General features: G+C 59.9%; 58 protein-coding genes and 1 tRNA gene (1 of these 59 running past the window's edge). 21 read left to right on the top strand and 38 right to left on the bottom strand.

Features of this window, described 5'->3' with window-relative positions; genetic code table 11:
* The 4 genes from guaA to HBR93_RS18115 form a co-directional block, all read right to left on the bottom strand.
* Positions 1–346 carry the start of a glutamine-hydrolyzing GMP synthase gene (gene guaA / locus HBR93_RS18130; RefSeq protein WP_017134673.1) on the bottom strand. Its footprint begins 1,232 nt before the window's first position, so the window shows 346 of its 1,578 coding nt (coding positions 1–346); it begins with the start codon at positions 344–346; its stop codon lies off the left edge, out of view.
* A gap of 81 nt (positions 347–427) precedes the next feature.
* Positions 428–1,897: an IMP dehydrogenase gene (gene guaB / locus HBR93_RS18125; protein WP_003209646.1), complete on the bottom strand. Its 1,470-nt coding sequence runs from the start codon at positions 1,895–1,897 to the stop codon at positions 428–430.
* A gap of 159 nt (positions 1,898–2,056) precedes the next feature.
* Complete coding sequence (locus tag HBR93_RS18120) at positions 2,057–2,605, bottom strand: hypothetical protein (protein WP_057437964.1); 549 nt, start codon at positions 2,603–2,605, stop codon at positions 2,057–2,059.
* Positions 2,606–2,740: 135 nt separating this feature from the next.
* Positions 2,741–3,508 carry a sulfite exporter TauE/SafE family protein gene (locus HBR93_RS18115; RefSeq protein WP_169960781.1) on the bottom strand — a complete coding sequence of 256 codons (768 nt, stop codon included), beginning with the start codon at positions 3,506–3,508 and terminating at the stop codon, positions 2,741–2,743.
* A 99-nt stretch (positions 3,509–3,607) separates the two neighbouring features.
* Here HBR93_RS18115 and HBR93_RS18110 point away from each other — a divergent pair, with 99 nt between their 5' ends.
* From HBR93_RS18110 to leuA, 4 genes are all read left to right on the top strand, one after another.
* Positions 3,608–4,498: a LysR family transcriptional regulator gene (locus HBR93_RS18110; protein ID WP_169960780.1), complete on the top strand. Its 891-nt coding sequence runs from the start codon at positions 3,608–3,610 to the stop codon at positions 4,496–4,498.
* A gap of 30 nt (positions 4,499–4,528) precedes the next feature.
* On the top strand, positions 4,529–5,908 hold the full coding sequence (xseA, locus tag HBR93_RS18105) for an exodeoxyribonuclease VII large subunit (RefSeq protein ID WP_057960563.1): 1,380 nt from the start codon (positions 4,529–4,531) through the stop codon (positions 5,906–5,908).
* A gap of 3 nt (positions 5,909–5,911) precedes the next feature.
* Positions 5,912–6,733, top strand: a complete 822-nt coding sequence (locus HBR93_RS18100; RefSeq protein WP_169960779.1) for a M23 family metallopeptidase — start codon at positions 5,912–5,914, stop codon at positions 6,731–6,733.
* A gap of 393 nt (positions 6,734–7,126) precedes the next feature.
* Positions 7,127–8,806: a 2-isopropylmalate synthase gene (leuA, locus tag HBR93_RS18095; protein WP_057960565.1), complete on the top strand. Its 1,680-nt coding sequence runs from the start codon at positions 7,127–7,129 to the stop codon at positions 8,804–8,806.
* A gap of 575 nt (positions 8,807–9,381) precedes the next feature.
* Here leuA and HBR93_RS18090 read toward each other — a convergent pair.
* The 21 genes from HBR93_RS18090 to trmJ all read right to left on the bottom strand — a co-directional run bounded on the left by HBR93_RS18090 (position 9,382) and on the right by trmJ (position 28,300).
* On the bottom strand, positions 9,382–10,173 hold the full coding sequence (locus tag HBR93_RS18090; protein ID WP_169960778.1) for an amidohydrolase: 792 nt from the start codon (positions 10,171–10,173) through the stop codon (positions 9,382–9,384).
* The gene (locus HBR93_RS18085; RefSeq protein ID WP_169960777.1) at positions 10,161–11,309 is read right to left on the bottom strand and encodes a pyridoxal phosphate-dependent aminotransferase; all 1,149 of its coding nucleotides are present in this window, start codon (positions 11,307–11,309) and stop codon (positions 10,161–10,163) included. Before HBR93_RS18085 ends, HBR93_RS18090 begins: the two co-directional genes overlap by 13 nt.
* 218 nt (positions 11,310–11,527) lie before the next feature.
* Positions 11,528–12,997 (bottom strand): ribosome biogenesis GTPase Der, encoded by a 1,470-nt coding sequence (gene der, locus HBR93_RS18080; RefSeq protein WP_057437955.1) that lies wholly within the window; start codon positions 12,995–12,997, stop codon positions 11,528–11,530.
* 134 nt (positions 12,998–13,131) lie between these two features.
* Complete coding sequence (gene bamB / locus HBR93_RS18075; protein ID WP_057437953.1) at positions 13,132–14,283, bottom strand: outer membrane protein assembly factor BamB; 1,152 nt, start codon at positions 14,281–14,283, stop codon at positions 13,132–13,134.
* Positions 14,276–14,917 (bottom strand): tetratricopeptide repeat protein, encoded by a 642-nt coding sequence (locus HBR93_RS18070; protein ID WP_057437951.1) that lies wholly within the window; start codon positions 14,915–14,917, stop codon positions 14,276–14,278. The genes bamB and HBR93_RS18070 overlap by 8 nt, the downstream gene beginning before the upstream one ends.
* A gap of 41 nt (positions 14,918–14,958) precedes the next feature.
* The gene (hisS, locus tag HBR93_RS18065; RefSeq protein WP_057437949.1) at positions 14,959–16,248 is read right to left on the bottom strand and encodes a histidine--tRNA ligase; all 1,290 of its coding nucleotides are present in this window, start codon (positions 16,246–16,248) and stop codon (positions 14,959–14,961) included.
* Positions 16,249–16,271: 23 nt separating this feature from the next.
* The gene (gene ispG, locus HBR93_RS18060; RefSeq protein ID WP_057437947.1) at positions 16,272–17,381 is read right to left on the bottom strand and encodes a flavodoxin-dependent (E)-4-hydroxy-3-methylbut-2-enyl-diphosphate synthase; all 1,110 of its coding nucleotides are present in this window, start codon (positions 17,379–17,381) and stop codon (positions 16,272–16,274) included.
* 2 nt (positions 17,382–17,383) lie between these two features.
* Complete coding sequence (locus HBR93_RS18055) at positions 17,384–18,379, bottom strand: RodZ family helix-turn-helix domain-containing protein (protein ID WP_169960776.1); 996 nt, start codon at positions 18,377–18,379, stop codon at positions 17,384–17,386.
* Positions 18,379–19,137 carry a type IV pilus biogenesis/stability protein PilW gene (gene pilW, locus HBR93_RS18050; RefSeq protein ID WP_057437943.1) on the bottom strand — a complete coding sequence of 253 codons (759 nt, stop codon included), beginning with the start codon at positions 19,135–19,137 and terminating at the stop codon, positions 18,379–18,381. Before pilW ends, HBR93_RS18055 begins: the two co-directional genes overlap by 1 nt.
* Positions 19,138–19,149: 12 nt before the next feature.
* Positions 19,150–20,298, bottom strand: a complete 1,149-nt coding sequence (rlmN, locus tag HBR93_RS18045; protein WP_057437941.1) for a 23S rRNA (adenine(2503)-C(2))-methyltransferase RlmN — start codon at positions 20,296–20,298, stop codon at positions 19,150–19,152.
* Between the two features lie 28 nt (positions 20,299–20,326).
* Positions 20,327–20,752, bottom strand: coding sequence for a nucleoside-diphosphate kinase (gene ndk, locus HBR93_RS18040; RefSeq protein ID WP_017846179.1), 426 nt, complete (start codon positions 20,750–20,752; stop codon positions 20,327–20,329).
* Positions 20,753–20,843: 91 nt separating this feature from the next.
* Positions 20,844–21,044, bottom strand: coding sequence for a Fe-S cluster assembly protein IscX (gene iscX, locus HBR93_RS18035; RefSeq protein ID WP_057437937.1), 201 nt, complete (start codon positions 21,042–21,044; stop codon positions 20,844–20,846).
* A 14-nt stretch (positions 21,045–21,058) separates the two neighbouring features.
* Entirely contained in the window at positions 21,059–21,400 is a 342-nt protein-coding gene (gene fdx / locus HBR93_RS18030; protein ID WP_016977666.1) for an ISC system 2Fe-2S type ferredoxin, read from the bottom strand.
* Between the two features lie 3 nt (positions 21,401–21,403).
* Positions 21,404–23,266, bottom strand: a complete 1,863-nt coding sequence (gene hscA, locus HBR93_RS18025) for a Fe-S protein assembly chaperone HscA (protein WP_057960568.1) — start codon at positions 23,264–23,266, stop codon at positions 21,404–21,406.
* Positions 23,267–23,317: 51 nt separating this feature from the next.
* Positions 23,318–23,839, bottom strand: coding sequence for a co-chaperone HscB (hscB, locus tag HBR93_RS18020; protein WP_057437935.1), 522 nt, complete (start codon positions 23,837–23,839; stop codon positions 23,318–23,320).
* Positions 23,840–23,847: 8 nt separating this feature from the next.
* Complete coding sequence (gene iscA, locus HBR93_RS18015; protein WP_010565230.1) at positions 23,848–24,171, bottom strand: iron-sulfur cluster assembly protein IscA; 324 nt, start codon at positions 24,169–24,171, stop codon at positions 23,848–23,850.
* A gap of 28 nt (positions 24,172–24,199) precedes the next feature.
* Positions 24,200–24,586 (bottom strand): Fe-S cluster assembly scaffold IscU, encoded by a 387-nt coding sequence (iscU, locus tag HBR93_RS18010; protein WP_028617851.1) that lies wholly within the window; start codon positions 24,584–24,586, stop codon positions 24,200–24,202.
* Positions 24,587–24,685: 99 nt separating this feature from the next.
* Positions 24,686–25,900, bottom strand: a complete 1,215-nt coding sequence (locus HBR93_RS18005) for an IscS subfamily cysteine desulfurase (protein WP_057437931.1) — start codon at positions 25,898–25,900, stop codon at positions 24,686–24,688.
* A gap of 50 nt (positions 25,901–25,950) precedes the next feature.
* On the bottom strand, positions 25,951–26,442 hold the full coding sequence (gene iscR, locus HBR93_RS18000; RefSeq protein WP_038446306.1) for a Fe-S cluster assembly transcriptional regulator IscR: 492 nt from the start codon (positions 26,440–26,442) through the stop codon (positions 25,951–25,953).
* A gap of 299 nt (positions 26,443–26,741) precedes the next feature.
* Positions 26,742–27,527 carry a serine O-acetyltransferase gene (cysE, locus tag HBR93_RS17995; RefSeq protein ID WP_057960569.1) on the bottom strand — a complete coding sequence of 262 codons (786 nt, stop codon included), beginning with the start codon at positions 27,525–27,527 and terminating at the stop codon, positions 26,742–26,744.
* 2 nt (positions 27,528–27,529) lie between these two features.
* Positions 27,530–28,300, bottom strand: a complete 771-nt coding sequence (gene trmJ / locus HBR93_RS17990) for a tRNA (cytosine(32)/uridine(32)-2'-O)-methyltransferase TrmJ (protein ID WP_057437929.1) — start codon at positions 28,298–28,300, stop codon at positions 27,530–27,532.
* Positions 28,301–28,445: 145 nt separating this feature from the next.
* Between trmJ and suhB the strand changes: the two genes are divergently transcribed.
* Positions 28,446–29,261 carry an inositol-phosphate phosphatase gene (gene suhB, locus HBR93_RS17985; protein ID WP_003175971.1) on the top strand — a complete coding sequence of 272 codons (816 nt, stop codon included), beginning with the start codon at positions 28,446–28,448 and terminating at the stop codon, positions 29,259–29,261.
* Between the two features lie 203 nt (positions 29,262–29,464).
* Here suhB and HBR93_RS17980 read toward each other — a convergent pair whose 3' ends face one another.
* The 6 genes from HBR93_RS17980 to queA form a co-directional block, all read right to left on the bottom strand.
* Positions 29,465–30,007: a glycine zipper 2TM domain-containing protein gene (locus HBR93_RS17980; RefSeq protein WP_029298576.1), complete on the bottom strand. Its 543-nt coding sequence runs from the start codon at positions 30,005–30,007 to the stop codon at positions 29,465–29,467.
* A gap of 123 nt (positions 30,008–30,130) precedes the next feature.
* On the bottom strand, positions 30,131–31,045 hold the full coding sequence (gene secF / locus HBR93_RS17975) for a protein translocase subunit SecF (protein ID WP_057437925.1): 915 nt from the start codon (positions 31,043–31,045) through the stop codon (positions 30,131–30,133).
* Positions 31,046–31,054: 9 nt separating this feature from the next.
* Positions 31,055–32,923 carry a protein translocase subunit SecD gene (secD, locus tag HBR93_RS17970; RefSeq protein ID WP_057437923.1) on the bottom strand — a complete coding sequence of 623 codons (1,869 nt, stop codon included), beginning with the start codon at positions 32,921–32,923 and terminating at the stop codon, positions 31,055–31,057.
* 62 nt (positions 32,924–32,985) lie between these two features.
* Positions 32,986–33,324 (bottom strand): preprotein translocase subunit YajC, encoded by a 339-nt coding sequence (gene yajC, locus HBR93_RS17965; RefSeq protein ID WP_003175975.1) that lies wholly within the window; start codon positions 33,322–33,324, stop codon positions 32,986–32,988.
* 43 nt (positions 33,325–33,367) lie between these two features.
* Complete coding sequence (gene tgt, locus HBR93_RS17960) at positions 33,368–34,483, bottom strand: tRNA guanosine(34) transglycosylase Tgt (protein WP_032858353.1); 1,116 nt, start codon at positions 34,481–34,483, stop codon at positions 33,368–33,370.
* Between the two features lie 5 nt (positions 34,484–34,488).
* A complete protein-coding gene (gene queA, locus HBR93_RS17955) occupies positions 34,489–35,538 on the bottom strand; it encodes a tRNA preQ1(34) S-adenosylmethionine ribosyltransferase-isomerase QueA (RefSeq protein ID WP_057437921.1) in 1,050 nt (349 codons plus the stop codon).
* Between the two features lie 108 nt (positions 35,539–35,646).
* Between queA and HBR93_RS17950 the strand changes: the two genes are divergently transcribed.
* From HBR93_RS17950 to HBR93_RS17930, 5 genes are all read left to right on the top strand, one after another.
* Positions 35,647–35,731, top strand: a tRNA-Leu gene (locus HBR93_RS17950).
* 94 nt (positions 35,732–35,825) lie between these two features.
* Complete coding sequence (locus HBR93_RS17945) at positions 35,826–36,155, top strand: hypothetical protein (protein WP_057437918.1); 330 nt, start codon at positions 35,826–35,828, stop codon at positions 36,153–36,155.
* A gap of 34 nt (positions 36,156–36,189) precedes the next feature.
* Positions 36,190–36,561: a PH domain-containing protein gene (locus tag HBR93_RS17940; RefSeq protein ID WP_057437917.1), complete on the top strand. Its 372-nt coding sequence runs from the start codon at positions 36,190–36,192 to the stop codon at positions 36,559–36,561.
* Positions 36,562–36,889: 328 nt separating this feature from the next.
* Positions 36,890–37,369, top strand: a complete 480-nt coding sequence (locus HBR93_RS17935) for a hypothetical protein (RefSeq protein ID WP_057437915.1) — start codon at positions 36,890–36,892, stop codon at positions 37,367–37,369.
* A 12-nt stretch (positions 37,370–37,381) separates the two neighbouring features.
* Positions 37,382–37,624 (top strand): hypothetical protein, encoded by a 243-nt coding sequence (locus tag HBR93_RS17930; RefSeq protein ID WP_115127478.1) that lies wholly within the window; start codon positions 37,382–37,384, stop codon positions 37,622–37,624.
* Between the two features lie 212 nt (positions 37,625–37,836).
* Here HBR93_RS17930 and HBR93_RS27030 read toward each other — a convergent pair whose 3' ends face one another.
* Both HBR93_RS27030 and HBR93_RS17925 read right to left on the bottom strand, forming a co-directional pair.
* Positions 37,837–38,064, bottom strand: coding sequence for a hypothetical protein (locus tag HBR93_RS27030; RefSeq protein ID WP_262377323.1), 228 nt, complete (start codon positions 38,062–38,064; stop codon positions 37,837–37,839).
* A complete protein-coding gene (locus HBR93_RS17925; protein ID WP_169960775.1) occupies positions 38,061–38,573 on the bottom strand; it encodes a type VI secretion system amidase effector protein Tae4 in 513 nt (170 codons plus the stop codon). Before HBR93_RS17925 ends, HBR93_RS27030 begins: the two co-directional genes overlap by 4 nt.
* Before the next feature lie 314 nt (positions 38,574–38,887).
* Between HBR93_RS17925 and psrA the strand changes: the two genes are divergently transcribed.
* From psrA to phnX, 4 genes are all read left to right on the top strand, one after another.
* Positions 38,888–39,979, top strand: coding sequence for an iron-containing alcohol dehydrogenase PsrA (gene psrA, locus HBR93_RS17920; protein WP_115127475.1), 1,092 nt, complete (start codon positions 38,888–38,890; stop codon positions 39,977–39,979).
* Positions 39,980–40,071: 92 nt separating this feature from the next.
* Entirely contained in the window at positions 40,072–41,367 is a 1,296-nt protein-coding gene (locus tag HBR93_RS17915; RefSeq protein WP_057437908.1) for an MFS transporter, read from the top strand.
* A 37-nt stretch (positions 41,368–41,404) separates the two neighbouring features.
* A complete protein-coding gene (locus HBR93_RS17910) occupies positions 41,405–42,277 on the top strand; it encodes a LysR substrate-binding domain-containing protein (RefSeq protein ID WP_057437906.1) in 873 nt (290 codons plus the stop codon).
* 82 nt (positions 42,278–42,359) lie between these two features.
* Positions 42,360–43,187, top strand: a complete 828-nt coding sequence (gene phnX / locus HBR93_RS17905; RefSeq protein WP_169960774.1) for a phosphonoacetaldehyde hydrolase — start codon at positions 42,360–42,362, stop codon at positions 43,185–43,187.
* A 63-nt stretch (positions 43,188–43,250) separates the two neighbouring features.
* On the opposite strand, the gene HBR93_RS17900 is transcribed toward phnX, so the two are convergent.
* Positions 43,251–43,634 carry a cytochrome c family protein gene (locus HBR93_RS17900; RefSeq protein ID WP_169960773.1) on the bottom strand — a complete coding sequence of 128 codons (384 nt, stop codon included), beginning with the start codon at positions 43,632–43,634 and terminating at the stop codon, positions 43,251–43,253.
* Positions 43,635–43,689: 55 nt separating this feature from the next.
* A complete protein-coding gene (locus tag HBR93_RS17895; RefSeq protein WP_029300252.1) occupies positions 43,690–44,250 on the bottom strand; it encodes a hypothetical protein in 561 nt (186 codons plus the stop codon).
* Between the two features lie 178 nt (positions 44,251–44,428).
* Between HBR93_RS17895 and HBR93_RS17890 the strand changes: the two genes are divergently transcribed.
* Complete coding sequence (locus tag HBR93_RS17890; protein ID WP_115127473.1) at positions 44,429–45,148, top strand: SDR family oxidoreductase; 720 nt, start codon at positions 44,429–44,431, stop codon at positions 45,146–45,148.
* A gap of 17 nt (positions 45,149–45,165) precedes the next feature.
* Here the strand turns inward: HBR93_RS17890 and HBR93_RS17885 are convergent, their stop codons facing one another.
* Positions 45,166–46,098, bottom strand: a complete 933-nt coding sequence (locus HBR93_RS17885; protein ID WP_169960772.1) for a hypothetical protein — start codon at positions 46,096–46,098, stop codon at positions 45,166–45,168.
* 193 nt (positions 46,099–46,291) lie between these two features.
* On the opposite strand from HBR93_RS17885, the gene HBR93_RS17880 reads away from it, so the two are divergent.
* The 3 genes from HBR93_RS17880 to HBR93_RS17870 all read left to right on the top strand — a co-directional run bounded on the left by HBR93_RS17880 (position 46,292) and on the right by HBR93_RS17870 (position 49,723).
* Complete coding sequence (locus HBR93_RS17880; protein WP_057444523.1) at positions 46,292–46,669, top strand: response regulator; 378 nt, start codon at positions 46,292–46,294, stop codon at positions 46,667–46,669.
* Between the two features lie 202 nt (positions 46,670–46,871).
* Positions 46,872–47,486, top strand: a complete 615-nt coding sequence (locus HBR93_RS17875) for a biliverdin-producing heme oxygenase (protein ID WP_057437896.1) — start codon at positions 46,872–46,874, stop codon at positions 47,484–47,486.
* Positions 47,483–49,723: an ATP-binding protein gene (locus tag HBR93_RS17870; RefSeq protein WP_169960771.1), complete on the top strand. Its 2,241-nt coding sequence runs from the start codon at positions 47,483–47,485 to the stop codon at positions 49,721–49,723. The genes HBR93_RS17875 and HBR93_RS17870 overlap by 4 nt, the downstream gene beginning before the upstream one ends.
* A gap of 172 nt (positions 49,724–49,895) precedes the next feature.
* On the opposite strand, the gene HBR93_RS17865 is transcribed toward HBR93_RS17870, so the two are convergent.
* The gene (locus HBR93_RS17865) at positions 49,896–50,354 is read right to left on the bottom strand and encodes a transposase (RefSeq protein WP_169960770.1); all 459 of its coding nucleotides are present in this window, start codon (positions 50,352–50,354) and stop codon (positions 49,896–49,898) included.
* A 174-nt stretch (positions 50,355–50,528) separates the two neighbouring features.
* Between HBR93_RS17865 and HBR93_RS17860 the strand changes: the two genes are divergently transcribed.
* Positions 50,529–52,448 carry an alkaline phosphatase D family protein gene (locus HBR93_RS17860; protein WP_169960769.1) on the top strand — a complete coding sequence of 640 codons (1,920 nt, stop codon included), beginning with the start codon at positions 50,529–50,531 and terminating at the stop codon, positions 52,446–52,448.
* Positions 52,449–52,586: 138 nt separating this feature from the next.
* Entirely contained in the window at positions 52,587–53,600 is a 1,014-nt protein-coding gene (locus tag HBR93_RS17855) for a GGDEF domain-containing protein (RefSeq protein ID WP_169960768.1), read from the top strand.
* Positions 53,601–53,603: 3 nt separating this feature from the next.
* Here the strand turns inward: HBR93_RS17855 and HBR93_RS17850 are convergent, their stop codons facing one another.
* The gene (locus tag HBR93_RS17850) at positions 53,604–54,632 is read right to left on the bottom strand and encodes an amino acid ABC transporter substrate-binding protein (protein ID WP_057437889.1); all 1,029 of its coding nucleotides are present in this window, start codon (positions 54,630–54,632) and stop codon (positions 53,604–53,606) included.
* A gap of 148 nt (positions 54,633–54,780) precedes the next feature.
* Between HBR93_RS17850 and HBR93_RS17845 the strand changes: the two genes are divergently transcribed.
* Positions 54,781–55,707, top strand: a complete 927-nt coding sequence (locus HBR93_RS17845; RefSeq protein ID WP_128593804.1) for a LysR substrate-binding domain-containing protein — start codon at positions 54,781–54,783, stop codon at positions 55,705–55,707.
* The last annotated feature ends 212 nt before the right edge of the window (positions 55,708–55,919 follow it).

The raw sequence follows: 55,919 nt of genomic DNA, 5'->3' as shown, positions 1-55,919 counted from the left end.
CCACGTCGACACGGGCGTAACCGAATTCACGCAGTTCGGAACCTTCAACCTTGCCGCCCAGTTGCTCGGCCATGGTCTGCATGCCGTAGCAGATACCGAAGACCGGCACGCCCAAGTCGAACACCGCTTGCGGGCAACGCGGGCTGTTGGCTTCGTGCACGGACTCGGGGCCACCGGCCAGGATGACGCCTTTAGGGGCGAATTCGCGGATCGCTTCGTCATCCATGTCGAACGGGTGCAGTTCGCAGTACACGCCGATTTCACGCACGCGGCGGGCGATCAGCTGGGTGTACTGGGAACCGAAGTCGAGGATCAGGATGCGGTGGGCGTGAATGTCGAGGGCCATGAAGTCAGTCTCGTCTAATGAATCAGAAACAACTCGGGGCTGAAAGAACAGCCCCGGTTACTTAACGTTTTGCTGGAAGCCTCAACCTACGCGGTAGTTTGGCGCTTCCTTGGTGATCTGCACGTCGTGGACATGGGATTCAGCCATGCCGGCGCCGGTGATCCGTACGAACTCTGGCTTGGTGCGCATTTCTTCGATGTCGGCGCTGCCGGTGTAGCCCATCGAGGAACGCAGGCCGCCCATCAGTTGATGGATGATGGCGCTCAGGGTGCCCTTGTACGGCACACGGCCTTCGATGCCTTCCGGTACGAGCTTCTCGGCGCCTGCCGAGGAGTCCTGGAAGTAACGATCGGATGAACCTTGCGCCTGGGACATGGCGCCCAGCGAACCCATGCCACGGTAAGCCTTGTAGGAGCGGCCCTGGAACAGTTCGATCTCGCCTGGTGCTTCTTCGGTACCGGCGAACATCGAGCCCATCATCACGCAGGAGGCACCGGCTACGATGGCCTTGGACAGGTCACCGGAGAAACGGATGCCGCCGTCGGCGATCAACGGTACGCCAGTGCCTTCAAGGGCAGCGGCAACATTGGCGATGGCGCTGATTTGCGGCACGCCCACACCGGCGACGATCCGCGTGGTGCAGATCGAGCCAGGGCCGATACCGACCTTGACCGCGTCAGCGCCCGCTTCGGCCAGGGCCTTGGCCGCTGCGCCGGTGGCGATGTTGCCGCCGATCACCTGTACGTCAGGGAAGTTCTGCTTGACCCAGCGCACGCGGTCGATCACGCCTTTGGAGTGACCGTGGGCGGTGTCGACCACCACCACGTCAACCCCGGCAGCGACCAGGGCCGCAACGCGGTCGCCGGTGTCTTTACCAGTACCAACGGCGGCGCCAACGCGCAGACGACCTTGGTCATCCTTGCTGGCCAGCGGGTAAGCCTTGGCTTTTTCGATGTCGTTGACGGTCATCATGCCTTTGAGGGCGAATTTGTCGTCGACGATCAGCACGCGCTCGATGCGGTGCTTGTGCAGCAGTTCACGCACATCGTTCTTGTCGGCGCCTTCCTTGACCGTGACGAGGCGCTCTTTAGGCGTCATCACTTCACGGACGGTGACTTCAAGACGGTTTTCGAAGCGCACGTCACGGGAAGTGACGATGCCGACCAGGTCGCCATCATGCAGCACGGGAACACCGGAGATGTTGTGCAGGCGGGTCAGGTCGAACAGGTCGCGTACGGTGGCGTCGGCTTCGATGGTGATTGGATCTTTCACCACACCGGCTTCGTAACGCTTGACCTTGCGCACTTCGGCAGCTTGCTGCTCGATGGTCATGTTCTTGTGGATGATGCCGATGCCGCCTTCCTGAGCCATGGCGATTGCCAAACGGGCTTCGGTGACGGTGTCCATGGCAGCGGAAACCAGGGGAATATTCAGCTCGATGCCACGGGTTAGGCGGGTCTTGAGACTGACTTCGTTAGGAAGCACCTCGGAATAACCGGGCACTAAGAGAATGTCGTCGAATGTCAGAGCTTCTTGGCTGATACGCAGCATCGCGGGGGCTCCCGAGCGGGAAAATGGAAGCGCGTCATTATACTCAGACACCCCTCGGGCCTCAACGTAAAACTCTGACAAACTTGGTAATACTGATAGATGGGGAATTTCCAGGCCCTGATCGTTCCCAGGCGGAGCGTGGGAATGATCGGGGCGCTCCTAGAGTTCGACTTTGACCCAGCTGATTTTCTGATCGAGCCAGTCGGCAAACTCGTCGATAAAGCTCTGCTTGAAACCCGCTTCCGCCCAGTTGTTGAAGATGAAGCCCAGGTTGGAGAAGCCGCATTCCTGCAGGAACAGAAACCCGTTGATGTCATCTTCATGCCCACACAACGGGCAGGTGAAGTTGTCGGTGTGGCCGGGCATCCAGTCTTCCAGGCTGTCGAACAGCGCCTCGCCGACTTCTTTAAGGCATTCCGGGCAGCCGGCTTCTTCGAGAAAGCCCTTGGCCGGAGTGTAGATGCAGCGTTTGTAGATGATTTCCAGGCCATTGACCGGCTCGTTGAACGGCAGCGCCTCGGGGTGCAGCACCACGGCGCGGGCACCGTCGGCCAGGGCGTAGCCCATACGGTTGCCGGTGCGCCCGCAGGTGGTCAGTTCTTCCTTGATGATGTTCTTGCGCACCAGCCAGCGCACGATGGCCCGGGCGCGGGGTTCGTGGACGGGCAAGGTGGAGATTTTCGGGACAAGGATGCTTTGGGAATTCATGGGAGTCCTGCGGTGTGGCGTCTGACGCCATCGCGGGCAAGCCCGCTCCCACATTCGATTGCATTTCAATGTGGGAGCGGGCTCGCCCGCGATGAGGCCCTAGAGCCCGGCAGCTTAATCCCTGAAACCCACAGGTCAAGTACTCAAATACCGCCCAATCAAGGCAATGCCACTGGCCAGCACCAACCATGTCACCAAGCGCACAAACGCCTCACGGGACATGCGCAGGGTCAATCGCCGCCCCGCCCACAGCCCCAGGGCCATCGCCGGCAACAGGCACACCGCCAACATCAGCAGCGGCAACTCGGCATACACCCCGGCGATCAAAAACAGACTCAGGCGCACCACCGTGCTCGCGCTGATCAGCGCGCTTTGGGTCGCCCGCGCGCCGTCCTTGGGCAGGCGGCTGTTCAGATAGATCGCATATAAAAAGCCGCCACTGCCAAACAACGCACCAAACAATCCGCCCACCACGCCCATGGGGACCGACCAGCCGGCAGCCAGGGCCGTGGGCTTGGCCCTTACCGCCAGGCTGTAGATGGCATAGGTGCTGATAAACAGGCCCATCAACAGCAGCAGCAGGTCCGAGTGCAGGTTGAGCAAGAAGATCACGCCGAGGGTGCAGCCAATCGCCATGCACGGCAGTAACCGCAACAGCTCCGGCTTGACCACATCCCGCCGCGATTGCAGCAGGCTGCCAAAGGCCGCGACGAAATCCAGCAGCACCAGCAGCGGGATGATCTTCGACAGCGGCATAAACATAATCAGGATCGGCCCGGCCACCAGCGCCGTGCCGAAGCCGGCGATGCCAAACACGATGTAGGCCAGGGCAATCCCCAGGCCGATTACCAACCAGTCCAGCGCCCCGAACGACCACTGCCCCATCAATTCAACCAGGCTCATGCAATATTCCTTGTCAGCGATGGCCCTCACTTTAGCCAAGCGGATGGGTTGCGACTAATATCTTCCAAGCCCTCCACCTATCTCGAAAAGGCATGACTCGTGATTTCCACCCGGCAACTGCGTTACTTCGTCGAAATCGCCGAGAGCGGCAGCTTCAGCGCCGCCGCCGAGCGCCTGTTTGTCGCGCAATCGGCCCTTAGCCGGCAGATCAAGGAGCTGGAAATTATCCTGCAAACCCCGCTGTTCGAGCGCACCGCCCGCCAACCCAGACTGACCGCCGCCGGCGAGGCGTTTTATCCACGGGCGCGCAACCTGCTGGGCGAGTTGCACAAGGCCAGTGAACTGGCGACCCAGGTCGGCCACGGCCAGCTCGGCACCCTGCGCCTGAGCCACTCCAGCACAGTGCCGATGAGTGGGCGGGTACTGCGCGGGATCAGCACCTGGCTGGAACAGTGCCCAGGGGTGTCGATGGATATCGTCAAACTGTCCTCCGAAGCGCAGTTGGAAGACATTGCCGATGGTCGCCTGGAGGTCGGCCTGCTGCGCCTGCCGGTACTGCGTCAGCGCGAAGGGGTGCGCATCGTGCCTTTATATAAGGAGCCACTGTTGCTGGCCGTGCCGCCAGCGCACCCTTTGGCCCAGCACACATCGGCCATTGAACTGGCACAGTTGAAGGACGAAGCGTTTATCTCGATCCCCCACCCGCAACGCGGGGGTCTGAGTTATCTGTCGGCCGAATTGTGCATGCGTGCCGGATTTTTCCCCAAGGCCGCACGGGTGATGTCGCGCAAGACCACCCAGTTGCAGCTGATCCAGGCGGGGTTTGGCATTGCCCTGCTGCCCGAGTCGATGCGCGATATTGCCCCAGCCAATATTCACTTCCTGCCCCTGGCCGACCCCGATTGCCACAGCACCGTGGCCCTGGCCTGCGCGCAGGCGCCGAGCGCGTTGGTGGCGCAGTTCTGTCAAACCTTGGGCGAATGCCTATAAACTGCCGCCCATGACTAAAGATCTCTTCCCATGATTAAAGACCCGTTTGCCCGCCTGGGCCTGGACCGCGAAGTCCTGACTGTCAGCCAGCTCAACGGCCGCGCGCGGGTGTTGCTGGAAGACGTGTTCACCAATATCTGGGTCGAAGGCGAGATCTCCAACCTCGCCCGCCCCGCCTCCGGCCATGTGTACTTCACCCTCAAGGACAGCGGCGCACAGGTGCGTTGTGCACTGTTTCGCAACAATGCCGCACGGGTGCGTCAGGCACTGAAGGATGGCCTGGCGGTCAAGGTGCGGGGCAAGGTCTCGCTGTTCGAGGGCCGTGGCGACTATCAGTTGATCCTCGACACCGTGGAACCGGCCGGTGATGGCGCGTTGCGCCTGGCCTTCGACGCCTTGAAGGAAAAGCTCAGCGCCGAAGGCTTGTTCAGTGCCGAGCGCAAGGTGGCGCTACCGGCCCATCCACGCCGCATCGGGATTATCAGTTCGCCCACGGGCGCGGTGATTCGCGACATCATCAGTGTGTTCGGCCGCCGTGCGCCGAACGTGCAACTGACCCTGATCCCCACTGCCGTGCAAGGCCGCGAAGCCGTGGCGCAGATTGTCCGCGCCCTCAAGCTGGCGGATGCCCGTGGCTTCGACGCGCTGATCCTGGCCCGTGGCGGCGGCTCCCTGGAAGACCTCTGGTGCTTCAACGAAGAAGCCGTGGCGCGGGCCATTGATGCCTGTATCACGCCCATCGTCAGTGCGGTCGGCCATGAGACCGATGTGTCCATCAGTGACTTCGTGGCCGATGTGCGTGCGCCTACGCCGTCGGCGGCGGCTGAGTTGCTGGCGCCGGATGCGAGCAATCTGGTGCGCCAGGTCGAAAGCCTGCACCGGCGCCTGGTGATGCTGATGCGCAATCGCCTGACCCACGACCGCCTGCGCCTGGAAGGCATGGCCCGCCGCCTGCGTCACCCCGGTGAGCGCCTGCGCCAGCAGGCCCAGCGCCTGGATGACCTGGATATGCGCCTGCGCCGCGCGTTCGAGCGCAGCCTCAACACCCGCCGCGAACGCCTGATCCGCCTGGAAACGCGCCTGGCCGGGCAGCATCCGGGGCGGCAACTGGCTCTGCTGCGCCAGCGCCTGGACAGCCTCGCCGAGCGCCTGCCCCGGGCCATGCGCGAGGGCCTCAAGGCCCGTCGTCTGCAACTGCAAAGCCAGGTGCAGACGTTGCAGGTGGTCAGCCCGCTGGCGACCCTGGGCCGTGGCTACAGCATCCTGTTGGACGAGCGCGGCCAGGCGATTCGCAATGCCGCGCAAACCCACACCGGCCAACGCCTGACCGCGCGCCTCGGTGAAGGCCAATTGCAAGTGCGGGTGGAAGATAACCACCTGACACCCGTCACCCTTTCATTACTGGATTGATTGATGCCTCGTCTATTTAGCCTGCTGATGCTGCTGTGCCTCGCCTTCAATGCCCACGCCGACAGCTACATCACCCGCACCCTGAACAAGCCGGTACCCGGCGGTGTGGCCGTGGTCGACCTGGGCCCCGCCGCCGCCGCACCGAAAGCCACCTACCAGGGCAAACCGGTGCTGGTGGTCAAGGAACAGGACAACTGGCTGGCGATTGTCGGCATCCCATTGACGGTAAAGCCCGGTAACGAGCGCATCAGCAGCGGTGGGCGCACCCTGCCGTTTATCGTCGGTTTCAAGAAGTACCCGGAACAGCGCATCACCCTGAAGAACAAAAGCCAGGTCAACCCCGCTCCGGCGCAGCTCAAGCGCATCGAAGGCGAACTGGCCGCGCAACTCAAGGCTTACCGCAGCTTCAGCCCGAACCTGCCAAGCAACCTGGTGTTGGACAAACCAGTGAACGGCCCGCTGTCGAGCAAGTTCGGCGTGCGTCGCTTCTTCAACGGTGAAGAACGCAACCCGCACTCGGGCCTGGACTTCGCGGTGCCTGCCGGCACGCCGATCAAGACCCCGGCCAATGGCAAGGTGATTCTGGTGGGCAATTATTTCTTCAACGGCAATACGGTGTTTGTCGATCATGGCCAGGGCTTTATCAGCATGTTCTGCCATATGTCGAAGATTGACGTGAAGGTGGGCCAGCAATTGGTGCGTGGAACGGTGGTGGGCAAGGTCGGAGCGACGGGCCGGGCGACCGGGCCGCATATGCACTGGAATATCAGCTTGAATGATGCGCGGGTCGATCCGGCGATCTTTATTGGGGCGTTCCAGCCTTGATGTGATCGCTGGGCATACGGGCGTTATCGCGGTGCAACGATTCAACGTGCCCGCGATGACGCCAGCTCAATTCCACTGATTGCGCATCCTGAAACCCTCACGCAAACAAAACAAAGCCTTGAGCGTTTACCAACCATAAAATCTCGTTTCTTACAGAAATAGCAGAACTTCTCTCAATTTTTTTCGACTGCTTGCCATCTTTCACCCCGACGGTTAGGGTTGAGCTTATGAAAACCTCTCACACCCTCATTCAGCTCCGCCAGCACCGCAGCCTGTGCCTCGTCAGCGCACGACTGCCAGGCTGAATCGATCTGCCTCGTCCCCGGTTTGCATCCCTAATAAACGCTTTCTGGCAGGCCGCCTCTTCTCGGCCCTACAACAAGGATTCTTCTGATGAGCATGCTCAAAGACCCGTCTTCGAAATACCGCGCATTCCCGACCATTGATATCCCGGACCGCACCTGGCCGTCGAAGACCATCACCACCGCGCCGATCTGGTGCAGCTCCGACTTGCGCGACGGCAACCAGTCGCTGATCGAACCGATGGATGCGGTGAAAAAACTGCGCTTCTGGAAAACCCTGGTCGCGGTGGGCGTAAAGGAAATCGAAGCCTCGTTCCCGGCCGCTTCGCAGACCGACTTTGACTTCGTGCGCACCCTGATCGAAGACAACCACATCCCCGAGGACACCACCATCCAGGTGCTGACCCAGGGCCGTGAAGACTTGATCGCCCGCACCTTCGAATCCCTTCGCGGCGCCAAGAAAGCCATCGTGCACTTGTACAACGCTACCTCGCCGTCCTTCCGCCGTATTGTGTTCAACCAGGACAAGGACGGGATCAAGGCCATCGCGGTCGACGCGGCCAAGCTGTTCGTCAAGTACGCCGCCCAGCAGCCGGAAACCCAGTGGACCTTCGAATACTCCCCGGAGACCTTCAGCGCTACTGAACTGGAATTCGCCAAGGAAGTGTGTGACGCGGTGATCGAGGTGTGGAACCCGACGCCTGAGCACAAGATGATCCTCAACCTGCCGGCCACCGTGGAATGCGCCACGCCGAATATCTATGCCGACCAGATCGAGTGGTTCGGTCGCCATATCAACCGTCGTGACAGCGTGATCATCAGCCTGCACACCCACAACGACCGTGGCACCGGTGTCGCGGCTACCGAGTTGGGCCTGATGGCTGGCGCCGACCGTGTCGAAGGCTGCCTGTTCGGCAACGGCGAGCGTACCGGTAACGTTGACCTGGTCACTGTGGCGTTGAACCTCTACACCCAGGGTGTGGACCCTGAGCTGGACTTCTCCGACATCGACGGCGTGCGCAAAGTGGTCGAGGAATGCAACCAGATCCCGGTGCACCCACGTCACCCATATGTCGGCGACCTGGTCCACACCGCATTCTCCGGCTCCCACCAGGATGCGATCCGCAAGGGCTTCGCCCAGCAGAAACCGGATACCTTGTGGGAAGTGCCTTACCTGCCAATCGACCCGGCTGACATTGGCCGCAGCTACGAGGCGGTGATCCGCGTCAACAGCCAGTCGGGCAAAGGCGGCATCGCCTACCTGCTGGAGCAGGAATACGGCATCAGCTTGCCACGCCGCATGCAGATCGAGTTCAGCCAGGTGGTACAGGCCGAAACCGACCGTGTGGGCCTGGAAATGACCGCCGCGCAGATCCACGCGTTGTTGCAGCGTGAATACCTGCAAGCCAACACCCCGTACGCGTTGGTCAGCCATCGCCTGCAGGAAGAAAACGGCAACAGCTCGGTAGAAGTCGAAGTCTCCGGCAAGGGCCAGGGCGAAACCAACCTGCGCTGGCACGGCAAGGGCAATGGCGCACTGGAAGCACTGGTGGCCGGCCTGCCGATTGGGGTCGAGATCATGGACTACAACGAACATGCGATCGGCGCGGGGACCAATGCCAAGGCCGCGGCTTACATCGAGCTGCGCGTGAACGGCGAACGCCCGGTGCATGGCGTGGGGATTGATGAAAACATCACCACCGCCAGCTTCAAAGCGGTGTTCAGCGCCCTGAACCGCTCGTTGAGCCAGCTGGAAGCGAAAGCAGCGTAACTGACCGCTGAAAAGCCAAAGGCCCCTGGATGCGAATCCAGGGGCCTTTTTAGTTTGGGGTTGTGGTGGTGCTGATGGCCTCATCGCGGCATAGATATCTACACAACTCTTTTATCTAGTGCTTATTGGGTTTGTGTACATATCCGTTGCTGCGGTCATGGCCACTTAGGGTTCCGCCCTGACGGCCAGCGTGGTTTAACGGGGCGCCTAAGATCAAAAGCCAGATCAAAAGCAGAACAACAGCAACAGCAACAGCAAAGCCGGGGCGCGAAGCTGCATTCCCCCTTGTGGGAGCTGGCTTGCCTGCGAAGGCGGTGTATCAGCCAATACATTTATCGACTGATACACCGCCTTCGCAGGCAAGCCAGCTCCCACAGGTATATGCGTACATCTCGACGATCAGGTCGGCTGTCAGGCCGCCTCGCTTTGCTTTTGATCTTAGGCGCCCCGTTAAACCACGCTGGCCGTCAGGGCGGAACCCTAAGTGGCCATAACCGAAGCAACGGATATGTACACAAACCTAAGAATCACTAAAAAGATGTGTAGATAGCTATCCCACTGACAACAGGCCCCTGTCAGACAAACTGAAAACTATCGGCATCCAGATTTGCCGGAAACCGCGTGCGATAGTCCGCCAATTGCGCCGCGTCCAGGCACACCTGGAACACCCCGTCCGCCTCCCCTGCGCTCAGCAGGCTTTCGCCCTGAAAGTCCAGGACCTGGCTGTCGCCGGTGTAGGCAAAGCCCTTGCCATCCGTACCCACTCGGTTCACCGCCGCCACATAACACAGGTTTTCGATGGCCCGAGCCGGCAACAGGCGGTTCCAGTGCTGGCGCCGTGCACCCGGCCAGTTGGCGGTATACAGCAGCAGGTCAGTGTCCTGGGCATCACGGCTCCACACCGGGAAGCGCAGGTCATAGCAGATCAGCGGGCGAACCCGCCAACCCTTGAGCTCGAACTGCACCTGGCGCTCGCCGGGGGTGTAGTGATTGTGTTCACCGGCCATGCGAAACAGGTGGCGCTTGTCGTAGTGCAACACCTCGCCATCGGGCCGCGCCCACAACAGGCGGTTGCGGTGGCTGCCGTCAGCGGCCTGGATGATCACGCTGCCGGTAATCACCGCGTTGTACTTCCGGGCCTGGGTCTTGAGCCATTCATGGGTCGGGCCGTTTTCGGCTTCGGCCAGCAATTGGGACTCCATGGAAAAGCCGGTGGTGAACATTTCCGGCAGCACGATCAGGTCGGCGCCCCTGGCCTGCTCCAGCAGCAGCTCGAAATGCTCCAGGTTGGCCTGGCGGTCATGCCAGGCCAGGGTGGTCTGCACCAGTGCAATGTTCAGGTCGGGTAAAGCACTCAGATCACGCATAGTTTCTCGGCTGCTTGACGCAGCGTCTCCTCGCGTTTGGCAAAGCACAGGCGCACCAGGCGCTGGCCTTGGGGTGGGGTCCGATAGAACACCGAGACCGGAATTGTCGCCACGCCATGCTCGCGGGTCATCCACAGCGACATGGCCACGTCATCCAGGTCCGGGCGAATCTGTGAGTAATCCACCAGTTGAAAGTAAGTACCGGCCACCCGCGTAAACCTGAAACGCGAGGGGGCCAGCAGATCGCAGAACAGGTCACGTTTGGCCTGGTAGAAAGCGGGCAGTTCCTCGACATGCTCCGGGTGTTCGGCCATAAAGTCGGCCAGGGCATACTGCAATGGCGTAACACCGCAGAAACTGACGTATTGATGCACCTTGCGCAGCTCCGCACTCAAGGCCGCTGGCGCCACCACGTAGCCGGTCTTCCAGCCGGTGACGTGGTAGGTCTTGCCAAAGGAGCTGACCACGAACGCGCGCTGATACAGCTCTTCGTGGGCCAGGACGCTGACGTGGGGTACGCCATCGAATACCAGGTGCTCGTAGACCTCATCGCTGACCAGATAGATATCGCGATCGCGGATCAGCTCGGCCAATTGGTCGAGCTCGGCGCGAGTGATCAGGGCACCACTGGGATTGTGCGGGGTGTTGAGGATGATCATGCGTGTACGCGGGGTCAGCGCGGCCTTGATCTGTTCGAAATCCAGGCTGAAATCCGCCAGCCCCAGTTGCACATGTACACAACGCCCTCCAGCCAGCTCCACCGAAGGCTCGTAGCTGTCGTAGCACGGGTCAAAGACGATCACTTCGTCACCGCTGCGGATCACTGCCTGGATCGCACAAAAAATCGCCTGGGTGGCGCCGGGGGTGATGGTCACTTCGCTGTCGGGATTGACCGACACGCCGTAGCTGCGACCGATCTTGGCTGCCACTTGCTGACGCAGGGCCGGCAGGCCGGTCATCGGCGCGTATTGGTTATGACCACTGGCAACGTGTTTGCCCACCGCGTCGAGCAAGGCCTGGGGACCATTGAAATCAGGAAAACCCTGGGACAGGTTCAACGCGCCAGTTTCGGCAGCGAGTTGCGACATGGTGGTGAAAATGGTGGTGCCGACGTTCGGCAACTTGCTGGTGATCATGCGGTGGGCCCCTGGCGGTGAGTTACAAGTTGTAAGCTGCATGCGCCGAGGGGTCAATCGTGAGGCACAAAAAAGGGCTCATTCAGAGCCCTTTTTGGGTAACGCCTAACGTCTGTAGGAACTGGCTTGCCTGGGATGGCGCTGGGTCAGTCAGCAGGTTGGTGTCTGATCTATCGCTATCGCGGGCAAGCCCGCTCCCATACAAGCCCGCTCCACTGTCAGCGGCGGTCTTTACGCTTTTTGTCAGCCTTTTTGTTGTGGCTCATCAAGCGACGTTTCTTGTTCACTTGGCGGTCAGTCAGGCTGTTCTTGTTACCTTCGTACGGGTTCTCGCCACCTTTGAACTCGATGCGGATCGGTGTGCCGACCAGCTTCAAGACACGGCGGTAAGTGTTTTCCAGGTAACGCACGTAGGACTTGGGCACCTTCTCGATCTGGTTACCGTGGATCACGATAATCGGCGGGTTGGCCCCACCCAAGTGGGCGTAACGCAGCTTGATCCGGCGGTTGTTGACCATCGGTGGCGCATGTTCGCCCACCGCGTCTTCAAGGATCTGGGTCAGGCGGTTGGTCGGCCAGCGGGTGACCGCCGACTTGAACGAGTTCTGTACCGAAGCGTAGAGGTTGCCCACGCCAGTACCGTGCAGCGCCGAGATAAAGTGGATATCGGCGAAGTCGACGAAGAACAACCGGCGTTGCAACTCGACCTTGACGAAGTCACGCTCGCTTGGGGTCATGCCGTCCCATTTGTTGATCGCGATCACCAACGCCCGACCAGCCTCCAGGGCAAAGCCCAGCAGGTTGAGGTCGTGGTCGACCACGCCTTCGCGGGCGTCCATGACGAAGATCACCACGTTGGCGTCTTTGATCGCCTGCAGGGTTTTGACCACCGAGAACTTTTCAACTTCCTCGTGGATCTTGCCGCGCTTGCGCACACCGGCGGTGTCGATCAGCGTGTACTTCTCGTCGTTACGCTCGAACGGGATGTAGATGCTGTCGCGGGTGGTGCCGGGCTGGTCGTAGACGATTACCCGGTCTTCACCGAGCATTCGGTTGACCAGGGTCGACTTGCCCACGTTGGGGCGGCCGATGATAGCGATCTTGATCCCGTCTTTTTCACTCGGGCCAGGAATGCGCTTGGCTTCCTCACCTTCGGCGACGATCTCTTCTTCGCCTTCAACTTCTTCGGCGTCATCCTTGGGGAAGTCGCGCAGGGCGATTTCCAGCATCTGGGTGATACCGCGACCGTGGGCACCGGCAACAGGAATCGCGTCACCCAGGCCCATCGGGCTGAATTCGGCACGGGCCGCTTCAGGATCGATGTTGTCGATCTTGTTGGCGATCAAATAGGAGCGCTTGTTACGTTTGCGCAAGTGCTCGCCGATCATCTGGTCGGCGGCGGTGTAGCCCGCACGGGCGTCCACCAGGAACAACACGACATCGGCTTCTTCAATGGCCAGCAGCGACTGCTCGGCCATCTTTTCGTCCATGCCATGCTCGTCACCGGAGATACCACCGGTGTCGACAATAATATAGGAGCGCCCTTGCCACTTTGCCTCACCGTATTGGCGATCACGGGTCAGACCGGACAAGTCGCCGACGATGGCGTCGCGAGTCCTGGTCAGGCGGTTGAACAAGGTGGACTTGCCGACGTTAGGTCGGCCCACCAGGGCGATTACGGGAACCATGCGGCTCTCCACTGCGTTATTTCAGAAAATACAAAAGCCGCTGCAAGGCAGCGGCTGGTGCTCGGGGCAACACCCGAAGGTGTCGCATGCCCTGCCGAAGCAGGGCCGCCTGGGGGTTACCCCAAGCATAGTTCTTACTTGATGGTCAGGGCTTCCAGCTTGCCGCTGTTACCAAACACATAAAGCATGTTGCCTACTACCAGCGGACGCGCACGCAGGCCGTCGCTGTCGATACGTTCACGGCCGACAAAGCGACCATCTACCTGGCTCAGCAGGTGCAGGTACCCTTCCAGGTCGCCTACCGCTACATAGCTGGAGAACACTTCCGGAGCCGACAGTTGACGGCGAGCCAGCGAGTCATTGCTCCACAGGGCTGTGGTGGAACGCTCATCGACGCTTTCAACGGTGCCCGATGCCAGGCTCACGTAGACGCTGCCAAAACCTTGGGCGACACCGGCGTAGCTGGAGGCATCACGCTGCCAGAGGACGCGGCCGCTTTGCAGGTCCAGCGCCGCGACACGGCCCTGGTAAGTGGCGACGTACAGGGTTTCACCCGACAGCAGCAAGCCGCCGTCGATGTCCACCACACGGTCCAGCTCGGAACGACCTTGCGGAATGGCGACCCGCGATTCCCAGGCTGGCACGCCGTTCTGGGTATCCAGGGCGACCACTTTACCGGTCGAAAGACCTGCCAGCGCCAGGTTATTGGTCACAACCGGACCACTGGTACCGCGCAACGTCAACACCGCAGGGGTGCTGTCGTACAGCCAGCGCTGCTCGCCGGTGTTGGCGTCAAGACCGATGACACGGTCATCCTGGGTCTGCACCACGACGATATCGCCGTTGGTGGCAGGCGGTGCGAGGACTTCACTGGTCACGCGAGCGCGCCATTTCTCTTCACCGGTGCTCGAATCCAGGGCCACGACTTCGCCTTTCAGCGTACCGATCATCACCATGCCGTAACCCACGCCGACGGCGCCGGAAACAGGCAGTTCGAGGTCTTTCTTCCACTTGACGTCGCCGTTCATGCGATCCATGGAGATCACCACGCCGGTCACGTCAGCGGCCACAATGTTGTCACCGTCGATTGCCGGTACCAACATGTTGTAGGTGTCGCCCTGGCCGTCACCGATAGAGCGGCTCCACTGCTTTTGCAGGACCACTTCTTCCTTAAAGCTGGTCAGCTCGGCCGGAGGCAGTTCTTTTTTACTGTTGCTGCTGCAACCCGCGGCCAAAACGGCCAGAGCCAGCAATGCTGCATGTTTCCAACGGATCACGTCACGCATCCCCTTTGGCCAAGTCGTCCAGCTTGATTTGTAAGCCACCGACCGCTGCTTCATCAGACAGCGCAGCCTTGGCTTTTTGGTACGCAGCATTGGCTTCGTCGGTACGACCCAATTGGACCAGCAGGTCGCCCTTGAGCTCTTCGCGAGTGGCTACAAATGCCTTGTCAGCATCGCCGTCGAGCAGTTTCAGTGCTTCGTCGGCCTTGTTCTGTGCGGCCAGGACCTGGGCCAGGCGCTGACGTGCGATTTCACCCAGGGTCGGGTTGCTCGGCTTGTCGGCGATGGCTTTGAGCTCGGAGGCTGCATCATCCAGCTTGCCGGTATCGACCGCGACTTTCGCGACGAACAGGCTACCGTATTGGGCGTAGGTGCTACCGCCAAATTCGTTTTTCAGCTTGCCGGCCAGGTCCGCCACTTGGGCAGGATCAGGCTTGCCGGTAGGCGTCAGCGTGGTTTCCAGCAGTTGCTGATAGAGCATCGAGGCGCCTTGCGACTGATTGCCCTGATACTTCTGGAACGCCTGCCAACCGAACACCACCACCAGCGCCAACAGGCCGCCAGTTACCAGGGGTTTGCCGTTACGCTGCCACCAGTCTTTGAACTCGGCCAGCTGATCATCTTCAGTACTCGACACCCCAATACTCCTTAATCGCTAAATTCGGCTGTTTGACAGCTTCAACCCTGCACGATGCAGGTGGCCAAGTGCGCGGCAAGCGCATCAAAGGCAATGCTTTGTTGTTCGCCCTGGCCACGCAGGGGTTTGACACTTACCACTTGCTGGGCCAGTTCATCGTCGCCCAGGATCAGCGCGTACAACGCGCCGCTCTTGTCGGCTTTCTTGAATTGGCTCTTGAAGCTGCCAGCGCCGGCATTGACCTGCAGGCGCAGGTTCGGCAGTTGGTCGCGCAACTGTTCGCTCAAGGCCAGGCCAGCCAGTTCGGCTGCCTCGCCAAAGGCACACAGGTACACGTCCACCTGACGGGAAATTTCTTCAGGGATCTGCTCCAGGGTTTCCAGCAGCAGGATCAGCCGCTCGATGCCCATGGCAAAACCCACGCCCGTGGTCGGCTTGCCACCCATCTGCTCGACCAGGCCGTCGTAACGACCACCGGCACACACGGTGCCCTGGGCGCCGAGCTTGTCAGTGACCCACTCAAACACGGTCTTGCTGTAGTAATCGAGGCCGCGCACCAACTTGGGGTTGATCACGTAGGGAATCCCGGCCGCATCCAGGCGTGCCTTGAGGCCCTCGAAGTGCGTGCGGGACTCGTCGTCCAGGTAGTCGGCCATTTTCGGCGCGTCGACCAGCACAGCCTGGGTCTCGGCGTTCTTGGTATCAAGGACGCGCAATGGGTTGGTCTTCAGGCGACGCTGGCTGTCTTCATCGAGCTTGTCCAGGTGAGCGGACAGGTACTCGACCAGGGCTTCACGGTAACGGCCACGGGACTCGCTGGTGCCCAGGCTGTTGAGCTCGAGCTTGACCGCGTCGCGGATGCCCAGTTGGCCCCACAGGCGCCAGGTCAGCACGATCAGCTCGGCGTCGATATCCGGGCCATCGAGGTTGAAGACTTCGCAACCGATCTGGTGAAACTGGCGATAACGGCCTTTTTGTGGGCGCTCGTGGCGGAACATCGGGCCGATGTACCACAGTTTCTGGGTCTGGCCACCACCGGTGATGCCATGCTCGAGCACAGCGCGCACGCACGCGGCGGTACCTTCCGGACGCAAGGTCAGGGAGTCGCCGTTGCGATCTTCGAAGGTGTACATCTCTTTTTCGACGATGTCAGTCACTTCACCGATGGAGCGCTTGAACAGCTCGGTGAACTCGACGATTGGCATGCGGATCTGCTTGTAACCGTAGTTATCCAGCAGGCGCGCGACCGTGCTCTCGAAATAGCGCCACAGGGGCGTCTGTTCGGGCAGGATGTCGTTCATGCCACGAATGGCTTGCAGAGACTTGCTCACATCAAATCCTTAAATTCGTTCGATCAGCCGCGAGCGATCAGCGCTGCGTCAGAGGCGACCTTCTCGGCCGCTTTCTCGCGGATCAGCCGTTCCAACTGATCCACCAGATTATCATTCGTCAATTTCTGCGACGGCTTGCCGTCGATGTAAATCAGGTTCGGGGTACCGCCGGTCAGGCCTACGTGCGCCTCCTTGGCCTCACCCGGCCCGTTGACCACACAGCCGATCACCGCAACATCCAGCGGTACCAGCAGGTCTTCCAGGCGTACTTCCAACTCGTTCATGGTTTTCACCACGTCGAAGTTCTGCCGCGAGCAACTCGGGCAGGCAATAAAATTGATGCCACGGGAGCGTAAATGCAGGGATTTGAGAATGTCGTAGCCGACTTTCACTTCCTCTACCGGGTCCGCCGCCAGGGAGATACGAATGGTATCGCCAATCCCGTCGGCCAGCAGCATACCGAGACCCACCGCAGATTTCACTGTGCCTGAACGCAAACCACCGGCTTCGGTAATGCCCAGGTGCAATGGCTGCACGATTTCCTTGGCCAGCAGGCGGTAGGCTTCTACCGCCATGAACACGTCGGAAGCCTTTACGCTGACCTTGAAATCCTGGAAGTTCAGGCGTTCAAGGTGCTCGACATGGCGCAGTGCCGACTCGACCAGGGCTGCCGGGGTAGGCTCGCCGTATTTCTTCTGCAGGTCTTTTTCCAGGGAGCCAGCGTTGACACCGATGCGGATCGGGATCCCGCGGTCACGGGCTGCGTCGACCACGGCACGCACGCGGTCTTCGCGACCGATGTTGCCCGGGTTGATCCGCAGGCAGTCGACGCCCAGTTCGGCCACGCGCAACGCGATCTTGTAGTCGAAGTGGATATCGGCGACCAACGGTACCTTGACCAATTGCTTGATGCGGCCGAAGGCTTCGGCAGCGTCCATATCCGGCACAGAAACCCGCACGATATCGACGCCAGCGGCTTCCAGGCGGTTGATCTGGGCCACGGTGGCCGCTACGTCATTGGTGTCGCTGTTGGTCATGCTCTGCACGGCGATGGGGGCATCACCACCCACCGGTACGGAGCCGACCCAGATCTTGCGCGATACGCGACGTTTGATTGGAGATTCGCCGTGCATGACTATTGTCCCAACTTCAGGCGAGCGGTCTCGCCACTGGTGAACGGCGCCACGTCTACAGGCTGGCCGTTATAGGCCACTTGCGCGCCACGGGCAAAGCCCAGACGCAGCGTCAAAGGAGGCTTGCCGACCTGCTCAAGCGTATCTCCCTTACGCTTCAAAGCACTGAACAGGACTTTGCCATTGCCATCGGTGACTTGTGTCCAGCAGTCAGCGACGTAGGTAATGTGGAGACGGCCATCCCCCGCCACGCCGGCAGGCGTCTGGGCGGCAGGTGCAGCGACTGTTGGTGCGACTGGCGCGGCCGGAGCCTGGGCCGGGACAACAGGCGTCTGGACCGTGGCGGCCGGGGCCTGGGTCACGGGAGCCGTTGGAGCCGGTGCAACGGCAGCCGGAGCTGGCTCACCGCCGGTTTCGGCAGGCTGCTGGCCCGCTTGCAGCTCAAGATTGGTTTCAGGGGCAGCCTGGCCCTGGACGACAGCCTGGTCTTCCGGCTCGTCCAAGGGGTGAATCTGGGTGGTACCGTCAGCGCTTTCGACTTCGACGTGTTCCAGGGCGTTGCTGATCAGATCCTTGCTGCGCAGCGAGGTCTGGTCCTGCCACCAGATAAAACCACCACCGATCACTGCAATCAGCAATAACAGGCTGACAATTCGCAAAATAGTATGGGAAACCCGCACCGGCTCTTCAATACGACCAAGACCGTGTACGTTACTGCCCTGGGAATCCGTACCGGTGAACTGGTCGAATTGCTGGACCAGGATGGCCTGGTCCGTGCCCAGCAGCTTGGCATAGGCGCGGATGTAACCACGGGCGAAGGTATGCCCTGGCAGTTTGTCGAACGCGCCGTTTTCCAGGTTACCCAGGGAAGTGGTGGTCAAATTGAGCTTGAGGGCCACTTCTTCCAGCGACCAACCATTGCTTTCGCGGGCCTGACGCAAGGTCTCGCCTGGGTTTACGCGATTAGCGGCTACAACTTCCGGGTGCGCGGCTTTCATCATTGCTCCGACAGGTATTGCTGATATTCCGGGGTACCGGGATAGAGTCGTTCTAATTGCTGACCAAAACGTGCGGCCTTGTCGCGTTCTTCATGAACCGTGGCGAGGCGCACACCAAGCAATAGACTACGTGCATTTTGCCCACTGAGCAGGCTAAAACGCTCGTAATAGTCACGTGCCGGCACATAATGCCTGTCTTCAAACGACAACTGGGCCATTTCGAGCAAGGCCCGTGGCTGGCGCTGATTCAGGTGCAGGGCTTTTTCCAGTTGCTGGCGGGCATCTTCACGCTGGCCGAGACGCACGGAGGTCACTCCCAGGTTCTCGAAAACCCGCGAACGTTCAGGATATAGGGTATCAGTGGCTGCTTGCTGGAAATAACCGGACGCTTGCTTATAACGCTCCTGCTGAAACAGGAAGCTGCCGTAGTTGTTGAGCAGGCGTGGATCATGGGGGCGAACAGCCAGGGCCTTGCGGTAATACTGGTCGGCCAGCTCGGGCTCGGCCTGGGCCTGGAACACCAGGGCCAACGCCGCATTCGCGTCGGCATCATGGTTGTCGAGGGCCAGAGCCATTTGCAGCGGCACCTTGGCCTGCTCGCTCAGGCCCTGGCGCAGGTATCCCAGCCCCAACTGCACATAGGCAGCACGCGCTTCGTCACGGCCCTTGCCGGTTTGCAACGGACTATCAGAGCCCGATGAAACACAGCCAACCGACAGGCTGGCAACAAGCAACAGCAGCGCAAGGCGCAAGGGCATAGAGATCCTCTCTCAGGTTCGTGTCGCGGCGTTCTGCGCCAGATCGCTGTCGGCGCTCAATTCGCGCACTGCGATGTAACGCTCGCTACGACGGGTGCGATCCAGCACCTGTCCTACCAATTGGCCACAAGCGGCGTCGATGTCCTCACCACGGGTGGTGCGCACAGTGACATTGAAGCCAGCCTGGTGCAGTTGATCCTGGAAACGACGGATGGCGTTGTTGCTCGGCCGCTCGTAGCCAGAATGGGGAAACGGGTTGAACGGAATCAGGTTGATCTTGCACGGGGTGTTCTTGAGCAACTCGATCATCTCGACCGCGTGTTCAACCTTGTCATTGATATCTTTGAGCAAGGTGTACTCGATGGTCAGGACGCGCTTTTCGCCCAGGGACGACATATAACGCTGGCAAGATTCGAGGAGCATCTTAAGCGGATACTTCTTGTTGATCGGCACCAATTGGTTACGCAATGCGTCATTGGGTGCGTGCAGCGACAACGCCAGGGAGACGTCGATGTGCTTGGACAGCTCATCAATCATCGGCACCACGCCGGAGGTCGACAGGGTCACACGGCGCTTGGAGATGCCGTAGCCCAGGTCGTCCATCATCAAGTGCATGGCCGCAACCACGTTGTCGAAGTTCAGCAGCGGCTCACCCATGCCCATCATCACCACGTTGGTGATGGCACGGTCGACGGTCGCCGGGACGCTGCCAAAGGATTTGTTGGCAATCCACACCTGGCCAATGACTTCGGCGGCGGTGAGGTTGCTATTGAAGCCTTGCTTGCCGGTGGAGCAGAAACTGCAATCCAGGGCACAGCCTGCCTGGGACGAAACGCACAAGGTGCCACGTTTGCCCTGGGGAATGTAGACGGTCTCGACGCAGCTGCCGGACGCCACGCGCACCACCCACTTACGGGTGCCGTCGCTGGAGATGTCCTCGCTGACCACTTCAGGACCACGGACCTCAGCAATCGCCTTGAGCTTGTCGCGCAGGGCCTTGCTGACGTTCGTCATGGCGTCGAAATCGTCGACACCAAAGTGGTGAATCCACTTCATTACCTGACCGGCACGGAAACGCTTCTCCCCGATTGAGTCGAAGAATTTTTCCATTTCCTGTTGAGTCAGACCCAGCAGGTTGGTTTTTACAGTCGATGTAGTCATGGATTCACCTTCACTCTTAAGCCAATGCTTAGCGAGTGGTTACTTCAGTAGCTGCGAAGAAGTACGAAATTTCGCGAGCAGCAGCGGCTTCGGAGTCCGAACCGTGTACAGCGTTGGCGTCGATGGAATCAGCGAAGTCAGCACGGATAGTGCCGGCAGCTGCTTCTTTAGGGTTGGTAGCGCCCATCAGCTCACGGTTCAGAGCGATAGCGTTTTCGCCTTCCAGAACCTGAACAACAACAGGACCGGAGATCATGAAGGCAACCAGGTCACCGAAGAAACCACGAGCGCTGTGCTCAGCGTAGAAGCCTTCAGCTTCAGCCTTGGACAGTTGCTTGAGTTTCGAAGCTACAACCTTCAGGCCGGCTTTTTCGAAACGAGTGGTGATCTCGCCGATGACGTTTTTTGCAACAGCGTCAGGCTTGATGATGGAGAAAGTACGTTGAACAGCCATGGTGTAACTCCAGAAACGGTAATTTGCGAAAAATTAAACCCGCGAATTATACGCGGGTTCTTGGGTATTGCCTAACTGCGTAAGGGAGGCTTCAGTCCTGTTCTTCTTTCCAGGCAGTCTGGATCGCTTCGAGAACCTTTTCACCACCACGATCCCGCTCGTCTTCGAACCCTGGCAAAGCCATGACCATGTCACGCAAAGCTACAAAGTTCACCGAATAGGGATCCGTATCCGGATGGCCGTCGGCCAGCAGAATAGCGATTTCTTGCACATCAACCCATTTAAGACTCATGACACTTCCTTGAATCAGTGCGGCGCTTCGGCGGCATGGTTGAGCGAATACTTCGGAATTTCGACGGTGAGGTCTTCTGTCCCCACCTTGGCCTGACAGCTCAGGCGCGAAGTCGGTTCCAGGCCCCACGCCCTATCAAGATAGTCCTCTTCCAGCTCATCAGCCTCTTCGAGACTGTTGAAACCTTCGCGGATAATGCAGTGACAGGTGGTGCAGGCGTTAACACCACCACACGCACTCTCGATCTCGATATGGTTGTCATGGGCAACTTCGAGAATGGACTTGCCGGTCTCAGCCTCCACGACCATACCGTCCGGGCAATGCTCGGCGTGTGGCAGAAAAATGACCTGTGGCATCAGTTATTCCTCGATTTCATTCAGGTTGCGTCCCGCCAGGGCGGCTTTCACCGTCTGGTTCATACGACGGGCGGCAAAGGCATCGGTTACTTGTGAAAGGCGCTTGGTCTGTTGTTCGATGGCATAGCCATCGGTGCCTTTCATCAATTGGGCCAGTTCCTGCATCTGCAGGTCGATGACCAGACGCTCTTCAGCATCCAGCAGGCGCTCGCCGTCGGCCTCAAGGGCGCCCTGCACCGCTTCAAGCAGGCGCTGGGCATCGACTTGCTGCTCACGCAACACCCGGGCGACCTTGTCATCACCGGCGTACTGGAACGAATCCTTGAGCATCTTGGCGATTTCGCCGTCAGTCAGGCCGTAGGACGGCTTGACCTGGATGCTCGCCTCAACGCCCGAACCCAGCTCGCGTGCTGCCACGCTGAGCAGGCCGTCGGCGTCAACCTGGAACGTCACGCGGATCTTCGCCGCACCCGCGACCATGGCCGGGATACCGCGCAATTCAAAACGCGCCAGGGAGCGGCAGTCGCTGATCAGCTCGCGCTCGCCTTGCAGCACATGAATCATCATGGCCGTCTGGCCATCTTTATAAGTGGTGAAGTCCTGGGCGCGGGCGACGGGAATGGTGGTGTTGCGCGGAATCACCTTCTCCATCAGGCCGCCCATGGTTTCCAGGCCCAGGGACAACGGAATCACATCAAGCAGCAACAACTCGCCGCCATCGCGCTTGTTGCCGGCCAGGGTATCGGCCTGGATCGCGGCACCGATGGCCACCACCTGATCCGGGTCGATTTCGGTCAGCGGCTGGCGGCCAAAGGCGTCGGCTACCGCTTCGCGAACCCGTGGCACACGGGTCGAACCGCCGACCATGACCACCGCGCCAACTTCTTCCAGTTCGATGCCGGAATCACGTACGGCACGACGGCAAGCCTTCAGACTACGGGCGACCATTGGCTCGATCAGCGCATCAAAGGCTTCACGGGTCAGTTGGGCCGACCAGGAGCCGTAGGAAACTTCAACAGATGCGGCGTCAGTCAGCGCTTCCTTGGCGGCGCAGGCGGTTTGCAGCAGGTTACGCTGCTCGCCCGGATCCAGGTCGGCGGACAAACCGGCACTGGTGATCATCCAACCGGCAATGGCGTGGTCGAAGTCATCCCCACCCAGGGCACTGTCGCCACCGGTGGCCAGCACTTCAAACACACCGCCAGTCAGGCGCAGAATCGAAATATCAAAGGTGCCGCCGCCCAGGTCATAGATAGCAACCAGGCCTTCAGCGTGCTGATCCAGGCCATAGGCCACAGCTGCCGCCGTCGGCTCGTTGAGCAGGCGCAGCACGTTCAGACCGGCGAGTTTCGCCGCATCCTTGGTGGCTTGGCGCTGGGCGTCATCAAAATAAGCCGGGACCGTGATGACCGCGCCGACCAATTCGCCACCCAAGGTAGTTTCTGCACGCTGGCGCAGCACCTTGAGGATATCGGCCGACACTTCCACCGGGCTTTTCGGCCCCTGCACGGTGTCGATGAACGGCATATGGGATTCGCCGCCGACAAAGCGGTACGGCAGTTGGTCACCCAATTGCTTGACGTCGGACAGCCCACGACCCATCAAGCGCTTGACCGACAGTATGGTGTTCAGCGGGTCGGCAGACGCCGCCAGCCGAGCGGACTCGCCCACTTCGATGCGGTCAGCGTGATAGCGCACGGCGGATGGCAGGATGACCTGGCCATCAGCATCGGGCAGCGGCTCGGAGAGACCGCTGCGCAGTGCGGCGACCAGTGAATTGGTAGTACCCAAGTCGATGCCAACCGCCAGGCGACGCTGGTGCGGTTGAGGACTTTGGCCGGGTTCGGCGATCTGCAGTAGAGCCATGGTAATCAGGTCTTATCTGTCTATCAGGCGTGCAATCTGTGCAGCACTGGGTTAATCGTCGAGGCGCTCTTCTAGCTGGCGCACTTCGTAAGTGAGCTTGTCGAGGAACTGCATGCGCCGCATCAGGCGTTCGGCCTGTTCACGTTGCGCTGCATCGTCCCAACAGGCTGCGAAGCTTTCGTTGAGTTCATCCTGGGCCACTTTCAGACGCCGCTTGAAGACCGCGACGCCAGCCAGATCGGCCTCGTCCTGCAAGTCTTCAAGCTCTTCACGCCACTGCATCTGCTGCATCAGGAAATCAGGGTCATGGACCGTGACTTCCAGCGGCATTTCGCCACCACCCATGGCGAGCAGGTAACGCGCGCGTTTGGGAGGGCTTTTGAGCGTCTGATAGGCTTCGTTGAGGCTGGCTGACTGCTCCAGCGCCAGGCGCTGCTCACGCTCGGAAGCGTCGGCAAAGCGATCCGGATGCACCCCACGCGCCAATTCACGGTAGCGCGTGGCAAGCTGCTCGAGGTCCAGCCGAAAGCTCGGCTGCAGCTCGAATAAAGCGAAATGACAAGGAGTACCCACAAATAGCCTCAGATGTTGAAGCTTTCGCCGCAGCCACATTCACCGCGTACGTTGGGGTTGTTGAACTTGAAGCCTTCGTTCAACCCTTCCTTGACGAAATCGAGTTCGGTGCCGTCCAGGTAGGTCAGGCTTTTCGGGTCGATGATCACTTTCTCGCCGTGACTTTCGAACACCTGATCTTCCGCAACCACCTCGTCGACGAACTCCAGCACGTAGGCAAGGCCGGAACAGCCTGTGGTGCGCACACCCAGACGAATCCCCTCACCTTTACCGCGCCCATCCAGGGAGCGTCGCACGTGCCGCGCAGCCGCTTCTGTCATGCTGATAGCCATCGTTGACTCCTTACTCGTCGCCAAATGCTTAGATCAAGCCTTTCTTCTGCTTGTAATCGCGAACGGCCGCCTTGATGGCGTCCTCTGCAAGTACCGAGCAGTGAATTTTCACGGGCGGCAGGGCCAGTTCTTCGGCCAACTGGGTGTTGCTGATAGTGACAGCCTCATCCAGGGTCTTGCCTTTCATCCATTCGGTCGCCAGGGAACTGGAGGCGATGGCTGAACCGCAGCCGTAGGTCTTGAACTTGGCGTCTTCAATAACGCCAGCGTCGTTGACCTTGATCTGCAGGCGCATAACGTCGCCGCACGCCGGAGCGCCGACCATGCCGGTGCCCACATCAGGATCTTCCGCGTCCATCTTGCCGACGTTGCGCGGGTTTTCGTAGTGGTCGATGACCTTTTCGCTGTAAGCCATGGTACTGAATCCTCACTCATCAGGGCCGCTCTGGAACCCTGTAGAAACGCCTGCGTTTTCCGCCACGTTCCTACAGAGCTTGGGTGGCGGCTTCTATATTTAGTGTGCCGCCCACTCGATCTTGGAAATATCGACACCGTCTTTGTACATGTCCCACAGCGGCGACAGAGTGCGCAGCTTGGTGACCGCTTCGCAGACTTTCTGCGCTGCGTAGTCAACTTCTTCTTCGGTGGTGAAACGGCCGAACGTAAAGCGGATCGAGCTGTGCGCCAACTCGTCGTTGCGGCCCAGGGCGCGCAGGACGTAGGACGGCTCGAGGGAAGCCGAGGTGCAGGCCGAACCGGACGAAACCGCCAGATCCTTGAGCGCCATGATCAGCGACTCGCCCTCGACGTAGTTGAAGCTCAAATTCAGGTTGTGCGGCACACGGGCGGTCATGCTGCCGTTGATGTACAGCTCTTCAAGGTTCTCGACCTGCTTGTAGAAGCGATCGCTGAGAGCCTTGATGCGCACGTTTTCGGCAGCCATGTCTTCTTTGGCTACACGGAAGGCTTCGCCCATGCCGACGATCTGGTGGGTCGCCAGGGTGCCCGAGCGCATGCCGCGCTCGTGACCGCCGCCGTGCATGGTGGCTTCGATACGGACGCGAGGCTTGCGACTCACGTACAGCGCGCCAATGCCTTTAGGACCGTAGGTCTTGTGGGCCGAGAACGACATCAGGTCGACTTTCAGCTTGGACAGGTCGATATCGACCTTGCCGGTGGACTGGGCAGCATCGACATGCAGCAACACGCCTTTGGAGCGGGTCAGCTCGCCGATGGCGGCGATGTCGTTGATGGTGCCGATTTCGTTGTTCACGTGGATCACGGAAACCAGGATGGTGTCTTCACGCATCGCGGCTTCGATCATTGCCGGGGTGACGATACCGTCGGTGGTGGGCTCGAGGTAAGTAACCTCGAAACCTTCACGCTCCAGTTGGCGCATGGTGTCGAGGACAGCCTTGTGCTCAATCTTGGTGGTGATCAGGTGCTTGCCCTTGGTCGCGTAGAAATGCGCGGCGCCCTTGATTGCCAGGTTGTCGGACTCGGTGGCACCGGAGGTCCAGACGATTTCACGCGGGTCGGCATTGACCAGGTCGGCGACCTGGCGACGAGCGTTTTCCACCGCTTCCTCGGCCTTCCAGCCGAAAACGTGGGAACGGGAGGCCGGGTTGCCGAAGTTTCCGTCAACCAGCAGGCATTCGCTCATCTTTTGCGCGACACGCGGATCAACCGGGGTGGTCGCTGAGTAATCAAGGTAAATCGGCAATTTCATGGACTTTCTCCTAAATCAGGCTGGCTGGCGTGCCGTTAGCTCTTCGGCTGTCACTCGACGGCGGACGCTTCAATCTTGTCCAGACGCGGCACCTTGGTGTTGCATCGGCGCTGGTCCTGACGCTGGGCTACTTCCTGCACCTCACGGCGAGTCACAAGATCAGCCAAGCTGATACCACTCAAAAACTCATGGATCTGCAGGCTCAGGTCACACCACAAGTGGTGTGTCAGGCAGGTGTCGCCGGCATGGCAATCACCCAGACCCTGGCATTTGGTAGCATCGACGGACTCATTGACCGCGTCGATCACCTGGGCCACCTGGATGCCCTGCATATCGCGGGACAACTGATAACCGCCACCCGGGCCACGCACACTGGAAACCAGGTTGCTGCGGCGCAGCTTGGCGAACAGCTGCTCAAGGTAAGACAGGGAAATGCCTTGGCGCTCGGAGATATCGGCCAGGGACACCGGCCCGTTTTGCGCGTGCAGGGCCAGATCGAGCATGGCGGTCACCGCATATCGGCCTTTTGTAGTCAGTCTCATGGACAAGTACCAAGGTGTTTCAGAATGGGAGCAAGTATGCGATTCCCGAGTATTTAAGTCAACTATAAGACCTAGTACTTTAGTCAGGAATACCCGTAAAAAGGGCGCGCGAATCATAGCAGGATGGGGTGGGATCGAACAGCAGGAACAGGGCCAGGGCTCAATCTCAAGACCAATGGAGATCAAATGGGGGAGCTGGCTTGCCTGCGATAGGGGCGGATCAGCAGCTCAAGGGGTGACTGGCAGACTGCTATCGCAGGCAAGCCAGCCCCCACAGGGCATTTTATCGGACTTAAAACCTAACCAGCCTTGGTGGCACCGGCCTCATCCTTGATCTCGGCGAAGTCTTCTTCGCGCAACTCAGGGAGATCTTTCGCACAGTAAGGACTACCCAGATCCTTCAGCGCGCCGCACATGCCATCCAGCTTGCCATCCACCGCCTGCAGGTGGTCGAGCAACTGGCCGATGGCGCGAGCCACCGGGTCCGGCATGTCTTCGCTGACGCCATAGGCGTCGAAGCCGATCTTCTCGGCCATGGCCTTGCGCTTGGCCTCCTGCTCATCGCCGACTTCCGGCTTGACGATGATCCGCCCAGGAATGCCCACCACGGTTGCGCCCGGAGGCACCGCCTTGGTCACCACCGCATTGGAACCAACCTTGGCACCGGCACCCACGGTAAACGGACCCAACACCTTGGCGCCCGCCCCCACCACTACGCCGTTTTCCAGGGTTGGGTGACGCTTACCCTTGTTCCAGGTGGTACCGCCCAGCGTCACGCCTTGATACAGGGTCACGTCATCACCAATTTCGGCGGTCTCACCAATAACGATGCCCATGCCGTGATCGATGAAGAAGCGACGACCGACCTTGGCCCCTGGATGAATCTCGATCCCGGTCAGCCAACGACCAAAGTTCGACACCAGCCGCGCCAGCCACTTCCAGCCCATGCCCCACAAGGCACCGGACAAGCGGTGAATCCAGATCGCGTGCATGCCCGGGTAGCAGGTCAGCACTTCAAAGGCGTTGCGCGCCGCCGGGTCACGGTGGAAAACACTCTGGATATCTTCTCGCAAACGCTCGAACATTTTTAATCCTTCCGCTTAAGAAGCTCGCCACGGGCCGCTTTCTGGGTTTCCGTGAGGATGCCACGCAATATATTCATCTCTGCCCGGCTGACCGAGCTGCGCCCATAAAGCCGGCGCAGGCGCGCCATCAAGTGCCGCGGCTTTTCCGGATCAAGGAATTCGATGGCCACCAGGGTTTGCTCCAGGTGTTCATAGAACCGCTCCAGCTCATCCATGGTGGCCAATTCACCACTTTTGGTGGATGCAACCTCATCCTTCTCCATCTTGCTCGGCTGGCCTTGTGCTGCCAGCCAGGCCATGCGCACTTCATAACTCAACACCTGCACGGCTGCCCCGAGGTTCAGCGAGCTGAATTCAGGGTCTGATGGAATGTGCACGTGATAATGACATCGCTGCAGCTCGTCATTGGTCAGGCCGGAGTCTTCACGGCCAAATACCAGAGCGATTTCAGCACCGCCAGCAGCCTCTTCGACCACTTTGGTCCCGCACTCGCGGGGATCGAGCAGCGGCCAGGGGATGCGCCGGTCACGAGCACTGGTGCCGAGCACCAGGTTGCAACCGACCAGGGCGTCTTCCAGGGTGGCGACGACCTGGGCTTTTTCCAGGATGTCATTGGCGCCTGAGGCACGAGCGTCGGCTTCGTGGTGCGGGAACACCCGTGGCTCCACCAGCACCAGGCGCGTCAGCCCCATGTTTTTCATGGCCCGCGCCACCCCGCCGATATTGCCGGGGTGACTGGTATTGACGAGGACGACACGAATGTTTTGCAGCAAGGGAGGCGCTCTCGGACATGGGAAAGGGGGGCAAATATTACAGAACAGCCTAAGGTTATGCCATGAAAGCGAACGTCGCCCTTCACCTGAAGAAAGTTTCTGCTAGAATGCCCGGCTTTCTTTAACAACCTTAGGTGACACATCCATGCAGCCCATGCTGAATATCGCGCTGCGCGCCGCCCGCAGCGCCAGTGAATTGATCTTCCGCTCCATCGAGCGCCTGGATACCATCAAGGTCGACGAAAAAGACGCCAAGGATTATGTATCCGAGGTGGATCGCGCCGCCGAACAGAAAATCATCGACGCCCTGCGCAAGGCCTACCCTACCCACGGCATCCTCGGTGAAGAAACCGGCCTGCACAAAGGTAGCGGCGAAGGCGAAGACTACCTGTGGATCATCGACCCACTGGACGGTACCACCAACTTCCTGCGCGGCATCCCACACTTTGCCGTGAGCATTGCCTGCAAATACCGTGGCCGCCTGGAACACGCCGTCGTGCTGGACCCGGTTCGCCAGGAAGAATTCACCGCCAGCCGCGGCCGTGGCGCCCAGTTGAACGGTCGTCGCCTGCGTGTCAGCGGTCGCACCAGCCTGGACGGCGCCCTGCTGGGCACCGGCTTCCCGTTCCGTGACGACCAGATGGACAACCTGGAAAACTACCTGGGCATGTTCCGCGCCCTGGTTGGCCAGACTGCCGGCATCCGCCGCGCCGGCGCCGCCAGCCTGGACCTGGCATACGTTGCCGCCGGTCGTTTTGATGCGTTCTGGGAGTCGGGCCTGTCCGAGTGGGACATGGCCGCAGGCGCCCTGCTGATTCAAGAAGCCGGCGGCCTGGTGAGCGACTTCACCGGCGGTCACGACTTCCTGGAGAAGGGTCACGTGGTAGCAGGCAACACCAAATGCTTCAAGGCAGTCCTGACGGCGATCCAGCCGCACCTGCCGGCTTCGCTGAAGCGTTAAGCGAGCGAGCACAAAAAAGCACCCCTCGGGGTGCTTTTTTTATGCCTGGGATTTGGGCATGCCTCGCTTTCAGCGACAACACAAATCAAATGTGGGAGCGGGCTTGCCCGCGATAGCGGAGTGCCTGGTTAGACACATTTGACTGATTCACCGCCATCGCGGGCAAGCCCGCTCCCACATTTTGAGCTGCGCCAGGCTTGGGATTACTGTTGATTTTGGCCCAAGATCAAACGCCCTTCTTTATCCACTGGGATCTGGCTACCCGGATCGCGCTCCATGCGCACCGATCCTTCCTTGCCATCCAGGTTGTAACGCACGTCATACCCGACAACCTTGTCGCTGATATCGTTGACGGTATTACAGCGCGTCTGGGTGGTGGTGTAGGTATCACGGTTCTGCATGCCTTCCTGAACCTTGTTACCGGCATAACCACCACCGACTGCGCCGGCTACGGTGGCAATCTTCTTGCCTGTACCGCCACCGATCTGGTTACCCAGGAGGCCACCTGCCAGGGCGCCGACCACGGTACCGGCGATTTGATGCTGATCCTGCACCGGACGCTGCCGGGTTACGGTGACGTCCTTGCAGACCTCACGCGGGGTTTTGATCTGGGTCTTGACCGGCTGCACTGCCAGCACTTGCGCATACTCAGGGCCGCTTTTTACCAGGCTGTAGGTGGCGACAGCACCCCCGGCAGTCACACCGACAGCACCCAATACCGCACCAACCAGTAACGACTTGTTCACGTGAACCTCCTGACCATCACAAGCGGACTGAAACGTCCGCGCTATACCCAGCCTTGGAGCAAAAAAAAAGGCGCGAGTTCAATACTCGCGCCTTCTTTGTAACAGCCGATCAACAAGCACCCATCAAGGGCGGTCGTCGATCTCCTTGTCTGTCGCAACAGGAGGAATCAGGTCTTCGCTGTTGAGGTTCAGCCAGATCAGCACCACGTTGGCGATGTAGATCGACGAGTAGGTACCTGCCAGGACGCCGATGAACAGCGCCAGGGAGAAGCCCCACAGGTTGTCGCCACCGAAGATCATCAGCGCGGCAATCGCCAGCAAGGTGGAGATCGACGTCGCCATGGTACGCAGCAGGGTCTGGGTGGTGGAGATGTTGATGTTCTCGATCAACGTCGCCTTGCGCAGCACCCGAAAGTTCTCGCGAACCCGGTCGAATACCACGATGGTGTCGTTCAAAGAGTAACCAATGATCGCCAGCACCGCCGCCAATACCGTCAGGTCGAAGGTGATCTGGAAGTACGCCAGGATCCCCACGGTCACGATCACGTCGTGGATCAGCGAGACAATGGCACCGACGCCAAACTTCCACTGAAAGCGGAACGCCAGGTAGACCATGATGCCGGCCAGCGCCATCAGCATGCCGAGGCCGCCCTGGTCGCGCAGCTCTTCACCCACCTGCGGGCCGACGAACTCGACGCGCTTGACCGAAGCCGGGTTGTCGCCACCGACCTTGAGCAAGGCCTCGGCCACCTGGTGACCCAGTTGCGGGTCTTCACCGGGCATCCGCACCAGCAGGTCGGTGGTCGCACCAAAGCTCTGCACGATCGCCTCGTTATACCCGGCCTCGTTCAGCTGGGCACGCACCTTGGTGACGTCGGCCGGTTTCTCGTAGGTCAGCTCGATGAGCGTACCGCCGGTGAAGTCCAGGCCGTAGTTCAACCCCTTATGGAACCAGCTGAACAGCGCCAGGACGGTAAGGAGCACAGTGACGCCGAACGCAACGTTGCGAACGCCCATGAAGTTGATTGTACGTAACATGGCAGCCCCTTAAATCCACAACTTCTTGAAGTCACGCCCGCCAAAGATCAGGTTGACCATTGCGCGGGTCACCAAAATGGCCGTGAACATCGAGGTAAAGATACCGAGGGACATGGTCACCGCAAAACCCTTGACCGGGCCGGTGCCCATGGCAAAGAGAATCCCGCCGACCAGCAATGTGGTCAGGTTGGAGTCGAGAATCGCGGTAAATGCCCGGCCGAAGCCTTCGTTGATTGCCCGCTGCACGCTCATGCCCGCCGCGATCTCTTCACGAATCCGCGAGAAGATCAGCACGTTGGCGTCTACCGCCATACCCATGGTCAGCACGATACCGGCGATACCCGGCAGGGTCAGTGTAGCCCCCAGCAGCGACATCAGGGCCAGCAGCATCACCATGTTGCCCGCCAGGGCTACGGTGGCGATGACGCCGAAGAAGCGGTAGATGGCAATGATGAACAGCGAAACGAACAGCATGCCCCACAGCGCCGCATCGACACCCTTGGTGATGTTGTCAGCACCCAGGCTTGGGCCAATGGTGCGCTCCTCGGCGAAGTACATCGGTGCGGCCAGGCCACCGGCACGCAACAGCAGCGCCAGTTCGGAAGACTCACCCTGGCCGTTCAGGCCGGTGATGCGGAATTGAGCACCCAGAGGCGACTGGATGGTCGCCAGACTGATGATCTTCTTCTCTTCCTTGAAGGTCTGTACCGCCACGTCTTTCTCGACGCCATTGACCATTTGCTTGGTGTAGGTGGTCACCGGGCGTTGCTCGATGAAGATCACCGCCATGCTGCGACCGACGTTGCTGCGCGTGGCGCGGTTCATCAGTTCGCCACCATGACCATCCAGACGGATGTTCACTTCAGGCGTGCCGTGCTCGCCGAAACCAGCCTTGGCATCCGTCACCTGGTCACCGGTGATGATCAGGCTACGCTCGATCTGCGCAGCCGGGCGGTTGCCCTCGCGGAACTCGAAGGTTTCGGAAGTGGCCTTGGAAGCACCCGGCTCTGCCGCCAGGCGGAACTCCAGGTTGGCAGTCTTGCCGAGGATGCGCTTGGCTTCAGCAGTATCCTGCACGCCCGGCAGCTCAACCACGATGCGGTTGGCACCCTGACGCTGAACCAGAGGCTCGGCCACACCCAGCTCGTTGACGCGGTTACGTACCGTGGTCAAGTTCTGTTTGATGGAGTATTCACGGATTTCCGCCAGCTTGGCCGGGGTCATCGCCAGACGCAGTACCGCCTGACCATTGAGGTCGGCCGGAACAATGTCGAAATCGTTGAAGCTTTTGCGGATCAGTGCACGGGCCTGTTCGCGGCTTGCTTCGTCAGCAAAACCCAGCTGGATGGCACCATTGAGCTGCGGCAGGCTGCGATAACGCAGGCGCTCTTTACGCAGCAGGCTCTTCACATCGCCTTCGTAGACTTTCATGCGTGCGTCGAGGGCTTTGTCCATGTCCACTTCCAACAGGAAGTGCACACCACCGGACAAGTCCAGACCCAGCTTCATGGGATGCGCGCCAATGCTGCTCAACCATTTTGGCGTGGTCTGAGCCAGGTTCAGTGCAACGACGTAGTCATCACCCATGACCTTGCGCACAACATCCTTGGCCGGCAATTGGTCTTCTTGCTTGGTCAGGCGCAGCAAACCGCCCTTCGCATCAGCTGCCAATGTTGCCGCTTTAACCTGGATACCCGCGTCGATGAGCGCCTTGCTCGCACGGTCCAGGTCAGCCTGATTGACCTGCAGCGAAGTGCTGGCACCGGTGATCTGGATCGCCGGGTCATCAGGATAGAGATTGGGAGCGGAATAAATAAAGCCGATCGCCAGCACCGCCAGGATCAGTACGTATTTCCACAGAGGGTATTTGTTCAGCATCACGCCGCCCGCTTATGACGCGGGGCGCCTTGCGCGCCCCGTCGATTGGTAAAAGTTGTTACTCAGATCGCTTTGAGCGTGCCTTTTGGCAGCGTGGCGGCGATGGCGCCTTTCTGGAACTTCATTTCAACGGTGTCGGAGACTTCCAGTACCACGAAAGCATCGGAAACCTTGGTGATCTTGCCAGCGATACCGCCGGTGGTGACCACTTCGTCGCCTTTTTGCAGGCTACCCAGCAGGTTTTTCTGCTCTTTGGCGCGCTTGGCCTGTGGGCGCCAGATCATCAGGTAGAAGATGACCAGGAAGCCGACCAGGAAAATCCACTCGAAACCACCGCCCATAGGACCGGCAGCGGCCGGTGCAGCGGCGTCAGCCATAGCGTTAGAGATAAAAAAGCTCATTTAGCACTCCAGTTGCAAATAGTGAATCTTAGGGTCGGGAAACTCAGTCCAAGGGCGGCACGGGCAGCCCGCGCTTGGCATAGAAGGCATCGACAAAGGCGGCCAATGTACCCTGTTGAATAGCCTCGCGCAAACCAGCCATCAGGACTTGGTAGTGACGCAAATTGTGGATGGTATTCAACATGCTACCCAGCATTTCCCCGCATTTGTCCAGATGGTGCAGATAAGCACGGGAGAAGTTCTGGCAGGTGTAGCAATCACAGGTGGGATCCAGCGGCGAATCATCATGGCGATGGAACGCGTTACGGATCTTCAGCACGCCTGTATCAATGAACAGATGCCCATTGCGGGCATTACGGGTTGGCATCACGCAATCGAACATGTCCACACCGCGGCGCACACCCTCTACGAGATCTTCTGGTTTGCCAACGCCCATAAGGTAACGAGGTTTGTCAGAAGGCATCAGGCCTGGCAGGTAGTCCAGCACCTTGATCATTTCATGCTTGGGCTCGCCCACCGACAGACCGCCAATGGCCAGGCCGTCGAAGCCGATCTTGTCCAGGCCTTCCAGCGAGCGCTTGCGCAGGCTTTCGTGCATACCGCCCTGGACGATACCGAACAACGCCGCCGTGTTGTCGCCGTGGGCATTCTTCGAGCGCTGGGCCCAGCGCAACGACAGCTCCATGGAGATCCGCGCCACGTCTTCATCGGCCGGGTACGGCGTGCACTCGTCAAAAATCATCACAATGTCGGAGCCCAGGTCACGCTGGACCTGCATCGACTCTTCCGGGCCCATGAACACCTTGGAACCGTCCACCGGCGAGGCGAAGGTCACGCCCTCCTCCTTGATCTTGCGCATGGCGCCCAGGCTGAACACCTGGAAACCACCGGAGTCAGTCAGGATCGGGCCTTGCCACTTCATGAAGTCATGCAGGTCGCCGTGCTTCTTGATCACTTCCGTGCCCGGGCGCAGCCACAGGTGGAAGGTGTTGCCAAGGATGATCTCGGCGCCGGTGGCGACGATGTCACGCGGCAGCATGCCCTTGACCGTGCCGTAGGTGCCGACCGGCATGAACGCCGGGGTCTCCACAGTACCGCGAGGGAAGGTCAGGCGGCCGCGACGGGCCTTGCCGTCGGTGGCCAATAACTCAAACGACATACGACTCATAGTTGTTCCTCTGGGCCGCGCGGCGCCGGATTACGGGTGATAAACATCGCATCACCGTAGCTGAAAAAACGGTATCCATTGTCAATGGCGGCGTTATACGCGGCCATTGTTTCGGGATAACCCGCGAAGGCCGACACCAGCATCAACAGCGTGGATTCCGGCAAATGGAAGTTGGTGACCAGGCAGTCGACCACATGAAACGGCCGGCCTGGGTAGATAAAGATGTCGGTGTCGCCACTGAACGGCTTGAGCACGCCATCGCGCGCCGCGCTCTCCAGGGAGCGCACGCTGGTGGTGCCCACTGCGACCACCCGCCCACCGCGCGCCTTGCAGGCGTTGACCGCGTCCACCACGGCCTGGCTGACTTCCAGCCATTCGCTGTGCATATGGTGATCTTCGATGTTCTCCACACGCACCGGCTGAAACGTCCCGGCCCCCACGTGCAGGGTCACATAGGCAGTCTCGACACCCTTGGCGGCAATCGCATCCAGCAGCGGCTGGTCAAAATGCAACCCGGCCGTCGGCGCGGCGACGGCACCGAGGCGTTCGGAGTAAACCGTCTGATAGCGCTCGCGGTCCGAGTCTTCATCGGGACGGTCTATATAAGGAGGCAACGGCATATGGCCGACACGCTCCAGCAGCGGCAACACTTCCTCGGCAAACTTGAGCTCGAACAGCGCGTCATGGCGCGCGACCATCTCGGCCTCGCCACCGCCATCAATCAGAATGCTCGACCCCGGTTTCGGCGACTTGCTGGAGCGCACATGGGCCAGCACACGATGGCTGTCCAGCACCCGCTCGACGAGAATTTCCAGCTTGCCGCCGGAAGCTTTCTGGCCAAACAGCCGCGCCGGAATCACCCGGGTATTGTTGAAGACCATCAAATCGCCTGGGCGCAAATGCTCAAGCAAATCAGTGAATTGACGGTGTGCAAGGGCACCGCTGACCCCGTCCAGGGTCAACAGTCGGCTGGCGCGACGCTCGGCCAAAGGGTGGCGGGCGATCAGCGAATCCGGGAGTTCAAAAGTAAAGTCAGCAACGCGCATGATGGGGTTCGTCTAGCAGGGCCGGGAAGTCTAGCGGAAATAGTGAAAATAGACCATGAAACGTGATTGACCAACGGTAATCACCTCTCTATACTTCGCCGCCATTGAGCCCTGATGGCGGAATTGGTAGACGCGGCGGATTCAAAATCCGTTTTCGAAAGGAGTGGGAGTTCGAGTCTCCCTCGGGGCACCATCTTAAAAAAAGACCTTGAAATTCAAGGTCTTTTTTTTCGCCTGTAGAAAAGTGATCATCGCCCACCGCACCAGACAGTAGAGGTACCAGGACCATGGAATTGACACTCGAAGCCGTTGCTCTGTTCGCCCTCAAACTGGTGCATGAGACGGAAGATGGCAGCCCGATCCTGCGCGACGATCTGGTCATGGATGGGTATGAGCGGGAGGTGTTTGGGTTGTTGGTGCGCACTGGCGACCTGACAACTATCCAACGCAAGTTGGATGAATGCATGAAGTTGGCCCTGGAGACGTTGGGGGGTGCCAACACGGTCATGGGCCGTGAGCTGCAAAAGCTGGCGGCTGAAGTCCAGCAAGCCTCGACGCTGGAGGAACTAAAGACCCCGCTCGACGCACTTATGGACTACCTCAAGGCCATCTTGTAACGCACCCTCCCTGCCCCACCACAAGGACCGCCCAATGATCGACTTCAACAACAAAGGCTTCTTCAAGCTCAAGCAAAACAATGAATACGCCGAACGCGTTGCATCCCTGCTGCTCGATGACGAACAGGTAGTAGATGCCTACAAAGCCATGCGCGACGGCGTGGTGTTTACCACCAAGCGCATCATCGCCGTGAACGTGCAAGGCATCACCGGCAGTAAGAAGGACTTCACTTCCCTGCCGTACAAAAACATTGTCGCGTACTCGGTGGAAACCTCCGGCACGTTCGACCTGGATTCGGAGTTGGAGATCTACTTCTCTTCATTGGGCAAAGTGAAGTTCGAGTTCACGGGCAAGACCTCGATGGTGGAAATCTCCAGGCTGATTTCCAAACACCTGCTGGGTTGATCGGCCGGTAAAAACCAAGGTCTTTTTACCGCAAGCCGTGTGATTCAGCGGCTGTACGCCATCAAGTGTGGGAGCTGGCTTGCCTGCGATAGCGCCCACCCCGGCACCATCGAACTACCCGTCTACAGCAACTCTCTCACCCCGCGCTCCAGTCCTTCCTCGGTCAACCATACCGATTTGTTCCGGTTCACCGGATCACAGATGCCCCCCTGCTCATGCAATCAGCACCTTACGGCGGGCAACGCACCTTGCCAGGCAGGTGAAATGATTTGAATCCAGCGCGCGCCTTCTAGACAATCCCCACCTTTGGCTCGAAAGGATGCGTGCAATGAAGTTCGAAGGGACTTTCCAATACATGGGCAATCACGGGATCGTGTTCAACGTCTCGCAGATCACCCTCACCGACAGCGAGCGCGGACGCTTGGGCGAGCTGCATTTTGGTGAAGCGAAAAGCGCCCACTATGAGGTCAACCGCAAGGTCGTCGAGGTGTACGACAAGATGCTGGCCAAGAACCTGCCGTGCCTGATGATGATCGGCATCTCCAAGCCGCTGACCCGGCAACAGGGCGATGTTCTCAATGCCCAACGCACCAAGATCGCTAACCTCGCGGCCTCGGCCTTCGCTGGCGCCACCTCTTATGTAGCCTCCCCCTACGTGGGTGCCCCTGTCGGCGCCGGTGTGCGCATGTATGTGAATGAAACCCTGCCCACCTATCATGCAGGCGACATACTGGTCAGCATCGAGGCGCAGGTGAATGGCGGCATCGGCCCACAACGTAGCGCCTCGACACTGATCATCAAGACCTGACGGGAGAAACACATGTCTGACATTACCCAGTTGGTCATTGCCCTGGTGCTGTTCTTTCTGCTCGATCGGTTTCTGAAGCCGTACCCACTTCGCAAATGGCTAGGGGTGCTGCTGGTAGCGATCGGAGCGGTCGGCTGCGTGGCTGCAAGCCAAATCCGTTTGTTTGGGTTTGACCTGGGGCTGCTGTCGATCTTTGCCGTTGCACTGGGGGTGGGGTTGTTCCTGAAGCGGCGGCGGTTCGAACAGAGGGGGTGAAGGTGGCAGGAATTTGCGCTGATTAGCGCCCCAAAGCCCCAGTAGTAAAAGGGGACGGACTTGTTTGAAAATAGATCCGTGCCCTTTTCCTGATCAGGATGCAGCACTGCAGATCGGGATTGCCTGCCAATCAACGAATACATTTATTCCCAGCGGGGCCTGAAGTATTCAGGAGCAAGCCAAAAAAAAAAGGGGTTCCTAGAGCTGGGCTCCTACCCCCGAAGCAAACGCCGACGGAACCAAACAACTCCAACTAAGATTGAAACCCCAACTACCACCCCATTCCCTAACAACCAAATCCCAAAATTCCGACTCTGGTCCGCATCATTCTCGTAAAACGGCCCAAAGTAAGCCGAAGCCGCTACAACCAACCCGTTAAACACCGCAACCGCCACAGCCACCACCAACGCTACAAATAACACGCCCTTAACTATCGTCATAAAACCTTCCAAAACCAAATCTCCCTGGACTCGTGATAATCCGAGAACGTCCCCTCAATCGAAAACCCAAGTTGAATACGCGGGTAGCTCAACCAATCCGTCAACCGCCGCCCATTCCACAGATCAATGTGATCACCACTGCGATTGCCAAATGTCTCGCTCCCCCGGCGCCAAAAGTCCTTGAAGAAAATGATGCCTCGCTGCCCTTGCAGCTCATCCTCAAAACCTTCGGGTGTGACCTTTCTCATTCGTTGCAAGCCGGGAATGTTCGTACCGCTTAATGCTCTGGCCATTTCTTCTGCTGCCAGTACATGGCCCTCAGCCTTGGGATGCTGCCAACAATAGCGCACGCCTCTTGATTTGCTCAGATCAGCGCCTGATCTGCGCAGTGCAACACCAAGGTTGATCGCGCATTGATCACTGAAGTTTTTGGCACCGTTGGTCCGGCATGGCGCTGCGTCTCCATAGATCTGCGGGTGGTTTTTCCATAGGGAATCGAAAGTGAGCATTCCGCGTCTCCATCGCGTATTTTTCACGCAAAAGTAGCAAACGCAGTGCTGCCAAAGACGGGGCTACATGAAAACAGGAAAGATCCTACCAGTACGCAACGTTTAGGACAGAAAAGCAGCGGCGGTAAGCTTAGAGCTCGTATCGGCGTGGTCGTGGCAAAGACCCAACCACGCCAAGGCAGGCACTTGCCCTTGACCGTCCTACATCTCATATCGGCCCAGCCAATCCATCCCCCCAATCTATCGATTTGAGCTCTCCCCCACCCTCCCCGACTATTGGTGCCACTTCCAACAACAAAAACCAGGAACACGCCATGACTGCCCGATTCCATAACCCGGTAGACACCCGCTTCGGCTGGGGCTGCCTGCAAGACCTGGCCAGTATCACTGCGCAGCAGACCGTCGCCCTCGTCACCTTCCCGGAGGCCCGTGGCCTGGGCTTGGTCGAGCGGATCCAGGGATTGCTGGGCGAGCGTCTGGTGTATGTCGTCGAGGATGTGCAGCCCAATCCCGATGTCGCGCAATTGCGTGAAACCTACGAGCGCTTCTGGCTGCAAGCCGGGGATTGCGATGTGGTGCTGGCCGTCGGTGGCGGCAGTGCGATTGATACGGCCAAGGCGCTGATTGTCGGCACTGAGTCCGGGCAGTTCGATGAATTACTGGCATTGTTGGCGACCGGCCAACCGTTTGTGCCGGCGCACTGCAAAACCTTGATCGCTGCGCCGACCACGGCGGGCACCGGCAGTGAGGTGACGCCCTGGGCGACGATCTGGGATTCGGCCAGCCACAAGAAGTATTCCCTGCACCTGGATTGCACCTGGCCGAAGGTGGCGATTGTCGACCCACAGTTGATGCTGACCGTACCGGCCGGGGTCACGGTGTCGACGGGGCTGGACGCCTTGTCCCACGCGCTGGAGGCGATCTGGAACATCAATGCCAATCCGATTTCGGACACGTTCGCGGTATCGGCCATCGAGGACATCCTGGAATGCCTGCCACCGCTGCGGCGCGACCTCGGTAATCAGGAGTTGCGCTCGCGCATGGCCTTGGCCGCGCTCAAGGCCGGCCTGGCGTTTTCCAATACCAAGACTGCGCTAGCCCACTCCATTTCCTACGAGATGACCCTGCACCACGGCCTGCCCCATGGCATCGCCTGCTCCTTTACCTTGCCGCTGGTCCTTGGCTTGGCGTGGGGACATGACGCGGCGCGGGATCGCACCCTGCAACGGGTGTTCGGTGATGACCTGGACAAAGCCCAGACCCGGTTGCGCAACTTCCTGCATAGCCTGGAGGTAAAAACCGAGTTTGCCGATTACGGCGTCACGCCCACCGAGGCCGCCGCGATGATCCGCTTCGCCCTGCAAGGTGCACGCGGCAAAAACTTTATCGGTTCGAAAGCCGCCTAGGCTCAACGCAATTCAGTCTTTCCTCTTGCACCTGTAAAGGGTGCCACCCCGTCGCTGCGGCTTCGGGGGCGAATAACAATAAGGAAAACATCATGAATCGTGCACAAACCCTGCCTGCCCCTGCCGTTCGCTCGGCGTCGTTCCGTTTTGCCCAGTGGCGCATGCTGCTCGCGGCGATGTTTTGTTACCTGTTTTTCTACACTGGGCGCCAGACCTTCGGCTTCGCCATCCCGGGAATCCAGGCCGAGTTCGGCCTGACCAAGGAAGTGCTGGGCTGGATCTCGGCCGCCATGCTCTGGTCCTATGCCATCGGCCAGGCGATCAACGGCAACCTGGCCGATAAGTTCGGCGGACGGCGCATTATGACCCTGGGCGCGGTGCTGTCCTGTGGCGCCAACTGGGTCACCAGTTTTGCCAGTGGTTTTGCCGGGTTGATCCTGCCGTGGGGCATCAACGGTTACTTCCAGGCCCTGGGCTGGGCGCCGGGCAGTCGCTTGATCTCCAACTGGTGGAGCGCCAGCGAGCGCGGCCGGGTCTATGGCTTCTACGTGTTCGCCGCCGGCTGCGCGTCGGTGCTGTCCTATGTGACCTCCATCGTGGTGTTGGAGGTGCTGCAACTGGAATGGCGCTGGATCTTCCGCCTGCCGGTCCTGTTGATGTTGGCCGGGGGCATCCTGTTTTACCTGGTGGCCCGTGAGCGCCCGCAGGACCTGGGCTTCGAGCCCCTGGCCGATACCGGCGTGGCCAACGCCGAGGACAAGGGCCATGAAGTGGCCCACGGCGAAGAGGAAACCTCGGCCCAGCGCTACAAGGCAGTGCTGAAAAACGCGCGCCTGATCATTGCCGCCGTGTCCCTGGGTTTCCAGAACGCTGCACGCTACGGCCTGATCGTGTGGGTGCCGGTGCATTTCCTCGGCGCCAACTGGAAAAGCGGCGACAGCATGATCGATCCAAAGTGGATCACCGTCGCCCTGCCGGTGGGCATGGCCGTCGGCGCCCTGAGCAATGGCTGGGTGTCGGACAAGCTGTTCGGCTCCAAGCGCTACCTGGCGATCATGCTCTATATGTTCCTCGGCGCCGCGACCAGCCTGTGGATGTGGAGCCTGCCACCCCATAGCGCGATCGGCCTGGTGGCGCTGTTTCTCTGCGGGTTCTTTGTCTACGGCCCGGCGTCCAGCTTCTGGGCTTTGTGCCCGGACCTAGTGGGTGCCAAGCGCGCAGGCACGGCCACGGGTGTGATGAACTTCTCGTCTTATCTGTTCGCCGGCCTGGCAGAACCGCTGATCGGCAGTATGCTCGACAGTACCGGCAATACGTCGCTGATCTTCATCGTCGTCACCTCGGCCTGCCTGTGCAGCGCGGTGGTGGCCCTGTTTATCCGCCGTTGATGACCCGGCTCGGCTGATCCCTGGAACAGGATGCGTTATGTACCAGTACCACAAGTGGCTACGGTCCTTTCATGCGGTGGCGAAGACCGGCAGTTTCACCCTCGCCGCCGAGTACTTGAGCGTCGGCCAGCCGACTGTCAGCGAACAGGTCAACGGCCTGGAAAAGCAGTTCTCGGTGGAGTTGTTCCACCGCCGTGGGCGCTTTATCGAGATGAGCTCGGCCGGCCATGCGCTCTACGGGATCACCCAGGGCCTGTTCGGCCAGGAGGATGAGGCCATGCAACTGCTGCACAGCTTCAAGCAGCGCAAGACCGGGATGTTGCGCCTGGGCGCTGTTTCGCCGCCCATCGCCATGAACCTGACGTACGAGTTGATGCAGCGCCACCCGGATATCACGCTGGAGACCTCGTTTTCCCCGGAGAAGGAGACCCTCGACCGCCTGTTCAATTTTGATATCGACGTGGCAATCCTGGCCCTCTCGGAGTTTGACCAACGCTTCGATACGCAGCTGTACCGGCGTTACCCGATCATTGCGGTGGTGCGCGACGACCATCCCTGGGCTGCGCAGAAAGAGGTACACGTCGAGCAGATCAGCCAGGAGCGTTGGGTCATGCGCGAACGCAGCTCGCGCACCCGGCAACTGGTGGAAGAAAGCTGCAAGCGCCTGGGGGTGGACCTCAACTGCGTGATGCAGCTCAACAGCCGCGAAGCCATCGTGCATGCCATCGCCAAGGGTATCGGCATTGGCTTTGTGTCGGCGGTGGAATACGCCGAAACGCCCGGCACCACACCGATCACCTTCGTCGACCACCCGTTTTCCATCGACTACCACCTGTGTTGCCTGGGCATCCGGCGCAACCGACCGATGATCGCCGAACTGTTCGAGGCCAGCCCCATACCGGCTACCTGATTCGCTTCACCCTTTTGCACTCAACCGGCTTACCTCGTGAATCGAGGGACGGCCTGCTCATACCCGAAAATGGAGATTGATCATGCATTACCAACAACCTTCTACCTTGCAAGCCGTGGTCCTGGACTGGGCCGGCACCGTCGTCGACTTCGGCTCGTTTGCGCCCACGCAGATTTTCGTCGAGGCCTTTGCCGAGTTCGGCGTCGCCGTGTCCCTGGAGGAAGCCCGCGGGCCGATGGGCATGGGCAAGTGGGATCACATCCGCACCCTGTGCAATCAGCCGCAGATTGCCGAGCGCTATCGTGCGGTGTTCAACCGCCAGCCGACCGACGCAGACGTCACCGCCCTGTACGAGCGTTTCATGCCGTTGCAGATCGAGAAAATCGCCCTGCACTCGGCAGTGATTCCCGGTGCGCTGGAGGCGATTGAAACCCTGCGCGCCAAGGGTTTGAAGATCGGCTCGTGCTCGGGCTACCCGGCGGTGGTGATGGCCAAGGTAGTCGAGTTGGCGCGGCAAAATGGCTATGTGGCCGATCATGTAGTGGCCACCGACGAAGTGCCCAACGGTCGCCCGCATCCGGCCCAGGCCCTGGCCAATGTGATCGCCCTGGGCATCAGCGATGTGGCGGCGTGCGTCAAGGTCGATGACACCTGGCCAGGAATCCTGGAAGGACGCAGTGCCGGCATGTGGACAGTCGCCCTGACCTGCTCGGGCAACGCACTGGGACGGACCTACGCGCAATACAAGGCGCTGCCGGCCGAAGAACTGGCGCAGGAACGCGAGCGTATTACACAGATGTTTCAAGGGTCACGGCCGCACTACCTGATCGACACCATCGTCGACCTGCCGGCAGTAATCGACGATATCAATGCGCGACTGGCACGCGGGGAAACACCTCAAGGCAGTTGAAATCGCTGCCAATCCTGCAGGAGCCGGTTTGCCGGCTCCTGCAATGGATTTGGGTGTATCGCGCTATTGCGCCTGAAAGGTCTCCAGATAGGTCAGCAGATTCTCGATCTTCTGCTGATCACTAATCCCCCAGAAAATCATGCGGGTGCCGCTCACCACCTTTTTCGGGTTCTCGATATAGGCCGCGAGGGTTTCCCGCGTCCACACCACGCCCGAATTTTTCATCGCGGCGGAATACTGATAGTCCGCCGTGGTGCCCGCCAGCCGCCCGATCACCCCGTTGAGCTGTGGCCCAAAGCCGCCACGGGCGTTCAACCCGACACTGTGGCAACCGCCACAGGTCTTGGCGAACAGCCGGCCACCTGCCTCGGCATCGCCTGCTGCCACCGCCGACGTGTTGAAGAGCATGGCCGTGAGTAACAAGGTCAGTAAGGCAGCGGGTTTCATCAGGGGCTCCAGGTCACGGGCTTCAGGCGGTAGAGGCGGTAATTATGCCTGCGGTTTACTTGTCCTCGTCCACGTTATTGAAGCGTGCCCGGTTGATCTGCCAAGGCAGGGCTGGCTGTGAACGGATTTTTTTATGTTTGCCACGGCTGAAAAAGTGCGTTTGCAGTTCCAGGAAGTGCCGGTCGCGCCCTACCGACTCAAAGGTTACGACAAAGAAAATCAGCGGTGTGCTGGCCTTGGCCCAGAGCTTGGACGCCTTCTCGATGGCTTCGGGCAAATGGCTTTTGGTGCTGTAGGACACGAAGGTGGAGAACGCCGCCTGTTCATGGTTTTTAAACAGTTTGCTGATTTCATCCACTTTGTCGTTATGGGACTGGACCCACTCCCATTCGACGTTGGACAGGATGCTCTTGTCGGGATATTTCAGGACCGCATCGGTACGCCCGCCCTGTTCGAAATAGGCACGCGCGCCAAGCAATTTCGCGCACTCGCGCATCACCAGCCCCACATGAATCGTCCACCCGGCACGGTTGGTGACGGCATCCACCTCCACCGGAAAATCCTGGTACCACAGGCAATTGAACAGGGTGATGAAGTCGCGTTCGATCCGTTTCATTTTTACTTCCTTAGCGTCGACTGGATGAATGGCAAAGAGCCATCACTCTAAATCAACTGAAGGCAAATCGCTCCCGCTGTCTGGCAAAACATTTGGACACAGCCATTTAATTGCCATCACTCCCGCCCTCTGTTTGCATGCGCACTTTCCATCAGCGCGTCAGTTCAAGGAGAGATCAATGAGAACCATGGTGGTCGGTGCAAGCAAAGGTTTGGGCAGGGCATTTATGGAAGGCTTGGGCGACGTGGGGGATACCTTGATCGGGGTCTCGCGTAGCCGTCCTACAGGCTTGATATCCAGCAGTGGCGCCGAAGTGTCATGGGTCGAAGCCGACCTTGGCCAGCCGGCGCAAGCCGCACAGGTCATCGAGCAGGCGGTGGCACAGGACGGCCTGGATACGCTGATCTATAACCTGGGTATCTGGGAAGAACAGGCGTTCGATGAGGCCTACAGCTTCCTCAAGGATGAAGACACGCAGTTGGAGGCCATTGTCAGCTGCAACATCACCGCCCCCTTGCTGCTGATCAAGCGCCTGCTGCCCGTGCTGTTAAAAAGCCCCAACCCACGCATCATCTTTACCGGCTCTACCTCAGGCCTGCCACAGAGTGGGCGCCCGGAGGTGACGTTCGGCGCGTCGAAGTTCGCCTTGCGCGGCATGGCCGATGCCTTGCGTGAAGGTTATCGGCACCAGCGCCTGGGCGTGACCTGCCTGAACCTGGGCTACCTGAATACCGAGGATCCATTGAGCACCTCCCGCCTCGAGGCCGAGCAGCGTGGCGACGGGCAGTTGATCCCGGTACACGACGTGGTGCAAGTGGTGCGCATGGCCTTGAGCCTGTCATCGGCTAGCTTTGTCAAAGAGCTGACTTTGCCGGCCCTGCTGGACGAGCGCTTCTGACGGAACAGGCCGAATCTTCAGACAGCCAGATAAAGCGCCATCAGGCACAACGGCACCAACACCAGCCCCAGCAGCATCATGAGCACCACACTCATGGCGTTGGTCCGGGGCGTGCCGACGTGGCTGACAAAGCCCATGCACAACCGTCGCAACAGCTCCGCGCCTCGGGCGAATTGATAGACCACGCCGATGGTGAGCAGCGAGAGGGTTCCGGTCGCCGCGCAGTAAAACAGGATCGGCTCGGGCATGAAGTAACTGGAGATAAAACCTTCGGAGGTGGCATAGATAAACGTCACGGGCTGAAACAACGCGATCGAATACAGCACATTGCGCAACGGGTTGAACGCGATCGTCGGCCGCACTTCGTCAGCGGGCAACATGGCGTACAGCTCGTTCATGTCCGACCAGCGAAACCAGTAGACCGCCACACTGAACAACAGGTAGGCCAAGGCAATCGTCGCCGAAAAGCACCCCAGGAACTGCCACGAACCAAACCCGCGACGCGTTCCCACGTTGATGCTCCATTTGGTCAACTGGATGGTCACGCAGTCGATCACCATCGCCACCAGCAGCCCCTTGCCGTAGAAGTCCTTGATGGCTTGCAGCACATTCGGCGGCGGCGGCACATTGAACACGTGCTCGGGATTTTTAAACAGGTAGAGATCCAGCAGCCACACCACAAAAAACACCAGCGACACGAGCAAGGTGTACAGCGGGATACTGATCAGTTGGCGCCGGGCGAGGTACGTTTGCCCGAACACCCGTTGGAAGAGGTTGGCCCACAACTGGGCGATCCCGATAAAGCGGTCGCGGCCAAGGCTCATGCCGCCCAAGGTCTTGAGTATTTCCAGGCGGCTTTTCTGGGTGGTAAACGCGACGGCGACCAATACCCCGGTACACCCGAACAACACGGTGGCAAAGACGATCAACGCCCCAATCAGTTCTTTCACACTCGCATCCCTTGCTGTGAAGTTACGTGGCCCACATCCTGGCTTATCCCACCCGCGGCTCGCAAGCAGCGGCCGTTTTATCCACGCTGCCGACACGCCCAAGTGACCACCCATCGAATAAAAAATATTCAGTAGAACCTATCCCGTGGCCTGCCACTCCACCTTACTCAACCCAGATGGTGGAGTAAGGATCATGGCTCAGCCATCGATATTGGTACTGGAAGACGACGAAATCATTCGCTCGTTGATGGTGGATGTACTGGAGGAGTTCGGCGCGGTGGTGACCTCGTTCCCATCGGCCGATGAAGGCATGATTTTTCTGGAGCGGACCAGTGATCCGGTAGACCTGATTGTCAGCGATATCCAGATGCCCGGCCTGCTCAACGGGTATGACCTGAGCAAGGTCGTGGCCCATCGCTGGCCGTCCTTGCCGGTGGTGCTGACCTCGGGCAATACGGTGATGGCGGCGCAACTGGGCAATACGGTGAAATTCCTGCCCAAGCCATGGAGCACCGAGCGCCTGCTTGACTGTGTGCAGTCGGCATTGGTGCAGGGTACCTCCCTGCACTGATAGCGTCACAACACGGCGGCAATCGAACTTCGCGATAAGGTGTGGGGTCTGTTTTTGAATATTGGGTTATTTTTCTGACAACAACGTCAGATTTTTTACCCAGCTTTTCAGATACAGACGACGGGACAAACAGAATCGTTGCCCGCCCTTCACCCACGCGTCAGCCATGGTTTGCCCTGGCCGACCAGTCCGAGCTTACTGCATGCATCCACAGGCCCATGACGTCGCGGCGCCCTCCCTGCTTGAAGCCTTGCGCGCAGGCACAGCCCTGCTCCATGTGGCCCTGGAAAAACGCTTGCCATTCTTTTCCCCGCAGCTGGATGCCGACGGGTATCGGCGTTTGTTTGAGGCTTACTACGGTTTCTACCACCCGCTGGAATCACGACTGTACGACTGCGCCTTGATTCCTGTGGGATTCAACCAGGCGCTGCGGGTGAAAACCCCTACCCTCCACAGTGACCTGATTGCCCTGGGCCTCACCAGCCAGGCGATTGCCGCCCTGCCCCTCTGCCCTCGCCTGCCACGCCTCGACACCCCGGCCGCCTGCCTGGGTGTGTTGTATGTGCTCGAAGGCGCGACCCTCGGCGGCCAGGTACTGCGCCGGGAGATGGCCCGGCGCTTGGCGCTGGACGCCAGCAACGGCGGCGCCTTTCTCGATATATACGGCACCGAGACTGGTCGGCGCTGGAAAGACTTTCTCGACTACTTGGGCCACGTCCCGCTGGACGACCTCGGCCGGCAGCAGGCGGAGGACGCGGCCTGCTCGACATTCAGCTGTTTTGAGCAATGGCTCGACAGCCAGGAGGTACTGCTATGAAACCCGAAGATTTTGAAGAACTGCTGGCCAACTGTGCCGACGAGCCGATCCGCTTCCCTGGCGCGATCCAGCCTCATGGCGCACTGCTGACCCTGCGCGAACCGGACCTGCAAATCGTGCAAGTCAGCGCCAACGTGGCCAGCCTGTTCAATCACCCGCCTGAGACCTTGCTTGGCCAGCCACTGGATACGCTGTTGGGCGCGGACAATGCGCGCACGGTGCAGCAGATCGCCAGTCAACTTAACTTTATCGACGCCCCGGCGCTGCACGTCACCCTCAACGGGAACGAGTTCGAAGGCCTGCTGCACCGCCATCAAGGCGTGCTGGTGCTGGAGTTCGAGCCACGCTACGAGCACTTCCAGCCCAAGTCGGTGAACGGCCGCGCCAGCAACCTGGGCAAGATGTTGCAACGTTTGCAGTCGGCGAAAACCCTGCAAGCCTTGTACGAAATCAGCGTGAGCGAAATCCAGGCCATGACCGGCTATGACCGTGTGCTGATTTATCGCTTCGAAGAGGAAGGCCACGGCCAGGTCATCGCCGAAGCGTCCGCGCCGTCCATGGAACTGTTCAACGGCCTGTTCTTCCCGGCGTCCGACATCCCGGAACAGGCCCGCGAGTTGTACCGCACCAACTGGCTGCGAATCATCCCCAATGCCGACTACGAGCCGGTGCCGCTGCTACCCAAGCTGCACCCGGACACCGGGCAACCGCTGGATTTGAGCTTCGCCACCCTGCGCAGCGTGTCGCCGATCCACTGCCAGTACATGAAGAACATGGGCGTGCTGTCGTCCATGAGCATCTCGCTGATGAAAGGCGACAAATTGTGGGGGTTGATCAGTTGCGGCAACCGCGAGCCGCTGCACGTGCCCAACGACCTGCGCACCACCTGCCAGACCATCGGCCAGGTGCTGTCGTTGCAGATCAGCGCCATGGAGGCCCTGGATATCAGCCGCCAGCGTGAAGAAAAAGTCGAGGCCCTGGACACACTCAACCAGGCAATGAGCGCGTCAGCGGACACGGTGTTCGACGGCCTGGCCCAATGCCCGCAGGTGTTGATGGACCTGGTCCTGGCCGGTGGCGTGGCGATCATTGAAGGCCAGCAACTGCATCGCTATGGCAACTGCCCGGATCCGGCGCAGATCCGCGCCTTACACAAATGGCTGCAGGACACCGGGCAACCGGTGTTTGCCAGCCACCACCTGTCAGCGGTCTACCCGCCCGCAGCCGACTATCAGCCAGTGGCCAGTGGCGTCCTGGCCATGAGCCTGCCCAAGCCGGTGGACAACGGCGTGCTGTGGTTCCGCCCGGAAGTCAAAGAGAACATCCAGTGGAGCGGCGACCCGCAGAAACCGCTGGCCCTGGAAAAATCCGACGCGGGCCTGCGCCTTCGCCCACGCACCTCGTTTGAAATCTGGAAGGTGGAAATGGCTGGCATCTCCACCAAGTGGAGCTCTGGCGACCGTTTCGCCGCCAACGACCTGCGCCGTTCGGCCCTGGAAAACGACCTGGCCCGCCAGGTCCTGCGCGAGCAACAAGCGGTGCACGCCCGGGATGAACTGGTGGCGGTGGTGTCCCATGACCTGCGCAACCCGATGACCGTGATTTCAATGCTGTGCGGCATGATGCAAAAGGCGTTCAGCTCTGATGGCACCCACACCTCGCGGCGGATTTCCTCGGCCATCGACACCATGCAGCAGGCCGCCGCGCGCATGAATGTGTTGCTGGAGGATTTGCTCGACACCTCAAAGATCGAGGCGGGCCGCTATACCGTCAAGCCGGTGCCCCTGGACGTCAGCCAGATCCTCGAAGAAGCCTATGCGCTGCTGGCGCCCCTGGCCCAGGAAAAGGGGGTTGACCTGTCGTTCAACGCCGAACCCGGCCTGCAGATCAACGCCGACCCGGAGCGTTTGTTCCAGGTACTGTCGAACCTGATCGGCAACGCCATCAAGTTCACCCCGCGCCAGGGCAAGATCGGGATTTCGGCGATGAGCAATGGCGAGGAGATTGTGTTTGCGGTGCGCGACTCCGGCGAAGGCATTGCCCCTGACCAACTGCCCCACGTGTTTGACCGCTACTGGACCCTGACCGAAAACAACCCCACGGGCAGCGGCCTTGGGCTGTACATCACCCAGGGCATCGTCAAGGCCCACGGCGGGCGGATCGAAGCCGAAAGCGAGCTGGGGCGTGGCAGTGAATTCCGCTTTACCGTCCCCAAGGTCACGCAGCCCCCATGCTGACCGCGCGGCCCACTGTGCCTACCTCTGTGGCGAGCGGGCTTGCCCGCGCTGGGCTACGCAGCGGCCCCCTTCAGACCTCTGCGGTGTGTCAGGCATACCATAGCGCCCGGTTTTGGGGCTGCTGCGCAGCCCAGCGCGGGCAAGCCCGCTCGCCACAACCACATCACAAAACTCAGAGCCAGACCGCATCCCATAATGGGTAGTCACCGATATGCTCCACCAGCCCTGCCCTCAGCGGATTGGCAATAATATAGCGAGCGATTTTCCGGTGGTCCTCTTCAGCCCTCACCGCACGGTCATGATAACCACGCTGCCAAAACGGCCCCGTGGTACCGCAAGCACGGTTTATCGTCAGCGTGCTCCGGGACTTGGTCCGCCCCATGACTTGCGCCAACCCCATCTCTTGCAGCTCAAACAGCCAATGAAAGTGATCCGGCATAATGACCCAGGCCAGCGAGTTGACCTGGCCTGAGTCATGGGTACGCTTGAGCTCGGCCACCAACAATCGGCCCAGGCGCAGATCACGGAACAATGGCCGTCGCCCATACACGACGGCGGTTATCAGATAGGATCGGCCTGGCTCCGAGTACCGGCCACGGCGTAACAAATGAGAGTCTGGCTGACGAAGCATTCCTTTGCGCCTTTGAACAATAAGTACATGTCGAGGCTAGCAGCGGATATCAGCCAATGACCGTAAGATTGGTGAACACATGTATCCGCTTGCCACAGTGAGCCTGCTTTGACAAAACACCGACATCCACTGCGTTAACCTACCCAGTCCAATCCCGCACAGAGCCGTGTTTTCATGCTGCAACCCGACACATTGCCCGCCGTCCTCGCCGGCCCCTTATTGCGTCGCCTGGAGCCGGGCCGCCTGGTGTTGTGGCTGGTGGGCAGTCGCGCGCTGGCATTGACCTTGCGGCTGCAGTTCTGTCAGGACGAGGGCGAACAGTCCCTGGATATCGACCTCGACGCCACACGCTGCCAGGTCATTGCCGTGGGCCGCGCGGCGTTTATCCACCTGATTGATGTGTCGCTGGCCACGCCCCTGCCTCAGGACGTGCCCATCCGGTATGACCTGCTGATCGAGGGTGGCGCCGGCATCGCCCAATGGGCCCCGCATCTGTTGTACCCAGGCGCCCAGGCCCCGGACTTCATCCTGCACAGCCGTATCCGCCAGTTGCTGCACGGTTCTTGCCGCAAACCCCACCATTACGCCGACGAGGGCCTGCTCTGCGCTGATCGCCTGTTGGCCGCCGACCGCAGCCTGGCCCAGCGCCCGGCGTTGTTGATGATGAGTGGCGACCAGGTGTACGCCGACGATGTGGCCGGGCCGATGCTGCGCGCCATCCATGGGCTGATTGCGCGCTTGGGCCTGTTCGATGAGCACCTCGATGGCGCCGTGGTGGACGACAGCGCCAAGCTCTATGACCACCCTGCCAGCTATTACCATCGCGCCGATCTGTTGCCGGCCCTGGAGAGCAACGAGACCCTGCGCGAACGCTTTTTTGGCGGGGTGAAAAAGCCGATCTTCACCAGCAGCACCGCCGACAACCACCTGGTGACTTTCGCTGAAGTCATGGCCATGTACCTGCTGGTCTGGTCGCCCACCCCCTGGACCCTGATCGCCACACAGCCGCCCACTCGGCTCACTGCCGAAGAACGGGCGCGCTACGCCCGCGAACAGGTGCCTGTGGATAAGTTTCGCGACGGTCTGGGCGGTGTGGCCCGGGTGTTCGCCCATGTGCCGTGCCTGATGATTTTCGATGATCACGACATCACCGATGACTGGAACCTCAGCGCCCAGTGGGAACAGACCGCCTATGGCCATCCGTTCTCCAAACGCATCATCGGCAACGCCTTGCTCGCCTATATGCTCTGCCAGGGCTGGGGCAACAACCCCGATGCCTTCGCCGCGCTTGTGGAAAAAACCCTGGCCCTGAGCGCGACGGCCCAGCAGCACGACAACCATTTACCCGCGCCCGCCCAGGACCAATTGCTCGAAGAACTCCTGCAGTTTCAACAGTGGCATTACGTGCTGCCCACCACCCCGGCGCTGGTGGTCATCGACACCCGTACGCGGCGCTGGCGCAGTGAATTCACCCTCAAGCAACCGTCCGGCCTGCTGGACTGGGAAGCCTTGAGTGAGCTGCAACAAGAACTGCTCGACCACCCTTCGGCAATCATCGTGTCGCCTGCGCCGATCTTCGGCGTCAAGCTGATCGAGACGGTGCAGAAAGTCTTCAGTTGGTGCGGTTACCCACTGTTGGTCGATGCCGAAAACTGGATGGCCCACCGTGGCGCCGCGCAGGTGATCCTGAATATCTTCCGCCACTCGCGCACCCCAGGTAACTACGTGATTCTGTCGGGGGATGTGCACTACTCGTTCGTCTACCAGGTGCTGATCCGCCATCGCAACGGCGGGCCGAATATCTGGCAGATCACCAGCAGTGGCATCAAGAACCAATTCCCGCCGCGCCTGCTGGAATGGTTCGACCGCCTTAACCGCTGGCTCTACTCACCACGCTCGCCCCTGAACTGGCTGACCCGGCGCCGGCGCATGCAAGTGGTGCCGTATACCCCGGAACATGCCGAAGCGGGAGAACGCCTGTGGAACAGTGCCGGCATCGGCCAGGTGTTTTTCAATGAGCAAGGGCAGCCGGAGGCGATTTACCAGCACAACGCCAACGGCTCGGCTCCTACCCGGATGGTGGAACCGCTCTAGCTTGGCCACCAACAATAATGGCGTTTAGCCACAATTTTACCCGGACAAACCTCGCTGTACAGTACGCCCAGCCACGGAGTATCGGCGTTAACACCTGACTGGCCACAATGAGCCGGCATCCTCGCAGGGAGCGCGCAGATGGGCGATACATCCGATTTGGATCCGTTGAACAGTGAGCTTTTCGACGTCAACGCCGACCTGGTCCATGCCATCATGGAACTGGTCAGCGATGGAATCTGGGACTGGAACGCCAACACCGGGTTTGTCTATCGCAACCCCGGCTGGTACGAAATGCTGGGCTACGATCACCATTCCCTGGAAAACACCGTCTTCACCTGGGAAAGCGTGATCCACCCCGACGATTACCCCCATGTGATGAAAGTCTTCGATGACTACATCAATAGCCGCACCCCTCACTATCAAGCCGAATACCGCTGTCGAAAAAAAGACGGCACCTGGCTGTGGATCGAAGACCGTGGCTACATCATTGCCCGCAATGCCGATGGCTCGGTGTCGCGCATGGTTGGCGCCCACCGCAGCATTCATGAGCGCAAACGCTCCCTGGAACAGCTTGAGCGGCGCAACCAATCCCTTGAAGCGCTGGTGGCTGAACGCACCCGCGAACTGTCGCGGGTCAACCAGCAACTGCAGTTACAGCTCGAGGAAAACCGCTCCCTGGCCGAGCGCGATACCTTGACCCGCATCGCCAACCGCTATCGCCTGGAAAAAGCCCTGCTCGAAGAGTGTGCGCGCGCTCAGCGGTTTCGTCTGCCGCTGGCGGTGATTGCCATGGATGTCGATGACTTCAAGTTGATCAACGACCAGCATGGACACGCCGTGGGAGATGCCACCCTGCTGCGGGTAGTCGAATGCCTGGAGCATTGCGTGCGCCAGGGCGACCTGCTGGCACGTTGGGGCGGCGACGAGTTTATGCTGATTATGCCCAAGAGCACCGTGGAAACCGCCCGGATACTGGCCGAGCGCATTCGCCGGGCGGTGCTCGACCTGCCTCCCGTGGGCGATTTCAACGTGACCCTGAGCCTGGGGGTGGTACAGCGCCTCGATGGCGAATCACCCGCCGACCTGATGGCCCGGGCGGACCAGGCGCTGTACCGGTCCAAGGCCGCGGGCAAGGACCGGGTTTCGCAGTAACCGTTAGCGCACCGGCGGCGCGTACTGGATGCCGCCGTTGTTCCACAGCGCATTGAGGCCGCGCGGGATCTTCAGCACGCTGCCCTGGCCAATGTTGCGCTCGAACACCTCGCCATAGTTGCCTACTTGCTTGACGATCTGCACCACCCAGTCCTTGCGCAGCTTCAAATCCTTGCCGTACTCCCCATCGGCCCCCAGCAGGCGGGCGATGTCGGGGTTCTTGGTGGTCTTGGCCTGTTCCTCGACGTTCTTCGAGGTGATGCCCATTTCCTCGGCATTGAGCATGGCAAACAGCGTCCACTTGACGATGCTGAACCAGTCGTCATCGCCCTTGCGCACCAGCGGGCCCAGGGGTTCCTTGGAGATCACTTCCGGCAGCACGATAAACTCATCCGGGTGCGCCATCTTGATCCGCTGGGCGTACAGGCCCGACTGGTCGGTGGTCAGCACGTCGCAACGGCCGGCTTCCAGGCCCTTGGCACTTTCATCGGCGGTGTCGAAGGTGATCGGGGTGTATTTCATGCCATTGGCACGGAAGTAATCCGAGACGTTCAACTCGGTGGTGGTGCCGGCCTGGATACAGATGGTCGCGCCATCCAGCTCCTTGGCGTGGGCCACTCCCAGCTTGGTATTCACCAGAAACCCGATACCGTCGTAATAGGTCACGCCGGTAAACACCAGGCCCATTCCGGAATCCCGTGAGCTGGTCCAGGTGGTATTGCGCGAGATCACGTCGATTTCCCCGGATTGCAACGCAGTGAAGCGCTCCTTGGCGGTCAGTTGGGTGAATTTAACCTTCGAGGCATCGCCAAACACGGCGGCGGCAACGGCATGGCACACATCAACGTCGATGCCGGTCATCTTGCCCTGGGCGTCCGGCACGCCGAAGCCTGGCAAGCCGTCGCTGACCCCACATTGGATAAAGCCCTTTTTCTGGATCGCGTCCAGGGTCGCGCCTGCGTGAGCAGTGCCGGCCAGGCCCAGGACAGTGGCGGCGGTGAGTGCTGCCAGGGTGGATTTCAGATGCTGCATGCAAGGCTCTCCGTGTTGGATTTTATTATTTGGCGCCGCAAACACGGGCCAGTTTATTTATAGTGTTGCCGGTCAGTATCAACGGCTTTACACCTGGGTCACAAATGACGTTTAGGCAAAGGCTCCTTCCTGTTTGGAATGAACTCCCATGATCTCAAAACGCTTGACCCCTTCGATGACTGCCCTGCAATGCTTCGAAGCCGCTGCCCGGCACCTGAGCTTCACCCGTGCCGCCGAAGAACTGCACCTGACCCAAAGTGCGGTGAGCAAGCAAGTGGCGCAACTGGAGGAAATGCTCTGCCACAAGCTCTTCGAGCGCGTGCGCCAGCGTCTGTACCTGTCGCCGGCGGGCTCGCTGTACCTGGCAGAAGTGCACAAGATCCTGACCCAGGTGGATATCTCCAGTCGCTATATCCTCACCTACGGTGGTGAAACCGAGGTGCTGCGCATCGCCACCCAACCGACCTTCGGCGACCGCTGGCTGGTGCCCAAGCTCAAGGACTTTGCCGCCCGTCATCCGAATATCCACCTGGATGTGCGCAACGAGCTCGAACCCTTCGACGTGCTGCAGGCCAAGGCCGATATCGCGTTCTTCTTCGGCCAGGGGTCATGGCCGGGGGCCACCTGCATTGAGCTGTTTCGCGAAGCGGTAGTGCCAGTGTGCGCACCGGGGTTTGTCGCCCAGGGCAGCGACGCTTCATCGCAACACACCTTGCTGCAATGCACCTCACGGCCCGAGGCCTGGCACGAGTGGTTCCTGGAACAGGGCCTGCATTCACAGAACAGCTACCACGGGCCGCGCTTCGACACGTTCTACATGTGCATACGCGCGGCGCAATCGGGTTACGGCGTGGCGCTGGTGCCGCACTACCTGGTGGCTGACGAATTGGCCCAGGGCAGCCTGGTGGTGCCATGGGACTATGCGATGCCCAGCAGTGGCGCGCACTTTATCGCCCATGCCGAGCATGCCGGGGAGATTCCCAAGGTGAAGGCGTTTTTGCAGTGGATGGTGGAGTACACCCACTCTCACTGTGGGGGCGGGCTTGCCTGCGATGGTGGTGTATCAGTCAACTGATGGGCTGCCTGATGCTCCCCCATCGCGGCATAGGTATCTACACACTCTCTTCTGGGTATGTGTACATATCCGTTGCTTCGGTAACGGCGGCTATTGGTTCCGCTCTTACAGCGGGTCACTTTTGGAAAAGAGCCCCAAAAGTAACCAAAAGGGCTCTTGCCCCACCACTCGGCACCTCGCCTAGGCTCGGTGTGCCCGTCATCCGACATTGA

The sequence above is a fragment of the Pseudomonas sp. WS 5411 genome (assembly GCF_012985595.1).
Lineage (GTDB): Bacteria > Pseudomonadota > Gammaproteobacteria > Pseudomonadales > Pseudomonadaceae > Aquipseudomonas > Aquipseudomonas shahriarae.
The sequence above is the reverse complement of the archived record's forward strand: the minus strand, read 5'-3'. Positions and strand labels throughout refer to the sequence as shown.

Coding starts and splice junctions, on each gene's coding strand:
- guaB (WP_003209646.1), bottom strand. CDS start 1,897: ATGCTGCGTATCAGCCAAGAAGCTCTGACATTCGACGACATTCTCTTA.
- HBR93_RS18120 (WP_057437964.1), bottom strand. CDS start 2,605: ATGAATTCCCAAAGCATCCTTGTCCCGAAAATCTCCACCTTGCCCGTC.
- HBR93_RS18115 (WP_169960781.1), bottom strand. CDS start 3,508: ATGAGCCTGGTTGAATTGATGGGGCAGTGGTCGTTCGGGGCGCTGGAC.
- xseA (WP_057960563.1), top strand. CDS start 4,529: ATGATTAAAGACCCGTTTGCCCGCCTGGGCCTGGACCGCGAAGTCCTG.
- HBR93_RS18100 (WP_169960779.1), top strand. CDS start 5,912: ATGCCTCGTCTATTTAGCCTGCTGATGCTGCTGTGCCTCGCCTTCAAT.
- leuA (WP_057960565.1), top strand. CDS start 7,127: ATGAGCATGCTCAAAGACCCGTCTTCGAAATACCGCGCATTCCCGACC.
- HBR93_RS18090 (WP_169960778.1), bottom strand. CDS start 10,173: ATGCGTGATCTGAGTGCTTTACCCGACCTGAACATTGCACTGGTGCAG.
- HBR93_RS18085 (WP_169960777.1), bottom strand. CDS start 11,309: ATGATCACCAGCAAGTTGCCGAACGTCGGCACCACCATTTTCACCACC.
- der (WP_057437955.1), bottom strand. CDS start 12,997: ATGGTTCCCGTAATCGCCCTGGTGGGCCGACCTAACGTCGGCAAGTCC.
- bamB (WP_057437953.1), bottom strand. CDS start 14,283: ATGCGTGACGTGATCCGTTGGAAACATGCAGCATTGCTGGCTCTGGCC.
- ispG (WP_057437947.1), bottom strand. CDS start 17,381: ATGCACGGCGAATCTCCAATCAAACGTCGCGTATCGCGCAAGATCTGG.
- HBR93_RS18055 (WP_169960776.1), bottom strand. CDS start 18,379: ATGAAAGCCGCGCACCCGGAAGTTGTAGCCGCTAATCGCGTAAACCCA.
- pilW (WP_057437943.1), bottom strand. CDS start 19,137: ATGCCCTTGCGCCTTGCGCTGCTGTTGCTTGTTGCCAGCCTGTCGGTT.
- rlmN (WP_057437941.1), bottom strand. CDS start 20,298: ATGACTACATCGACTGTAAAAACCAACCTGCTGGGTCTGACTCAACAG.
- ndk (WP_017846179.1), bottom strand. CDS start 20,752: ATGGCTGTTCAACGTACTTTCTCCATCATCAAGCCTGACGCTGTTGCA.
- iscX (WP_057437937.1), bottom strand. CDS start 21,044: ATGAGTCTTAAATGGGTTGATGTGCAAGAAATCGCTATTCTGCTGGCC.
- fdx (WP_016977666.1), bottom strand. CDS start 21,400: ATGCCACAGGTCATTTTTCTGCCACACGCCGAGCATTGCCCGGACGGT.
- hscA (WP_057960568.1), bottom strand. CDS start 23,266: ATGGCTCTACTGCAGATCGCCGAACCCGGCCAAAGTCCTCAACCGCAC.
- iscA (WP_010565230.1), bottom strand. CDS start 24,171: ATGGCTATCAGCATGACAGAAGCGGCTGCGCGGCACGTGCGACGCTCC.
- iscU (WP_028617851.1), bottom strand. CDS start 24,586: ATGGCTTACAGCGAAAAGGTCATCGACCACTACGAAAACCCGCGCAAC.
- HBR93_RS18005 (WP_057437931.1), bottom strand. CDS start 25,900: ATGAAATTGCCGATTTACCTTGATTACTCAGCGACCACCCCGGTTGAT.
- iscR (WP_038446306.1), bottom strand. CDS start 26,442: ATGAGACTGACTACAAAAGGCCGATATGCGGTGACCGCCATGCTCGAT.
- cysE (WP_057960569.1), bottom strand. CDS start 27,527: ATGTTCGAGCGTTTGCGAGAAGATATCCAGAGTGTTTTCCACCGTGAC.
- suhB (WP_003175971.1), top strand. CDS start 28,446: ATGCAGCCCATGCTGAATATCGCGCTGCGCGCCGCCCGCAGCGCCAGT.
- secF (WP_057437925.1), bottom strand. CDS start 31,045: ATGTTACGTACAATCAACTTCATGGGCGTTCGCAACGTTGCGTTCGGC.
- secD (WP_057437923.1), bottom strand. CDS start 32,923: ATGCTGAACAAATACCCTCTGTGGAAATACGTACTGATCCTGGCGGTG.
- yajC (WP_003175975.1), bottom strand. CDS start 33,324: ATGAGCTTTTTTATCTCTAACGCTATGGCTGACGCCGCTGCACCGGCC.
- tgt (WP_032858353.1), bottom strand. CDS start 34,483: ATGTCGTTTGAGTTATTGGCCACCGACGGCAAGGCCCGTCGCGGCCGC.
- queA (WP_057437921.1), bottom strand. CDS start 35,538: ATGCGCGTTGCTGACTTTACTTTTGAACTCCCGGATTCGCTGATCGCC.
- HBR93_RS17945 (WP_057437918.1), top strand. CDS start 35,826: ATGGAATTGACACTCGAAGCCGTTGCTCTGTTCGCCCTCAAACTGGTG.
- HBR93_RS17940 (WP_057437917.1), top strand. CDS start 36,190: ATGATCGACTTCAACAACAAAGGCTTCTTCAAGCTCAAGCAAAACAAT.
- HBR93_RS17935 (WP_057437915.1), top strand. CDS start 36,890: ATGAAGTTCGAAGGGACTTTCCAATACATGGGCAATCACGGGATCGTG.
- HBR93_RS17930 (WP_115127478.1), top strand. CDS start 37,382: ATGTCTGACATTACCCAGTTGGTCATTGCCCTGGTGCTGTTCTTTCTG.
- HBR93_RS27030 (WP_262377323.1), bottom strand. CDS start 38,064: ATGACGATAGTTAAGGGCGTGTTATTTGTAGCGTTGGTGGTGGCTGTG.
- HBR93_RS17925 (WP_169960775.1), bottom strand. CDS start 38,573: ATGCTCACTTTCGATTCCCTATGGAAAAACCACCCGCAGATCTATGGA.
- psrA (WP_115127475.1), top strand. CDS start 38,888: ATGACTGCCCGATTCCATAACCCGGTAGACACCCGCTTCGGCTGGGGC.
- HBR93_RS17915 (WP_057437908.1), top strand. CDS start 40,072: ATGAATCGTGCACAAACCCTGCCTGCCCCTGCCGTTCGCTCGGCGTCG.
- HBR93_RS17910 (WP_057437906.1), top strand. CDS start 41,405: ATGTACCAGTACCACAAGTGGCTACGGTCCTTTCATGCGGTGGCGAAG.
- phnX (WP_169960774.1), top strand. CDS start 42,360: ATGCATTACCAACAACCTTCTACCTTGCAAGCCGTGGTCCTGGACTGG.
- HBR93_RS17900 (WP_169960773.1), bottom strand. CDS start 43,634: ATGAAACCCGCTGCCTTACTGACCTTGTTACTCACGGCCATGCTCTTC.
- HBR93_RS17895 (WP_029300252.1), bottom strand. CDS start 44,250: ATGAAACGGATCGAACGCGACTTCATCACCCTGTTCAATTGCCTGTGG.
- HBR93_RS17890 (WP_115127473.1), top strand. CDS start 44,429: ATGAGAACCATGGTGGTCGGTGCAAGCAAAGGTTTGGGCAGGGCATTT.
- HBR93_RS17880 (WP_057444523.1), top strand. CDS start 46,292: ATGGCTCAGCCATCGATATTGGTACTGGAAGACGACGAAATCATTCGC.
- HBR93_RS17875 (WP_057437896.1), top strand. CDS start 46,872: ATGCATCCACAGGCCCATGACGTCGCGGCGCCCTCCCTGCTTGAAGCC.
- HBR93_RS17870 (WP_169960771.1), top strand. CDS start 47,483: ATGAAACCCGAAGATTTTGAAGAACTGCTGGCCAACTGTGCCGACGAG.
- HBR93_RS17865 (WP_169960770.1), bottom strand. CDS start 50,354: ATGCTTCGTCAGCCAGACTCTCATTTGTTACGCCGTGGCCGGTACTCG.
- HBR93_RS17860 (WP_169960769.1), top strand. CDS start 50,529: ATGCTGCAACCCGACACATTGCCCGCCGTCCTCGCCGGCCCCTTATTG.
- HBR93_RS17855 (WP_169960768.1), top strand. CDS start 52,587: ATGGGCGATACATCCGATTTGGATCCGTTGAACAGTGAGCTTTTCGAC.
- HBR93_RS17850 (WP_057437889.1), bottom strand. CDS start 54,632: ATGCAGCATCTGAAATCCACCCTGGCAGCACTCACCGCCGCCACTGTC.
- HBR93_RS17845 (WP_128593804.1), top strand. CDS start 54,781: ATGATCTCAAAACGCTTGACCCCTTCGATGACTGCCCTGCAATGCTTC.